The 57,671-nt window shown below is 44.7% G+C and carries 50 protein-coding genes, 2 tRNA genes and 1 other annotated feature (2 of these 53 only partly in view); of the genes, 42 read left to right on the top strand and 10 right to left on the bottom strand.

Annotated features, from left to right (window positions below):
- The 3 genes from ACSYSH_RS02210 to ACSYSH_RS02200 form a co-directional block, all read left to right on the top strand.
- Nucleotides 1-718, top strand: partial view of an AI-2E family transporter gene (locus ACSYSH_RS02210; RefSeq protein ID WP_489815785.1) — the 3' portion only. 443 nt of this gene lie to the left of the window's left edge; only the last 718 of its 1,161 coding nucleotides appear in the window; its start codon lies beyond the left edge, outside the window; it ends in the stop codon at nucleotides 716-718.
- Complete coding sequence (locus ACSYSH_RS02205; RefSeq protein ID WP_059393471.1) at nucleotides 715-1,227, top strand: tRNA (cytidine(34)-2'-O)-methyltransferase; 513 nt, start codon at nucleotides 715-717, stop codon at nucleotides 1,225-1,227. Before ACSYSH_RS02210 ends, ACSYSH_RS02205 begins: the two co-directional genes overlap by 4 nt.
- 86 nt (nucleotides 1,228-1,313) lie before the next feature.
- Nucleotides 1,314-1,385: transfer RNA gene (locus ACSYSH_RS02200), tRNA-Glu, on the top strand.
- Nucleotides 1,386-1,581: 196 nt separating this feature from the next.
- Here ACSYSH_RS02200 and ACSYSH_RS02195 read toward each other — a convergent pair.
- Together ACSYSH_RS02195 and ACSYSH_RS02190 are read right to left on the bottom strand one after the other, a co-directional pair.
- Nucleotides 1,582-1,902 (bottom strand): tyrosine-type recombinase/integrase, encoded by a 321-nt coding sequence (locus ACSYSH_RS02195; RefSeq protein ID WP_491702482.1) that lies wholly within the window; start codon nucleotides 1,900-1,902, stop codon nucleotides 1,582-1,584.
- 102 nt (nucleotides 1,903-2,004) lie between these two features.
- Complete coding sequence (locus ACSYSH_RS02190) at nucleotides 2,005-2,805, bottom strand: manganese catalase (RefSeq protein WP_252773764.1); 801 nt, start codon at nucleotides 2,803-2,805, stop codon at nucleotides 2,005-2,007.
- Nucleotides 2,806-3,160: 355 nt separating this feature from the next.
- On the opposite strand from ACSYSH_RS02190, the gene ACSYSH_RS02185 reads away from it, so the two are divergent.
- Nucleotides 3,161-5,536 carry an FtsK/SpoIIIE family DNA translocase gene (locus ACSYSH_RS02185; RefSeq protein WP_491702483.1) on the top strand — a complete coding sequence of 792 codons (2,376 nt, stop codon included), beginning with the start codon at nucleotides 3,161-3,163 and terminating at the stop codon, nucleotides 5,534-5,536.
- Nucleotides 5,537-5,710: 174 nt separating this feature from the next.
- On the opposite strand, the gene ACSYSH_RS02180 is transcribed toward ACSYSH_RS02185, so the two are convergent.
- Together ACSYSH_RS02180 and ade are read right to left on the bottom strand one after the other, a co-directional pair.
- Nucleotides 5,711-6,211 (bottom strand): hypothetical protein, encoded by a 501-nt coding sequence (locus tag ACSYSH_RS02180; RefSeq protein ID WP_489815783.1) that lies wholly within the window; start codon nucleotides 6,209-6,211, stop codon nucleotides 5,711-5,713.
- A gap of 10 nt (nucleotides 6,212-6,221) precedes the next feature.
- Nucleotides 6,222-7,880, bottom strand: coding sequence for an adenine deaminase (gene ade, locus ACSYSH_RS02175; RefSeq protein WP_491702484.1), 1,659 nt, complete (start codon nucleotides 7,878-7,880; stop codon nucleotides 6,222-6,224).
- Between the two features lie 236 nt (nucleotides 7,881-8,116).
- Between ade and glmS the strand changes: the two genes are divergently transcribed.
- From glmS to ACSYSH_RS02070, 21 genes are all read left to right on the top strand, one after another.
- Nucleotides 8,117-9,922 carry a glutamine--fructose-6-phosphate transaminase (isomerizing) gene (glmS, locus tag ACSYSH_RS02170; protein WP_489815781.1) on the top strand — a complete coding sequence of 602 codons (1,806 nt, stop codon included), beginning with the start codon at nucleotides 8,117-8,119 and terminating at the stop codon, nucleotides 9,920-9,922.
- 145 nt (nucleotides 9,923-10,067) lie between these two features.
- Nucleotides 10,068-10,853, top strand: coding sequence for an undecaprenyl pyrophosphate synthase (gene uppS / locus ACSYSH_RS02165; protein ID WP_491702485.1), 786 nt, complete (start codon nucleotides 10,068-10,070; stop codon nucleotides 10,851-10,853).
- 90 nt (nucleotides 10,854-10,943) lie between these two features.
- Nucleotides 10,944-11,741 carry a phosphatidate cytidylyltransferase gene (locus tag ACSYSH_RS02160; protein WP_489815779.1) on the top strand — a complete coding sequence of 266 codons (798 nt, stop codon included), beginning with the start codon at nucleotides 10,944-10,946 and terminating at the stop codon, nucleotides 11,739-11,741.
- A gap of 80 nt (nucleotides 11,742-11,821) precedes the next feature.
- Nucleotides 11,822-13,075, top strand: a complete 1,254-nt coding sequence (gene rseP, locus ACSYSH_RS02155; RefSeq protein ID WP_491702486.1) for an RIP metalloprotease RseP — start codon at nucleotides 11,822-11,824, stop codon at nucleotides 13,073-13,075.
- 78 nt (nucleotides 13,076-13,153) lie between these two features.
- The gene (locus ACSYSH_RS02150) at nucleotides 13,154-14,890 is read left to right on the top strand and encodes a proline--tRNA ligase (protein WP_491702487.1); all 1,737 of its coding nucleotides are present in this window, start codon (nucleotides 13,154-13,156) and stop codon (nucleotides 14,888-14,890) included.
- A gap of 55 nt (nucleotides 14,891-14,945) precedes the next feature.
- Complete coding sequence (locus ACSYSH_RS02145) at nucleotides 14,946-19,259, top strand: PolC-type DNA polymerase III (protein ID WP_491702488.1); 4,314 nt, start codon at nucleotides 14,946-14,948, stop codon at nucleotides 19,257-19,259.
- Nucleotides 19,260-19,470: 211 nt separating this feature from the next.
- Nucleotides 19,471-20,922, top strand: coding sequence for an NCS2 family permease (locus ACSYSH_RS02140; protein ID WP_491702489.1), 1,452 nt, complete (start codon nucleotides 19,471-19,473; stop codon nucleotides 20,920-20,922).
- Nucleotides 20,923-21,041: 119 nt separating this feature from the next.
- Entirely contained in the window at nucleotides 21,042-21,257 is a 216-nt protein-coding gene (locus ACSYSH_RS02135) for a cold-shock protein (RefSeq protein WP_252773775.1), read from the top strand.
- A 2-nt stretch (nucleotides 21,258-21,259) separates the two neighbouring features.
- Nucleotides 21,260-21,835, top strand: a complete 576-nt coding sequence (locus ACSYSH_RS02130; protein WP_491702490.1) for an NUDIX hydrolase — start codon at nucleotides 21,260-21,262, stop codon at nucleotides 21,833-21,835.
- Nucleotides 21,825-22,133 (top strand): hypothetical protein, encoded by a 309-nt coding sequence (locus tag ACSYSH_RS02125; RefSeq protein ID WP_491706153.1) that lies wholly within the window; start codon nucleotides 21,825-21,827, stop codon nucleotides 22,131-22,133. Before ACSYSH_RS02130 ends, ACSYSH_RS02125 begins: the two co-directional genes overlap by 11 nt.
- A gap of 21 nt (nucleotides 22,134-22,154) precedes the next feature.
- Nucleotides 22,155-22,832: a 5'-methylthioadenosine/adenosylhomocysteine nucleosidase gene (locus tag ACSYSH_RS02120; protein ID WP_252773778.1), complete on the top strand. Its 678-nt coding sequence runs from the start codon at nucleotides 22,155-22,157 to the stop codon at nucleotides 22,830-22,832.
- Nucleotides 22,833-22,883: 51 nt separating this feature from the next.
- Entirely contained in the window at nucleotides 22,884-23,540 is a 657-nt protein-coding gene (gene ytpR, locus ACSYSH_RS02115) for a YtpR family tRNA-binding protein (protein WP_489815773.1), read from the top strand.
- Nucleotides 23,541-23,554: 14 nt separating this feature from the next.
- The gene (gene murC, locus ACSYSH_RS02110; RefSeq protein WP_489815772.1) at nucleotides 23,555-24,889 is read left to right on the top strand and encodes a UDP-N-acetylmuramate--L-alanine ligase; all 1,335 of its coding nucleotides are present in this window, start codon (nucleotides 23,555-23,557) and stop codon (nucleotides 24,887-24,889) included.
- An 82-nt stretch (nucleotides 24,890-24,971) separates the two neighbouring features.
- Nucleotides 24,972-25,697 carry a Bax inhibitor-1/YccA family protein gene (locus ACSYSH_RS02105; protein ID WP_489815771.1) on the top strand — a complete coding sequence of 242 codons (726 nt, stop codon included), beginning with the start codon at nucleotides 24,972-24,974 and terminating at the stop codon, nucleotides 25,695-25,697.
- An 81-nt stretch (nucleotides 25,698-25,778) separates the two neighbouring features.
- On the top strand, nucleotides 25,779-28,469 hold the full coding sequence (gene polA / locus ACSYSH_RS02100) for a DNA polymerase I (RefSeq protein ID WP_491702491.1): 2,691 nt from the start codon (nucleotides 25,779-25,781) through the stop codon (nucleotides 28,467-28,469).
- 31 nt (nucleotides 28,470-28,500) lie between these two features.
- A complete protein-coding gene (locus ACSYSH_RS02095; RefSeq protein ID WP_489815769.1) occupies nucleotides 28,501-28,839 on the top strand; it encodes a MerR family transcriptional regulator in 339 nt (112 codons plus the stop codon).
- A gap of 148 nt (nucleotides 28,840-28,987) precedes the next feature.
- Nucleotides 28,988-30,340, top strand: coding sequence for a type I glutamate--ammonia ligase (gene glnA, locus ACSYSH_RS02090; RefSeq protein ID WP_489815768.1), 1,353 nt, complete (start codon nucleotides 28,988-28,990; stop codon nucleotides 30,338-30,340).
- Between the two features lie 144 nt (nucleotides 30,341-30,484).
- Nucleotides 30,485-33,502 carry a mucin-binding protein gene (locus ACSYSH_RS02085; protein ID WP_491702492.1) on the top strand — a complete coding sequence of 1,006 codons (3,018 nt, stop codon included), beginning with the start codon at nucleotides 30,485-30,487 and terminating at the stop codon, nucleotides 33,500-33,502.
- 177 nt (nucleotides 33,503-33,679) lie between these two features.
- A complete protein-coding gene (locus ACSYSH_RS02080; protein WP_491702493.1) occupies nucleotides 33,680-34,870 on the top strand; it encodes a metallophosphoesterase family protein in 1,191 nt (396 codons plus the stop codon).
- The gene (locus ACSYSH_RS02075; RefSeq protein WP_491702494.1) at nucleotides 34,860-37,265 is read left to right on the top strand and encodes an AAA family ATPase; all 2,406 of its coding nucleotides are present in this window, start codon (nucleotides 34,860-34,862) and stop codon (nucleotides 37,263-37,265) included. The genes ACSYSH_RS02080 and ACSYSH_RS02075 overlap by 11 nt, the downstream gene beginning before the upstream one ends.
- Nucleotides 37,258-38,298 carry a 3'-5' exoribonuclease YhaM family protein gene (locus tag ACSYSH_RS02070; protein WP_489815764.1) on the top strand — a complete coding sequence of 347 codons (1,041 nt, stop codon included), beginning with the start codon at nucleotides 37,258-37,260 and terminating at the stop codon, nucleotides 38,296-38,298. The genes ACSYSH_RS02075 and ACSYSH_RS02070 overlap by 8 nt, the downstream gene beginning before the upstream one ends.
- A gap of 204 nt (nucleotides 38,299-38,502) precedes the next feature.
- Here the strand turns inward: ACSYSH_RS02070 and ACSYSH_RS02065 are convergent, their stop codons facing one another.
- Genes ACSYSH_RS02065 through ACSYSH_RS02055 form a run of 3 tightly spaced genes read right to left on the bottom strand, consistent with a single transcriptional unit; the run spans nucleotide 38,503 to nucleotide 40,123 of the window.
- A complete protein-coding gene (locus ACSYSH_RS02065) occupies nucleotides 38,503-39,402 on the bottom strand; it encodes a peptidylprolyl isomerase (RefSeq protein WP_491702495.1) in 900 nt (299 codons plus the stop codon).
- A 49-nt stretch (nucleotides 39,403-39,451) separates the two neighbouring features.
- The gene (locus ACSYSH_RS02060) at nucleotides 39,452-39,691 is read right to left on the bottom strand and encodes a hypothetical protein (protein ID WP_489815762.1); all 240 of its coding nucleotides are present in this window, start codon (nucleotides 39,689-39,691) and stop codon (nucleotides 39,452-39,454) included.
- A gap of 3 nt (nucleotides 39,692-39,694) precedes the next feature.
- Entirely contained in the window at nucleotides 39,695-40,123 is a 429-nt protein-coding gene (locus tag ACSYSH_RS02055) for an HIT family protein (protein WP_491702496.1), read from the bottom strand.
- Nucleotides 40,124-40,219: 96 nt separating this feature from the next.
- Here ACSYSH_RS02055 and ACSYSH_RS02050 point away from each other — a divergent pair, with 96 nt between their 5' ends.
- From ACSYSH_RS02050 to trmB, 3 genes are read left to right on the top strand one after another with little or no spacing between them, the layout of a single operon-like run.
- Nucleotides 40,220-40,930 (top strand): ABC transporter ATP-binding protein, encoded by a 711-nt coding sequence (locus tag ACSYSH_RS02050; RefSeq protein ID WP_252773792.1) that lies wholly within the window; start codon nucleotides 40,220-40,222, stop codon nucleotides 40,928-40,930.
- Nucleotides 40,927-42,213, top strand: coding sequence for an ABC transporter permease (locus ACSYSH_RS02045; protein ID WP_491702497.1), 1,287 nt, complete (start codon nucleotides 40,927-40,929; stop codon nucleotides 42,211-42,213). Before ACSYSH_RS02050 ends, ACSYSH_RS02045 begins: the two co-directional genes overlap by 4 nt.
- Before the next feature lie 12 nt (nucleotides 42,214-42,225).
- On the top strand, nucleotides 42,226-42,885 hold the full coding sequence (trmB, locus tag ACSYSH_RS02040) for a tRNA (guanosine(46)-N7)-methyltransferase TrmB (protein WP_489815759.1): 660 nt from the start codon (nucleotides 42,226-42,228) through the stop codon (nucleotides 42,883-42,885).
- A 363-nt stretch (nucleotides 42,886-43,248) separates the two neighbouring features.
- Here trmB and ACSYSH_RS02035 read toward each other — a convergent pair whose 3' ends face one another.
- On the bottom strand, nucleotides 43,249-43,494 hold the full coding sequence (locus ACSYSH_RS02035) for a hypothetical protein (RefSeq protein WP_489815758.1): 246 nt from the start codon (nucleotides 43,492-43,494) through the stop codon (nucleotides 43,249-43,251).
- Nucleotides 43,495-43,702: 208 nt separating this feature from the next.
- Nucleotides 43,703-44,722 (bottom strand): trypsin-like serine peptidase, encoded by a 1,020-nt coding sequence (locus ACSYSH_RS02030; protein ID WP_489815757.1) that lies wholly within the window; start codon nucleotides 44,720-44,722, stop codon nucleotides 43,703-43,705.
- Between the two features lie 624 nt (nucleotides 44,723-45,346).
- On the opposite strand from ACSYSH_RS02030, the gene ACSYSH_RS02025 reads away from it, so the two are divergent.
- Nucleotides 45,347-45,568: a hypothetical protein gene (locus ACSYSH_RS02025; RefSeq protein ID WP_491702498.1), complete on the top strand. Its 222-nt coding sequence runs from the start codon at nucleotides 45,347-45,349 to the stop codon at nucleotides 45,566-45,568.
- A 139-nt stretch (nucleotides 45,569-45,707) separates the two neighbouring features.
- Here the strand turns inward: ACSYSH_RS02025 and ACSYSH_RS02020 are convergent.
- Nucleotides 45,708-45,781, bottom strand: a tRNA-Arg gene (locus tag ACSYSH_RS02020).
- Between the two features lie 175 nt (nucleotides 45,782-45,956).
- Here ACSYSH_RS02020 and ACSYSH_RS02015 point away from each other — a divergent pair.
- From ACSYSH_RS02015 to ACSYSH_RS01955, 13 genes are all read left to right on the top strand, one after another.
- Nucleotides 45,957-46,283: a DMT family transporter gene (locus ACSYSH_RS02015; RefSeq protein WP_489815755.1), complete on the top strand. Its 327-nt coding sequence runs from the start codon at nucleotides 45,957-45,959 to the stop codon at nucleotides 46,281-46,283.
- Between the two features lie 42 nt (nucleotides 46,284-46,325).
- A complete protein-coding gene (gene pnuC, locus ACSYSH_RS02010) occupies nucleotides 46,326-47,090 on the top strand; it encodes a nicotinamide riboside transporter PnuC (protein ID WP_491702499.1) in 765 nt (254 codons plus the stop codon).
- 171 nt (nucleotides 47,091-47,261) lie between these two features.
- Nucleotides 47,262-47,834 carry a TetR/AcrR family transcriptional regulator gene (locus tag ACSYSH_RS02005; protein WP_489815753.1) on the top strand — a complete coding sequence of 191 codons (573 nt, stop codon included), beginning with the start codon at nucleotides 47,262-47,264 and terminating at the stop codon, nucleotides 47,832-47,834.
- Between the two features lie 140 nt (nucleotides 47,835-47,974).
- Nucleotides 47,975-48,050: a sequence feature (ribosomal protein L21 leader region), on the top strand.
- A gap of 13 nt (nucleotides 48,051-48,063) precedes the next feature.
- A complete protein-coding gene (gene rplU, locus ACSYSH_RS02000; protein ID WP_047975142.1) occupies nucleotides 48,064-48,363 on the top strand; it encodes a 50S ribosomal protein L21 in 300 nt (99 codons plus the stop codon).
- A 27-nt stretch (nucleotides 48,364-48,390) separates the two neighbouring features.
- On the top strand, nucleotides 48,391-48,705 hold the full coding sequence (gene rpmA / locus ACSYSH_RS01995; RefSeq protein WP_047975143.1) for a 50S ribosomal protein L27: 315 nt from the start codon (nucleotides 48,391-48,393) through the stop codon (nucleotides 48,703-48,705).
- Nucleotides 48,706-48,885: 180 nt separating this feature from the next.
- The gene (locus ACSYSH_RS01990) at nucleotides 48,886-49,980 is read left to right on the top strand and encodes a M24 family metallopeptidase (protein WP_491702500.1); all 1,095 of its coding nucleotides are present in this window, start codon (nucleotides 48,886-48,888) and stop codon (nucleotides 49,978-49,980) included.
- Between the two features lie 230 nt (nucleotides 49,981-50,210).
- Entirely contained in the window at nucleotides 50,211-51,548 is a 1,338-nt protein-coding gene (locus tag ACSYSH_RS01985; protein WP_489815751.1) for a bifunctional metallophosphatase/5'-nucleotidase, read from the top strand.
- A 32-nt stretch (nucleotides 51,549-51,580) separates the two neighbouring features.
- The gene (locus tag ACSYSH_RS01980; protein WP_491702501.1) at nucleotides 51,581-52,645 is read left to right on the top strand and encodes a YutD family protein; all 1,065 of its coding nucleotides are present in this window, start codon (nucleotides 51,581-51,583) and stop codon (nucleotides 52,643-52,645) included.
- A 121-nt stretch (nucleotides 52,646-52,766) separates the two neighbouring features.
- A complete protein-coding gene (locus ACSYSH_RS01975; RefSeq protein ID WP_252773861.1) occupies nucleotides 52,767-53,327 on the top strand; it encodes a biotin transporter BioY in 561 nt (186 codons plus the stop codon).
- A gap of 69 nt (nucleotides 53,328-53,396) precedes the next feature.
- Complete coding sequence (locus tag ACSYSH_RS01970) at nucleotides 53,397-54,428, top strand: biotin--[acetyl-CoA-carboxylase] ligase (protein WP_489815749.1); 1,032 nt, start codon at nucleotides 53,397-53,399, stop codon at nucleotides 54,426-54,428.
- 17 nt (nucleotides 54,429-54,445) lie between these two features.
- Nucleotides 54,446-55,060, top strand: coding sequence for a non-canonical purine NTP pyrophosphatase (locus ACSYSH_RS01965; protein ID WP_489815748.1), 615 nt, complete (start codon nucleotides 54,446-54,448; stop codon nucleotides 55,058-55,060).
- A gap of 212 nt (nucleotides 55,061-55,272) precedes the next feature.
- The gene (locus tag ACSYSH_RS01960) at nucleotides 55,273-56,298 is read left to right on the top strand and encodes a tRNA dihydrouridine synthase (protein ID WP_252773864.1); all 1,026 of its coding nucleotides are present in this window, start codon (nucleotides 55,273-55,275) and stop codon (nucleotides 56,296-56,298) included.
- Nucleotides 56,299-56,782: 484 nt separating this feature from the next.
- Nucleotides 56,783-57,671, top strand: partial view of a cation:proton antiporter gene (locus ACSYSH_RS01955; protein ID WP_491702502.1) — the 5' portion only. The gene runs 248 nt beyond the window's last position; the window shows 889 of its 1,137 coding nt (coding positions 1-889); it begins with the start codon at nucleotides 56,783-56,785; the stop codon falls past the right edge of the window.

Genomic DNA, 57,671 nt, shown 5'->3' with positions numbered 1-57,671 from the left:
TGACCAAATTAACCGCACAGCAATTGCTTGGGTGCAAGCGCACATGGCTGCTAGCATTTCTGGTGTTGGCTACTTTGCTGCTCGCTTAAGCGAAGTTGGTGTTGTTTTGGTTTCAACACCTTTCATTTTGTATTATTTGCTAGTGGACGGTGCTCATTTACCAGAATTTATCATCGATAAGTTGCCGCCCAAAGTTCGATCATCAACGAAAAATCTTTTGGCAGAATTATCAGAACAGATTGCAAAGTATATTCGGGGGCAATTGGGAGTAGCGTTGTCCGTAATGATTATGTTTGCCGTTGGTTATACACTGATCGGCTTGCCTTCTGGAATCTTGCTGGCCATCTTGGCTGGTGTCTTGAATCTGATTCCTTACTTAGGCTCCTTCTTGGCCCAGATACCTGTGTTTGCGGTTGCTTTTGTCACCGGTGGGGTGAAGATGGCCGTTTTGGCAGCGATTGTCTTGGCGATTGAGCAGCCACTAGAAGGCCATGTCATTACGCCGAAAATTTTGGGGGATGCCTTGGATATCCATCCGGTGACGGTGATTGTTGTATTATTGGCTTCTGGCCAAATTTTTGGTCTGCTGGGCTTTATTCTGGCGGTCCCTGGCTACGCCGTCTTAAAGGTTTTGGTTGTCCATCTTTATACCTGGTGGCGGACAAACTCAAAGTTATTTAAGGAAGAATTGGATAAAGAATTGGGAGAAACGAAATGACGAATCACGTTGTTTTATTTGAGCCGGTCATGCCGGCAAATACGGGAAATATTGCTCGAACAACTGCTGGTACGAATGCTGTCTTGCATTTAATTGAACCCCTAGGTTTTGATATTTCAGATAAAGCGGTTAAGCGAGCTGGTTTGGACTATTGGGACCATGTTGATTTGGTCAAGCACGACTCCTTACCTGATTTTTTGGCTACCTTGAAGCCAACTGATCACCTATACCTGGTTTCAAAATTTGCTAATCAGGACTATACGGATCCGGACTACACATTAGACGATGGTGATCATTACTTCCTTTTTGGTAAGGAAACAACCGGGTTGCCTGAAGTCTTTATGCGTCAAAATCCAGAAAAGGCAATTCGGATTCCACAAAATGACGAACACATTCGTTCTTTGAATTTGTCGAACACAGTTGCGATTGTAGTCTATGAGGCCTTGCGTCAGCAAGATTTTGCGAACTTAGATAAGATTCATACCTACGAACAAGATAAATTAAAATAAATTTCTAAAAAAGGGTTGCAATTTAGAGATATGGTTGCTATACTAATATAGTTGTTTGATAGAGATATCAAGCAACAACTGACCATGGCTCGTTGGTCAAGTGGCTAAGACGCTGCCCTTTCACGGCGGAATCGAGAGTTCGATTCTCTCACGAGCTACTAAACGTCATCTAGTGCAAAACTGCATTAGATGGCTTTTTTGTTTGAATAAGGCTTTATATCAACGTTTGTAGCGTGTACAGAAGTATATAAAAATCTATCGTTTTCTAAACAAAATTCGCAGATAAGGGCACTTTTTGCCAAATTTGCAGAGGATTCGCAGTAAAAAAACACCCATTTGGGTGTCTTTTTTGTCTTAAAAACTTTCAAGAAATTCCATCGATTGATTAACTTCGCTATCTTTCAATTCGTCAATCATGTGGGCATAAATTTCAAGCGTTGTTTTAATATCTTTGTGACCAAGTCGTTTCGAAATGTACTGGATAATCTTGTAATTCATTAAGAGCATACTAGCATGCGTGTGGCGCAACCCGTGGAAAGTAATATTGTTAACGTTCAATTCATCGATCAACTTATCTAAATGTTTATTAGCCGTTGCAATCGATAGCGGATAACCATCTTTCCGTAAGACAAAGAAACGATTATTGAGGGTGTCTGATTTTTTAACCCACCCCAAAAAAGCTGCCCTCCTCTTCGTGATTCAAAGAGGGGAGCAGCTTCTTGCATATATAAGGAAAGGACACCAATAGTTGGCGAAAAATTTAGTTTGTAATGAAAATTAGCCTTGGTTGTTCTTCAAGCGCTTATCGGCAGGTTTTACCTCTGGCACACCACCCATGGCTTCAGGATGTTCTTGGTAGGCGAACTTGTGTCCATCCTTGGCTACCTGGCCTTCAAAGGCCTTTGATCCAGTACCGTCGGAGAAGCTCATGATGGTGTGGGCGAATTCTGAATGCTCGATATCGCCCATATCGCCAGGAACGATTACGCCGTACTTTTCTTCTAGTTCTTCTTGAGCCTTCATGAACTGAAGTTGGTGTTGTGTTTCACGAGCTAACAAGAACTTCAACATATCACGGATTCCCTTGTCTTCCGTCATATTGTAGAGACGAGAAACTTGCAGGCGGGCCTGTGATTCGCGAACGACGTTGAAACGCATATCGGCCACTAAGTTACCAGATGAAGTCACGTAGCCGGCATTCCAGGCTGCACCGTTTGGATTCGTCAGGCCGGCGTTCAAGCCATGAACGAGTGCGTGTTCGGGGTCCATACCCGATAATGTTGCTGCCTTGAGTGGGTCACCGGCAACGTCGGCATCAGAAATTGGCGCATCTTCGAGTAAATAGCCAATCATTGTTGAAATCATTTCCACGTGGCCGATTTCTTCGGTTCCGGTGTCTAAAAGTAAGTCTTTATACTTTTCATCGCCAGTTGATGACCAGCCTTGTGAAAGGTATGACATCATGCCGGTTGTTTCGCCCCATTGGCCACCCAAGGCCTCTTGAAGTCGACGGGCCATTAATGGGTCCGGACGGTCAGGCTTGGCGTTGTATTGCAACTTCCGAGTGTGCGTGAACATAATTTCCTACTTTCTGTGCTATCCGTGAGAATGTTTGTTAAAAATAAACAGTACCAATTTATATTTATTTATAAAATGATGACTATAAAACGCCTATTCTCTAGTAATTAACATCAAAATTAGATGGAATATATAAACCTTTCCAATTTCAACATTTTGCGTTGGAATTAGTTTATCATGGACGACAATCATAGGTAAAGGAGAAATTAGAAAAATGGTCTAGACGGCCACGGATAAAGTCCGTGTTTTCGGTACTGAAAACACTAGGAGTGACAGAGTCGACTGTGCTAAGATAGAAGGAGTAAACTAGACATTTTTAGACCGTTTAAATGGTCTGAGGCAAAGGAGAACCCTCATGGCTAAGCAGACGAAACGTCGTAGTCAAAAGAAAAAGAAAGTAAGTCGGGCAGGTACTGCTGGCCAAATTGTTGGCCTACTGATGATTATCTTATTATCAATTTTTGCAATTTTTCAATTAGGACTTTTTGGCATTTATTTGGCCGATATGGTGCGTTTTTTCTTTGGAAACCTTTACCAAATTACTTTGTTGCCGCTGATTGCTTGGGCTGCGGTTTATTTGGTGATGGATAAAAGTTATCCCATCCCCGGTCGCATATATGTCGGAGTGGCGATGATCTATCTGGCAACAGTCTTGTTGTCATCGATGCTTTTCTTCACACAGAACGAATTGCCAGGCGGTGGTTATGCTTCTCAAGTAATTCGATTGATCGGTCAAGATATGACTAACCAATCCGCTGGAACACCGGTTGGAGCTGGTATGTTAGGAGCCCTTTTATACCAAATAACCTTTACCCTCTTATCAAACGTTGGTGCGGCAATTATTATCGTTGTTTTGTACCTTGCAGGTGTGATTGTCACTTTCCGTTTACCTGCGCGTGACCTGGCACAAAAAGGTGTCGTTAAGGCTCATGAAAACTTTGCGGAGTTTCAAAAGCAGCAGAGTCAAAAGCGTGATCAGCGCCAATTGCTGGCTGAGAAGAAGCAACAGAATTTGACGGAATTTGGTGACCATCCATTTGGCTTGAGTAAAACGGAACCACAGGCAGATGAACCGTCGGCAGATCCATTTTTCCCGGATCCTGCCAAAGATATTGATGGTGATGGTGCTGATTTGCCAGTAGAAGAAAGCCTGAATATGGGTGCCGACCCGGTTGAACCAACCATTAACTGGCAGGCACCGACAACGCCAAGCCCGGCTGTACCAGCGCAAACTACTAATCCACAAGAACATGAAGACGTCCACCTCAATGCCACTACTGTGGACGACGATGATTACCAGTTGCCACAAACCTCTCTCTTAACGAAGACTCAGCCAACCGACCAAACCAAGGAAGCCCAAGGCTTGAATGCAAAATCTCGTCTGGTCCATGACACATTGCAATCCTTTGGTGTGGACGCAACTGTATCCTCGGTTTCCTTGGGACCAACGGTTACTCAGTATGAGCTCAAGCCGGGGCAGGGGGTCAAGGTTAACCGGATTGCTAATTTGGCGGATGACCTCGCCTTAGCCTTGGCGGCAAAATCAATTCGAATTGAAGCACCCATTCCTGGAAAGCCCTATGTCGGGATCGAAGTGCCCAACGATACACAGGCGGTCGTTGGTTTCCGCTCGATGATTGAACAGTCTAAAACCTTCGACCAAGGGTTGCTAACGGTTCCTTTGGGCCGTGACGTGACTGGCAACATTGTGTCAGTGGACTTATCAGCAATGCCGCACTTACTGATTGCTGGATCCACTGGTTCTGGAAAATCAGTTGGGCTGAATGGTATTATTGTTTCTTTGCTCTTAAAGGCCAAGCCGTCCGAAGTAAAGTTGATGATGGTAGACCCCAAGGTGGTTGAGCTTTCAATTTACAATGGTATTCCACATTTGCTGACGCCTGTTGTTTCTGATCCACGTAAAGCGGCGAAGTCGCTACAAAAGTTAGTCGATGAGATGGAAAACCGCTACGACCTACTGGCTCAATTTGGTAAGCGAAATATCGGCGAGTATAATGCAGCCGTAGACGATAACAATGCTCATGCCAAGGAAACCGGTAATGCAATCATGACGAAGCTGCCTTATATTGTGGCAGTTGTCGATGAATTTGCTGATTTGATGGCAACGGTCGGCTCTGAAATTGAAGTTTCGATTGCGCGCCTGGGAGCCAAGGCGCGAGCGGCCGGTATTCACATGATTCTCGCGACCCAGCGGCCCGACGTGAAAGTGATTAACGGAACGATTAAGTCGAATATTCCTGGTCGAATTGCTTTTCGAACGGCATCGGGAATCGATTCGCGGACGATTTTGGATACAAACGGGGCCGAAAAATTACTTGGTCGCGGGGATATGATTTTCGCCCCACCTGGCAAGGCTCATAAACGATTGCAGGGCGCCTTTATTTCTAATCAGGATGTGACTGCCATTGTTGATTTCGTCAAGGGTGAACAAGATGCCGTTTATGATGAAAAGATGACGGTCACTGATGAGGAAGTAGCCCAGGATGAAAATGGCGGTGGCGGTAACTCGGATGATGAATTGTTTGAGGAGGCGCTTGAATTCGTGATTGACCAACAGAAGGCCTCGACTTCATTGCTCCAACGTCGTTTCCGGATTGGTTATAACCGGGCGGCTCGCTTGGTTGACGACCTTGAAAATGCCGGCTATATTGGTCCGGCTGACGGGGCTCGGCCACGCCATGTCAACGTTAGCAAGAAAACCGATGAATAGATGGATAAATGAAGCTAAGTAAAAAAGCGGAACTGCCAAAGTAGATGGTGGTTTCGCTTTTTTTGATACTTATTTTGGAAATAATTTGATGGGACGCATGTTCGGCAAGATGAGGGGGAGCTGCATCAAAAAACGCCACTCTCAAGAGCGGCGTTTTTTAATCAATTATTCCAATTATTCCTGGAAAAAGGGCACGATTTGTTTGGCAAATGAACCGTCGGGGTCGTTGACAAAGGTCTTGTAGGCGGCCCAGTAAGCATCTTCAATGAGGAGCGGTTCAGCAATGTTGTTTGGGATTGCCGTTCGTGGAATTCCACCACGGTTATCGCGAGGACCATCGTATTTTTTTGTGAAGTCGTCGAAACGCTTTTCAATCACAATCGCTTCGGGACCAAACCAGTTATGGGGTTCCTTGGTTAAGAAGCTCTCTTCAATTTGGTAGGGTGTCCAATCGGGGAGGTCGACCGCAATTTTCATTGGGTGAACCAACGTTTGTAACTGGACTTGGCCAAGAGCAATATCGGCGATAGCCCCCGCCATGGCTGAAGGCAAATGGCGGGCCTGATTTTCCTTGGCAACCAGGAGAAATTGGCCGGTCATTTTTTCATCGGTTGTGACTTCTTGGCCGGCAAGAACGTTGAGTAATTCGGTTGGGGTAATATTAATAGCTTGCATGAAAGATAGTTTAATCCTGAATTGGAATAAAGGCAAATTGCGTAAAGTCAAAGAGCCCTTGGTCGGTAATTTTCAACGAAGGAATTACGGGCAAGGCCATGAACGAAAGGGTTAAAAACGGATCGAAAGTTAGCGGTGAAATTTCCGCAAAGGCCTCGTTTAGGGTTTGCTGTTTTTGGATTAATTCTTCGTAAGGCAGATCAGACATCAAGCCGCCAATCGGTAATGGAAGGGTCGTCACCTGGCCATCTTTAACAACTACTTGGCCACCGCCGATTTCCTTGAGGGTTTCAACTGCCAAAACCATGTCGTCATCATTAACACCAGCAACAATCAAGTTGTGGGAATCGTGGGCAATGGTGGAAGCGATGGCCCCTTTTTTTAGAGAAAGCCCCTTGATGATCCCCAAACCGTGGCCGAGGTCGTGGTAGCGCTCAATCACGGCTACTTTGGCGAAGGTTTCGTTTGGTGCGAATTGCCCATTTCCATTAACCGGTACTCTTTCGACCTGGTGTTGTGTCGTAATGTGGTGGGGCTCAATTTCAATGACATGGGCGGGCTTGTTGGCATCTAATGGGAGAGTTAAATCAGCCTGTTCAAAGGTCAAATTGATTTGTTGACCGGGAAGCAACAAGACATCTTCTTGCCTATTTTTAAAGAATTGGCCACCAACCATGACCTGGTCGATAGTAACTTGTTTTGGATCGGTTAATATGACCAAATCAGCCTCAAAGCCTGGTGCCAATGCCCCAACATTTTGCAGGTGGTGGGCATTGGCGCCGTTATAAGATGCAAGGGTGTAGGCCAATTCAGGCGCGAGACCATTCTTGATAGCTAAGGCGATATTAAAGTTGATAGATCCTTCTTTTTGGATGTCTGCGGCTGATTTATCATCGGTGGCAAAAGCGAAGTGACCCTCGTTGGCTTTGGTGATGGCAGGGAGGAGGGCGCGCTCGTCGCGTTCAACAGTTCCTTCACGCAAGAAGACGGCCATTCCGGCGTTGACGCGGTCTAATGCTTCTTTTTTGCTGGTGGCTTCGTGGTCAGTGTCGATACCATAGGACCGGTAGACGGCTAGTTCCACAGGACCTAACCCTGCCCCGTGACCGTCGACGTGTCGGTGGGCCTCTTTTGCATCTGCAATTTTTTTCAACATGTCGGTCTGACCGTTAGCAACTGCTGGAAAATCCATCACTTCGGCTAAGCCGGCAATTTCTGGGTGTTGGTAGAAGGGACGGAGAGCATCTGCATCCAGTGTTGCGCCCGCGTGCTCAAAGGGAGTCGCTGGCACGGAAGAGGGCAACATATAGTGGATATGCAGAGGTGTCTTTTTGGCAGAGTCGAGCATATATTGGATGCCTGAAATGCCGGCCACGGAAGCAATTTCATGTGGGTCAGCAAAAATGCGAGTAACGCCGTTTTCCAGAGAAAGCCGACCAAATTCAGACGGGGTTAACAAGGAAGATTCAATATGGAGGTGAGCATCGATAAAACCGGGTACGAGAAAGCGGTCACTGCAATCAATGGTGGCTTTGGCCTCTAGGTCTTTGTTATCACCGACAAAGACAATTTTTTCGCCCTTAATCCAGAGATCCTTTTCCTCAAATTCCTGATTAAAGACGTTTAAGACTTGGCCACCGGTGAGGTGGTAATCGACTTGCTGTACCATTGTGCACTCCTTTTTTATTGTGAATTTTATCTAGTTTAGCACATGTCAACAGAGCTTTGGCGCTGATTTAAGCGTTGGGAAAATCAGTTTTGTGAAGGAAATTGACTACTACCAATCATTTAGTCTATACCAATTGTTGATTTTGGGATTGACTAAGCGACGAATACTGATAAAATAGCAGTTGTTAACTTAAAAAGTATTACCAAACCAATTTTTTTGAAAGCGAGAAATTTTGTATGTGTGGAATTGTTGGAGTAACCGGTGTTGAACAAGCTTTGCCATGCCTTTTGCATGGTTTGCAAAAGTTGGAATACCGTGGTTACGATTCTGCCGGTGTTTATCTGATGGATAATGCAGGCAATGATGCCTATATTCGTGAGAAGGGACGGGTTGCCAAATTAGCTGAAAAGGCTAAGGCCAACGGCTTTATTGGGACTTCTGGTATTGCGCATACTCGTTGGGCAACTCATGGTAACGTGACCATTGAAAACGCCCACCCACAAAAGTCATCCGATGACCGTTTTTACTTGGTTCACAACGGTGTGATTGAAAATTACCAAGAGTTGAAGGCCGAATACTTGTCTGGTGTTCACTTTGTTTCTGAAACGGATACGGAAGTTGCCGTTCAATTAGTTGACAAGTTTGCTACCGAAGACGGTTTGTCAAACGTAGAAGCCTTCCGAAAGATGATTTCTTTGTTGGGCGATAACTCAGCTTATGGTTTCTTGTTAATTGATACAAAGGAACCTGGTACCTTGTTTGCCGCAAAGAAAAAGTCGCCACTTTTGGTTGGTGTTTCTGACCATGGTAATGTGGTGACGTCTGATGCTGCAGCGATGGTTGATGTGACAAAAGAATTTATTGAATTGCGCGATGGCGATATCGCCATCATTAAGCCAGACTCAGTCGCCGTTTATGATGCTCAAGAAGAACCAGTTGATCGCCAACATTTTACATTAGAAATTGACCCAGAAGACACTGATAAGGGTGCTTATCCCTACTACATGTTGAAGGAAATTGATGAACAAGCAGTCGTTGCTCGTAACATCGCTGCTCATTACTTTGATGAAGAGGGACAGTTGCAGGGAATCGGTTGTGCCATCACCGACAAGATGAAGGAAGCGGACCGTTTGTATATCGTAGCAGCTGGAACTTCTTACCACGCCGGTTTGGTTGGTAAGCGCTACTTCGAACAGTGGGCGAAGATTCCAACAGAAGTGCACATTGCTTCTGAATTTGCTTACGACCAACCAATGTTGTCAGCTAAGCCATTCTTTATCTTCTTGTCTCAGTCAGGTGAAACAGCTGATTCCCGTGAAGTATTGGATAATGTTAAGAAGCAGGGCTTCCCAGCCTTGACGTTGGCTAATGTGATGAACTCAACGTTGACCCGCGAAGCTGATTTTGCCTTGCCAGTTTTGGCTGGCCCAGAAATCGCCGTAGCTTCAACCAAGGCCTATACGGCTCAAGTTTTGGTGCAGGCCATCTTGGCTTCAGCCTTAGGGAACCCTGGCTTTGATTTGAAGGCAGAATTGGCTAAGGTTGCTGTTGAAATCTCAGCTATTACGGATGAAAAGGAAACCTTTAAGAAGATTGCCGAAACGGCCCTGAAGGACCAAAAGTCAGCCTTTTATATTGGGCGTGGCTTGGATGCTGCAGTTGCTTTGGAAGCAGCTTTGAAGTTAAAGGAAATTTCTTACGTGCAAACAGAAGGGTTTGCGGCCGGGGAATTGAAGCACGGTACGATTTCTTTGATTGAAGACGGCACACCGGTCTTTGCGCTGTTGACGCAGAAGAAGACGGCCGGATTGCTCCGTGGTGAGGTGGCTCAGGTGGCCGCCCGTGGTGCCAATACGGTGGTGATTGCCTCAAAGAGCTTGACCAAGGATGGCGATGCCTTTGTTTTGCCTGAGGTGGCAGAACTGTTGATGCCAATCTTGGCCGTTATCCCAGCCCAGTTGATTGCTTATTATGCAACATTGGATCGAAATTTGGATGTTGATCGTCCTCGTAACCTGGCAAAATCAGTCACGGTTCAATAAAGCGTGTGGCTGCCAATCATCAAAAAACAACACTAGTAACCAAAATGTCGGCGAATTTCAGCCGGCATTTTTTTGTTTGCCTGCTTTTTTCTGGTAAAATAGTGAAGAATGAATTAAATAACGAAAGTCGGACGGAGACAAAAAGATGAGCCTGTTGGCAAAGGTATTTTCACATAAAAAGAAACATTTAGTTGGCCACCACTTGGTCTTAAATGAACTAAAAATTCCAAAGCACTTAGCCATTATTATGGATGGCAATGGTCGTTGGGCCAAACAACGGCATATGCCCCGGGTTGCGGGTCATAAGCAAGGGCTGGAAACGGTCAAGACGGTCACTAAATTAGCCTCCTCTGCCGGTGTTTCAGTTTTGACCCTCTATGCTTTTTCAACTGAAAATTGGTCACGACCCAAGGATGAAGTTTCTTTTTTAATGAAGTTACCGGTCACATTCTTTGATACCTTTGTGCCAGAATTAATTGAACAAAATGTTCGAGTAGAAACCATTGGCGCGATTGATGCCTTGCCAGAAGCAACCAAGCAGGCAGTTTACGATGCTAAGGAGCAAACCAGTCAAAATACTGGGATGGTTTTGAACTTTGCCTTGAACTATGGTGGCCAAAAGGAGATCGTTGATGCGGCGGCAATACTCGCTCAAAAGGTTCAAGGCGGCGACATGGCGGTTGAAGACATTAATCCGGCGACCTTTGCTGCTGCATTAACGACTGGCTTCTTAGGTGACTTGGCTGATCCTGATTTGATTATTCGGACTTCTGGTGAAGAACGGCTCTCAAACTTCTTGCCTTATCAGGCGGCCTATTCAGAGTTTTACTTCACACCGGTTCTTTGGCCTGATTTTGACCAAGAACAGTTTGAGTTGGCCTTGGAAAGTTTTACCAAGCGTGACCGCCGCTTTGGCAAGGTGAACTCATAAAACCAGTAACAACATCTAACAGCCAACCGGATGAAAAAGTGGGTCGGTAGAAACGAAAAAAGATTTAAATTGTGAAAGTGAGAAATTCCGATGAAAACGCGGATTATTACGGCCGTTTTGGCTTTGATTGTTTTTGTTCCTTTAATTATTATTGGTGATTTACCATTGCTAGTGCTGACCATTGCCCTAGGAATTGTGGCGATGAGTGAAGTCTTAAAGATGACCCACACGCTATTGGTTTCTTTTGAAGCGCTGATTTCTTATATCGGAGTTGTCGCCATTATCCTGCCAAAAGATTTTTGGCAAAGCGGTTTTTGGCCGGCAACGGTGAACAGCCAATCTGTGATTTACGGCCTGGCCTTTTTGTTTCTTGCTCGAACGGTTTTTGCCAAGAAGAGCTTTAATTTCCAAGATGCCGGTACGCTCTTTTTAGCCATGGTCTATATTGGAACAGGGTTCCACTACTTCTACTTGGCTGATTTCCGTGGCTTGCCCGTCTTATTCTTTGGTATGCTTTTAGTTTGGTTAACGGATTCTTTTGCTTATTTTGTCGGTCGGTCCTTTGGTAAGCACAAGCTGTCACCTAATCTTTCACCTAATAAGACTTGGGAAGGCTCTGTTGGTGGAACAGCCATTGCTGTGGCAGTTGTGGTTACCTTGTATGCTTTGACTAATGCTTTGCCATATGCCGTCTGGGATTTGGTGATTATGGCTATTTTGCTGTCGATTGCTGGTCAAATTGGCGATTTGATTGAATCTGCTTTGAAACGCCATTTTGGTGTTAAGGATTCTGGCCGAATTTTGCCAGGTCATGGTGGAATCTTAGATCGCTTTGACTCCATGTTGGTTGTGATGCCACTGATGGCTGTTTTGGGAATGCTTCAGTAGCAGCGAAAGCCGGTTGTCTGGCTGCTTTTCTCAGCAAAAATCAGTATAAGAACTTTGTAACTATTTTAAGGATGAAATAAATGAACATCACTGCGCTAATCGCTTTTTTGATTGTTTTTGGCCTGTTGGTCGGTTTCCATGAATTTGGACACTTTATTGTCGCCAAAAAAGCAGGTGTCTTGGTTCGTGAGTTTGCCATTGGCATGGGCCCAAAAATTTTATCATGGTATAAGAATCAAACGGCTTATACGATTCGTCTCTTGCCCGTTGGTGGCTATGTGCGCATGGCGAGCGAGATGGAAAAGGATGAGCTGGAAGCAGGACAACGTTTTCGATTGGTTTTAAATCAGGCCGGCGAGGTCGAAAGCATGGATGAGCGGGTTGACCAGGATGGCCCGGGTTTCTTTTTTCAAGTCGATTCAGCTGACTTAGTCCATGAGCTGGTCATGACCGGTTACCGTCAAGATGAGGAAAACTTGTTGACGTTGAAGGTTGCCAAAACAGCGATTAAGACCGACCAAGAGGGGATTACCACGCGCATCGCTCCTGCTACCACGTGGGTTGAATCAGCGCCTGTCTGGAAGCGGTTGTTAATTAACTTTGCGGGACCGGCAATGAACTTTATTTTGGCGATTTTAGCGGCCGGAATCTTAAGTTTTGCCTTGCCATCCGTTCATTTTAATGAACCAATTATTGGCCAGGTGGTCAAGAGTGAACCGGCTGCTCAGGCAGGCATCCAGTCTGGGGATCAGATTCTAGCTGTCAATGGTCAAAGTGTCCAGAGCTTTACTGATTTTGCCAATGAGGTTACCAAAAAAGCTGATCAGCCATTGCAATTGAAAATTAGTCGTTCTGGTAAGACACTGAATAAAACGGTCACACCGGAATTGATTGAGATTGCAGGACAAAAACAAATTCGAATTGGGGTTGGGGTCAAAAGTTATCGTGATCCACTAGCAAGAATTAAGTTTTCTTTCCTTAATACTGGTACATGGTTTACCCAGGTAGGTAATGGAATCAAGGATCTCTTTGTGGGTGGCTTTTCCATTAATAAGCTAGGCGGCCCCGTGATGTTAGCCAAGACCACTGCTCAGGCATCACATCAAGGATTTGTAACGGTGCTGGCATTATTGGGCATTTTATCGGTCAACCTAGGCTTAATTAATCTTTTACCAATTCCGCCTCTAGATGGTGGTAAAATCTTTTTAGACCTTATCGAGGGAATCTTTAGGCGACCTGCGCCTGCCTGGTTGGCAACAACACTGACTGGTGCTGGAACAGCCTTACTGGTTGTCTTGATGATCTTAGTGACCATTAAAGACTTGGGTCAATAATTATTTCAAATAACGTCGGTCGCTTGTTCATGATAGACCATTGCCTATTAAATTAAAATTAGTCGAAAGAAGGACTTTATGAAACAATCACAGCTTTTTATGCCAACCTTGCGGGAAGTTCCTGCTGACGCTGAAGTAAAATCACATCAACTGCTCTTGAAGGCCGGTTACATTCGACCTGTTACAGCTGGGATGTTTGCTTACTTACCATTGGCAAAGCGTGTATTGAACAAAATTGAAGCCATCATCCGGGAAGAAATGGATGCAATTGATGCCAACGAAATGTTGGTACCTGAAGTTTTACCTGCTGAATTGTGGGAGCGATCAGGTCGCTATGCAACTTACGGTCAAGATTTATATAAATTCAAGAACCGTCAGGACCGTGATTTTATCTTGGGCCCAACGCATGAAGAGACTTTTACGGAACTTTTTGCTAACGATGTGAAGTCTTACAAAAAGTTGCCATTAATGGTTTATCAAATTCAAGCCAAGTTCCGTGATGAAGGTCGTCCACGTTTTGGCCTTTTGCGGACGCGTGAGTTTATTATGAAGGATGCCTATTCATTTTCAGCTAATCAAGCTGGCTTGGATGCTGCCTTTACTAAGATGGAAACAGCTTACGTCAAGATTTTTGATCGCATTGGTATTGATTACCGGGTAATTGTTGGTGATGCCGGTGCCATGGGCGGTTCTGATTCAAAGGAATTTTCGGCACCTGCAGCTGCTGGAGAGGACACGATTGTCTACTCTGATCAAAGTGAATATGCGGCAAACTTGGAAATGGCTAAGGATGCTTACGTTCGAAAGGGCAATGCACAAGAGGATCAAGAATTAGCAGAGTTACAAAAGATTGATACACCAAATGCAAAGACGATTACGGAATTAGCAACTCTTTTGGACGAAGATCCGGCTCAGCTAGTGAAGACTATTATGGTGGTCACGCCTGATCAAGAGTTGGTTGCGGTTGTGACGACCGGTGACTATGAAGTAAATATGGTCAAGGTTCAAAATCATTTGGGTTATCCAGAAGTGGAACTGGCTGATGAAGGATTAGTCAAAGAAACTGTCGGGGCATCATTTGGCTCATTAGGACCCGTTGGTTTGCCAGAAAAGGTTCAATTGTTGGTTGACGAAAGAGCTGCCGATTTGGTGAACTTTGCCGCTGGGGCCAATGAAGATGGCCAGCACCTCTTGAACGTGAACTGGGGTCGGGATGTTGAATTGAACGATGATCAGGTTGCTGATTTCCGGACGGCCAAGGAAGGTGATCTTTCCGTTGATGGTAAGGGAAAGCTACAATTTACCAAGGGAATTGAGATTGGTCACATCTTCAAATTAGGCACAAAGTATTCAAAGGCCTTGGGTGCGCAAGTGCTTGATGAAAATGGTCGTAATACTGACATGATTATGGGTTCTTATGGAATTGGCATTTCTCGTTTGTTGGCAGCGATTGCGGAACAAAAGAGTGATGACAGGGGACTGGTTTGGCCAGCAAGTGTTGCGCCATTCGCTGTTCACCTTGTACCAATCAACTTAAAAGATGATGACCAGGCGAAGGTGACAGCAGAATTGGAAGAATCACTGACTGCCCAAGGATTAGAAGTTTTGGTTGATGACCGTAAAGAACGTCCAGGTGTAAAGTTTGCCGATGCTGATTTGATTGGTTTGCCAATTCGCATTACGATTGGCAAGAAAGCCGGTGAAGGGGTTGTGGAAGTCACTGTCCGTGCTACTCAATCTGAATTTGAAATGCGAATTTCAGAAGTAAATGAATCGATTGCCGTCTTACTAGATGGACAAAAAGATGCACAGTAAGTTTGACAAAAAGCCGATGTAGATCGGCTTTTTGCTGTCATAGAAAGGTTTTGGTATGCCACTGAGCCCAACAGAACAATTAGAACAATTACTGACCCAAACAAAGCAAGGGGAAGAAAACCGGGCGTATTTTCAAGGTGGATACTTAAAAGCGGTTGAGGTCAATCCGGTTGAAAAGTCCTGGCGCTTTGTTTTAGCGTTAAATCAGGTCTTACCCTTCCAGGCTTATCTGAGTCTTTCCCAGGGTCTGCAAGGGAACTTTCAGCATGTTTCCTCAGTTGACTTGGCTGTTGAAGCAGCTGATATAGCAGTTAGCGACGAAGTGATTCGCAACTATTTTCACCTCGCCTTAACTAAAACTAGTCTGCCTTTTGCCGTTGGGCAACAGTTAGCGGCTTCTTCTCAAATTAGCCTGGTAAATGACCAGGAGGTGTTGATTGCCACGGCGATGCCAAACTTAGCAGCTGCCATGACAAAGGCTGTTCTGGCTGAATTAAAGGAAGTTTATCAAAGCTTTGGCTTGCCTGATCTGGCCTTTACTGTCCAAGTCGATGAAAAGGTCCAGGAAAAGCTTTCACAAGATTATCAGTCTCACCATCAGGCTGTTCAAGAAAGTATTAACCAGGCCATCGAAAAGGCCAATGCGGCTAAGCCAAAGAAGTCTGCTTCCGGGGTTGCCCTACGCCTTGGCCGGGCAATCAACTCGGATATCCCGGTTACTCGCTTAGAGGAAATCGACGGTGAGGAATCGCGGGTCGTTGTCGAGGGCTTTGTCTTTGCTGATGAAGTTCGGGAACTGCGGTCTGGTCGTCAGTTGATGACTTTAAAGATTACGGACTATTCCTCTTCTATTACAGCAAAGAAGTTTTCAAACAATGAACAGGATGAGGCCGTCTTTGATCAATTAAAGGCGGGACAGTGGGTCAAAGTTCGTGGAAACGTTCAAGAAGACACCTATGCTCGTGAATTAGCCTTAAATATCTATGACCTGCAAGTCGTTGACCATGAAAAGCGGGCCGAACCCTATGAAGGTGAGCAAAAGCGCATCGAACTGCATGCCCATACCAATATGTCTGGGATGGATGCGGTCACTGATTTTAATGGTTTGGCTGGCTTGGCTGAAAATTGGGGCCAGACGACGTTAGCAGTCATGGATAACGGCAACGTTCAAGGTTATCCAACAGCGATTGCTGGGGCAAAAAAGCATCATTTGAAAATGATTTATGGCATGGAGGCCAATGTCGTTGAAGATGGTGATCCGATTGCATATAATTCCCGAGACTTAGACCTCTTGGCTAAGGATCAAACCTACGTCGCTTTCGATTTGGAAACGACGGGGCTGTCAGCCGTTTCGGATCGGATTATTGAATTATCGGCTGTCAAGATGGAATTAGGCAACGTGGTTGATAAGTTTTCAGAATATATCAATCCCGGCTTCCCACTATCCGAATTTACGACAAATTTAACGTCGATTACCGATGCCATGGTGGCTAATGCCAAACCGGAAAAAGATGTGATTAATGCCTTTCGGGAATGGTCCGCTGGAACGGTTTTGATTGGCCATAACGTGACCTTCGACGTGGATTTCTTGAATGCTACTTATGACCGGTATGGTGAAGTAGCAATTTCAAATCCTGTGATTGATACGTTGACCCTAACGCGCTGGTTGTATCCTGACTATAAGTCTTACCGCTTGGGCACTTTGGCCAAGAAGTTTAGTATTGAGTTAGAACAGGCTCACCGAGCCATTTATGATGCCGAAACGACTGGTCACTTGGCTTGGAAGTTACTAAAAGAGGCCAAGGAACGTTTTAACTTATCAAATCTTAATCAATTAAATGATCATATGCTTGATGGTGGGGCTTGGCGCCATGGTCGACCATTTCACCTGTCTTTGTTGGTGCAAAACGAGACGGGCCTGAAAAATCTGTATCGCTTGGTTTCGGAATCAAACGTTCAATACTTTAACAAGGTGCCACGGATTCCGCGATCCGTTTTGGTGAAGTATCGCGAGGGGCTGTTAATCGGAACGGGTGATACAAATGGCGATGTTATTGTCACCCTAATTGAAAAAGGCTATCAAGCGGCTAAAAAGAAGGCTACTTTTTATGATTACCTGGAAATTCAGCCATTGGCAAACTATCAGCCAATGTTGGATAGTCAACTAATTGCTAATAAAAGTAAGCTGGAAAAGTTAATCAAGGAAATGATTCAGCTTGGCCAAGAATTAGGTAAGCCCGTTGCGGTAACGGGTGACGTCAAGTATACGAACCCTGAAGATAAAATTTATCGAAGTATCTTGATTGGGTCACAGCCGGGAAATCCGTTGAACCGGACGAACTTACCGGACTTGCACTTCCGTACGACCCAGGACTTGCTCGATCAGTTTGCTTTCTTGGGTGAGGATGAGGCTAAACAAGTTGTCATCACGAATACGCATGAAATCGCAAATCAGATTGAGGATATTTCGCCATTAAAGGAAGGATCATTCCCACCAAAGATTCCAGAAGCCGGTGACGAATTGCGCGAAAAAACCTTTGCCGCTGCCAAGAAGGCTTATGGCGATCCCCTGCCCGAGTTGATCCAGGAACGAATTGACCGCGAATTGAAGTCAATTATTGGGAATGGCTTTGCGCCTCACTACATGATTGCCCAACGCCTGGTGGCCAAGTCCAATAAGGACGGCTATCTGGTTGGTTCTCGTGGATCGGTTGGCTCATCCTTCGTGGCGACCATGTCTGGAATTACCGAGGTTAATCCTTTACCACCACACTATCGGTCGGCTCATGGTGATTACTTTGAGTTAGCCGATGAAAAGCAGTATGGTTCGGGCTATGACTTGCCTGACAAGGAAGACCCAAACCATCCCGGTGAAATGCTGATTGGTGACGGGCAAAACATTCCCTTTGAAACCTTCATGGGCTTCACCGGAAATAAGGTGCCTGATATCGATTTGAATTTCTCGGGTGATTACCAGCCAATTGCCCATAACTATATGAAGGTGATGTTTGGTGAAAAGAAGGTTTATCGTGCCGGCACGATTGCGACCGTAGCCGAAAAAACGGCCTTTGGTTATGTGAAAGCCTATGAGCGTGACCATGATCAGCACTACCGTGGCGCTGAAGTGGAACGTTTGGCTTCTGGTATTACCGGGGTCAAGCGGACAACGGGGCAGCATCCTGGTGGCATCCTGATTGTCCCGGCTGATTATGAGATTTATGATTTTACGCCGGTGCAATACCCAGCTGATGACCAAACGGCCCTGTGGCAGACGACTCACATGGATTATCATTCCATTCACGATAACCTTTTGAAGATGGATATTCTGGGACATGATGATCCAACGATGGTTCGTACGCTCAAGGATTTGTCTGGGATTGATCCACAGTCAATTCCAGCCAATGATCCGGGTGTTTTGAGCCTCTTTACCTCAACTGAAGCCCTGGGGGTAACTCCTGAACAAATTAATTCGAAGACCGGAACCCTTGGGTTGCCCGAATTTGGAACGAACTTTGTGCGCGGGATGCTAGAAGACACGCAGCCACACACTTATTCGGAATTACTACAGATTTCTGGTCTGTCCCACGGAACGGATGTGTGGCTTGGAAACGCCCACGACTTGGTTGAAAACGGCACGGCGACAATCGCTACGGTGATTGGAACCCGTGACAAAATCATGACCGATTTAATTGGCTATGGCCTGCCTTCAGAAGATGCCTTTAACATCATGGAAAAGGTTCGAAAGGGAAAAGGGATTACTGATGAGTACCAGGCACTGATGCGTCAGCATGAGGTGCCAGAGTGGTATATCGAATCTTGTTTGAAGATTAAGTATATGTTCCCCCGAGCCCACGCGGCGGCTTACGTTTTGATGGCACTGCGGATTGCTTACTTTAAGGTCTACTTCCCAGCGGTCTATTACGCAACTTATTTCTCAGTCCGTGCCTCGGCCTTTGATGTAGTTGCCATGGCTCGTGGTAAGGAAGCAGTTAAATCAGCTATCGCCAAGATTCGTGATCTTGGCAACGATGCTACCAAGGGTGACCAAGATTTGCAGACCGTCTTGGAAATGGCTAATGAAGCATTAGAACGGGGGATTTCATTTAAGATGGTCGACCTTTATCGGTCGGAAGCGACGGATTGGGTCATCGATGGGAATGAGTTGATCCCACCATTCTCAACAATTCCTGGTTTGGGCGATAACGTGGCCAAGCAGATTGTGGCGGCTCGTGTCGAAAAGAAGTTTATTAGTAAGGAAGACTTGAAAAAGCGGGGAAAGGTCTCGCAGACCATTATTGAGTTCTTAACGTTGCACTCGGTCATCTCGGATTTACCGGATGAAAATCAGTTGTCTTTGTTTGACTTTTAGCTCTGGCCAGCGGATGGTTCACGTCGGATGTTTTCGATGGAATTGTTAGGCAGTTAATGCTTGATTTTTAAGTTGGTTCGCGAGATAGTTAATGTTTGCTTTTTCAGCAGGGCCGTGAGATAGTTAAGACAAAATGCACCACTGCTGTGGCGGATATCAGCAGTTATCAAAAAAATAAGAAAAGGAGCCGGCGCTTTGCCAGCCGGATAGCATGCAATCATTTTTTAAACTCAAAGAAAACAACACCACGGTACGCCGTGAAGTGGTGGCCGGGATTACGACTTTCGTGTCCATGGCTTACATTTTCTTCTTGAACCCACAAATTTTGGGTCAAACGGGGATGCCAGCTTTGGCTGTCTTCGTGGCAGCCATTATTGTGGCTGTTTTTGGAACTTTGGCGATGGGCTTGTATGCCAACGTTCCCTTTGCCCTAGCCCCTGGAATTGGGATGCAGGCCTATTTTACTTATACCATCGTCTTTGGCTTTGGCTTTAAGTGGCAACAGGCTTTGGCCATTGTTTTCTTGGTTGGAATTTTGGATGTCATGATTACGTTGACCCATGGTCGCCAAGCAATCGTGAAGGCGATTCCAACTGAGTTAAAAGCCGCAATTGGTGGTGGGTTAGGTGTCTTTGTGACCTATATTGGCTTGAAGAATGCTGGATTCATCAACTTTGTTATTGATGGTAACAACTTGATTACCGTTAATGATCAAGCCTATCATGGTGGATCAGTTCATGGTCCATTGACCTCCTTGTTGGCTTCTGGTGGGGTAACACCAGAATTAACGAAATTTACGCAAGCACCAGCACTTTTGGCCTTGATTGGCTTGCTGTTGCTAACCTTTATGTTGATTAAAAAGGTCCCAGGCGCATTTTTGATTACGCTAATCGCAACGACTTTGATTGGTATTCCAATGGGGGTGACAGATGTGCACCTGTCATCAGCAACTTCTTTGTCACACGCCTTTGCTGAATTTTCATCTACCTTTGGTGCTGCTTTTGGTCCACACGGTATGCAGTCACTCTTTGGTACTTGGCAAAAGACCATTTTGGCGGTCGTAACGATTTTCGCAATGGGCTTAACTGGTTTGTTTGATGCGATTGGAACTTTGATTGGCATTGGTAACCAGACCGGTATTTTCTCTAAGGAAGACCAAGAAGCCTTTGTTGCTGATAACTCCTTTAATTCGAAGATGGACAAGGCCTTGGTTGTCGATACCTTTACGACGACCTTAGCGGGAGCTGTTGGAACTTCGAATACGACAACCTTCATTGAATCAGCGACTGGGGTCGCGGCGGGTGGCCGAACTGGTTTGGCCAATGTCGTTACCTCGATTGGCTTTATATTGATGCTTTTCTTGGCACCATTGGTATCGATTGTGCCAACGGCCGCTATCGCACCACTGTTGATTGTGGTTGGAATCATGATGATGGCTGAGTTTAAAAAGATTGATTGGGCAGATTTGGCGGTCGCCTTGCCAGCCTTCTTTACGTCAATTTTTATGGCCTTCTCTTATTCAATTTCTTATGGAATTGCCGCAGGATTTATCTTTTATATTGTTGTCAAAATTGCCCAAAAGCAATTCAAGACGTTGTCACCAATTTTGCTGGTGATTACCGCCTTCTTCTTGATTAACTTTATCTTGATTGCGATTATTTAAAGCAAAGCAGGATTGAAAGACGACTTTTGTCGTCTTTTTTTTGGTCAATTTCAGTACTGATTTGACAGAAAGAAGACTTTTACTAAGCGATTCAGACCGTTTTTTGCTATAATAGAGCTATGAAATATGGAACAGTAAAAATTTGGCAAGCCGAACGTGGCTATGGCTATATCACACCCGATCAAAAGGGACCGGACGTTTACGTCCATTTTAACGGCATTGCTGGTGATGGTTTTAAATCCCTTCACCAGGGGCAACGAGTTGCCTACGTCCTGGTTCAAGGCAAGGATGCCTTTCAGGCTGCCCAAGTCCAGGTTATCGACAGAAAGGACTAAGCATGGCGGAAAAAGAACGGTTTTTATCAAAGCAAGATGTTTACCAAGGCAAGATTTTCTCTGTTGAGAAGCGCCAGGTGGAACTTGCTGACGGAAGTAAGGCGCAACGTGATATCGTCCACCATGCCTTGGCCGTTGGAATCTTGCCACTAGTAGATGCCGATCACGCTATCTTAGTTCGTCAATGGCGCGCTGCAGCCGATGGTTTTGTGCTAGAAATTCCGGCTGGCAAAGTTGACAGTCGCGACCACGGAAACCAAGAGGAAGCCGCACGGCAAGCTGCTATCCGGGAACTAAACGAAGAGATTCGTTTTCATCCTGGTTCTTTGACGGCATTTGCGACTGTTTATGAAGCCATTGGCTTTACGGATGCAAAAATTGTCCTTTACCTAGCAACCGATATGACAGCTCTGGTAAATGCTAAACAACTGCCACAGGACCACGGCGAATCTTTGGACCTCTTGACGGTTTCCTATGATGAAATGGCCGCGCTTTATCAACGAGGCGAACTCAATGATCAAAAGACGTTGACGGCTTATTTCTACTGGACAAATTGGAGATTAACAAATGGCAAATAATCATTTTTTCACCCGGTCAGGGCAAAGTCGTGAAGATAAGGAGCGGGCAAAGATACGCAAGCAAGTTGAGCGTGAATATGAAAAGGCCCACCCGGATCAAATTACAGTGGTGGAGCCGGAAAACCGAGCCGAGATGCGCCTGACTAAAAAAGGTCGCTTTGAACTGGGATCAAATGGTGAATTAACAGAAAAGGGAAAGACAGACCGTCTAGCATACCGCTATAACCGTGGGATGATTTTAGTGGCAGTTTTGATTGTTTTGACGTATCTTTTCTTTTTCTTTGTCAATTTTAACTAAAGATCAGTGAGGAAACCTACTTTGAAGATTGGAATTATTACCCCAATGCCGGAAGAAAAAAAGGCATTGACGAACGCTATCCAAAACCCAGTTGAAAAAGACTTTGCTGATTTGACAGTTTTGGTTGGTGAATATGCTGGTCAAAAAATTTTTTTAGCGGAATCAGGGATTGGTAAGGTCGCTGCTGCAACGGCAACGACGATTTTAACCCAGGTTTTTGACGTGGATTTGGTCATCAATACCGGCTCTGCCGGCGCATTGCAACCAGAATTAGCCATAGGGGACCTGGTGATTGGTACGAAATTAACATACTTTGATGCTGACGTTACGGTCTTTGGCTATGACTTCGGACAGTTGCCAGCCCAACCAGCCTATTTTGAAGCTGATGCAGACTTGGTTCAGGCGTTTGAGGCCTTGACGGATAGCCAGGCCGGTTTGATTGTCTCTGGTGATAGCTTTGTTCAACAAGACAAAAAAGAAGAAATTAAACAACACTTTCCGCAGGCCCTTTTGGCCGAAATGGAAGGGGCAGCCGTTGCCCAAGTTGCAACGCGTTTTAACGTACCGTTTATTGTCTTGCGGGGCGTTTCTGATTTGGCTAATGGTGAATCATCTGTGACTTTTGATGAATTCGTTGTCGAGGCCGGCCAAAAATCAGCCCAATTATTACTGGCTTACCTAGATTCATTGTCTGCCTGAAGAGCGGATAGCCAGCAATTGAAAATATTTTGAGATAGAGGATAAAAAATCATGATTGCAGTTTATAATCAGGCAGCGGTTGGCGATATTTTAATGCTAACCTTTGCGCCAGCGACAAGCAAGGTGACCCAAGAAACCAAGGGACAGGTGACCAAGGTGGTTGATGCGCAAAGTAAGCAAACATTGGGCATCAATATTAATGGGGTCGGCCCAGCTTTGGCATTGACTGACCAAACCGGTCAAGTTTTTTTGACGGAAAGCCAAGTTGCTCAAGTGAACCAGATTCTGCAAGATGCTGGTTTTGACGATGCTATTGCCGTTGAACAATCAAACTTGGTTGTTGGTGAAGTCGTTTCAATGACTGGACATCCTGATTCTGATCACTTGCACGTGACTCAGGCAAACGTTGGTAATGGGAAAAACCTCCAAATCGTTTCTGGTTCTCCGAACATGCAAGAGGGAATCCGTGTCGTTGTTGCTAAGCCCGGCACAATGATGCCTTCCGGTGCCATTATTTGGGATGGCGCTTTGCGTGGTGTGCCATCAGCTGGGATGATTGTTTCTGGCCGCGAACTTAAGTTACCAGGTGCACCTGATAAGCCAGGCGCACTAGTTCTGCCAGCTGATTTTGGCCAAATTGGCCAGGCTTTTGATGCTGCTGCTGCCCAAAGTTTGTATGCGGACGGCTTGATTGATACAAACTATTAAGAGGGGCGATTGTCATGTCAGAGAAGTATTATTTGATCGGGATTAAGGGTACTGGAATGGGACCTCTTGCCCAAATTTTGCATGACCAAGGTAATGAGGTCTTGGGGTCGGATATTGACCAGTTTACCTATACCCAGGCGCCACTTGAGCAGGCAGGCATTAAAATTTTACCTTTTGACGCTCAAAACGTCTTGGATAATCAGGATGCGACTTTTATCCGTGGTAACGCCTTTGAGGATGACCAGGTTGAAGTTCAGGCCGCATTACAAGCTGGGGTTAAGATGATTTCTTATCCGGAGGCCGTTGCTAGGCAAATTGACCAGGCCACGACTATTGCGGTCGCTGGGGCTCATGGTAAAACATCAACTACCGGTCTTTTGTCACACGTCTTTAAGAACGTTGCCAAGACCTCTTACTTGATTGGGGACGGAACTGGCCACGGTGTGGCGGGTTCTGATTTCTTCGTTTTAGAGGCTGATGAATACCGGCGTCACTTTGCTCCATACCATCCGGACTATGCCATTTTGACCAACATTGACTTTGATCATCCGGATTACTACCATGATTTGGCAGATGTGCGCTCGGCTTTTGTTGATTTTGCCAAAGGTGTTAAAAAGGGCATTGTGGCTTGGGGTGATGATCCAAGTTTGCAGAAGTTGGGAGTTGACGTGCCCGTTTACTATTACGGTGATCAGGCCGGCCGTGATGACTTCTTGATTAGCAATGTTAAGAAGACAACTGCTGGCTCAACTTTTTCAGTCAGCTTTAAGGGGCAGGACTTGGGCGAATTTGCGATTCCAATTTTTGGTCAGCATAACGTCTATAATGCCACAGCGGTCATTGCCGTTGCATACCTGGAAGGTTTGGATTTGGCGAATGTCCGCGCGCACTTGTTGACTTATCCTGGGGTCAAGCGCCGCTTTTCTGAAAAGAAAGTTCAGGACATTGTCATTATCGATGACTACGCCCACCATCCAACGGAAATTCAAGCGACGATTGATGCTGCTCGGCAGAAGTACCCAGCAAAGGAAATCGTAGCGGTTTTCCAGCCGCACACATTTACTCGGGTGATTGCTTATAAGGATGAATTTGCCCAGGCTTTGCAGGCGGCTGATACGGTTTACTTGACGCCAATATTTGGTTCTGCCAGAGAAAGCAAAGGAACGGTTTCTGCCCAAGACATCGCCGATGCTTTGCCAAATGGCGCTGTTGTCTTGAAGGAAGACGATGTATCACCACTGTTGAAACACCATGACGCTGTTTTGGTCTTTATGGGAGCCGGTGATATTCAAAAGTACGAGTACGCTTATGAAAAACTGCTTGGCCAAACTTTGCCTGATTTGAATTAAGGGAAGACCCTTTAATCTAAGATTAAGATTTTTTTGTTACCATATAGATAGAAAAATTGACAATACCAATGGGAGGTATCTGATGGATAATTTTGATATGAACGCTCGCCGCGATGTGACGGGCGCTGATGAAGGCATGAAGTCCTTCTTCCAGCGTGTTTATGGCTATATGGCAATTGCCTTGGCTGTAACGGCCGTTGCCGGCTACGTCGTTCAACATTTCTTTTTGCAACAAGTTGCCCAACTCTTTTTGGGTAGCTGGATTGGGATGGCAGCGGTTGTTGTCGTTGAATTGGTCATTGTGGCCATGATTCGCAACGCTTCATTTGCCAATAATCCCTCCAAGGCCTTTGGTCTTTTGATGGCCTTTTCGGCTGTCCAAGGCTTAACGCTTGGTTTGATTTTGGCTGTTTACACGGTTGCTTCAGTCGGTGCTGCCTTTATTTCAACTGCGGCTTTGTTTGCCGGTATGGCTGCCTATGGTTATTTTTCAAAGAAGTCAATGGCTTCAATGGGCCCAATCCTCTTTGGCTCACTGATTGGGATCATTGTGGCATCAGTAATTAATATCTTCATGGGTTCTTCAACCATGCACTTGTTGATTTCAGTGGCAACTGTTATCGTGTTTGCTTTGTACACCGCTTACGACAACAATACATTACGTCGGGTTTATGTTCAATTGTCAGCTAACGGTGCGAGTGAAGCTCAGACAACCGGGTTGGCCGTGTCTGGGGCTTTGATGCTCTACCTTGATTTCATGAACATTTTCTACGCTTTGATCCAACTTTTCGGCGATAACCGAAATTAACACGTCAGAAAAACTAACATTGCTCGCTTCGGCGAGCTTTTTTTGTGCTAAACTACAAACAAGTTAAATAAGGACTAACCAATGACTAAAAAACTACTTTTAATTGATGGAAATTCGCTGGCGTTTCGGGCTTTCTACGCGATGTACCAACAGCTAGACCGAATGGTAACACCGGAAGGATTACATACCAATGCCCTTGTGGCTTTTAATAACTTTTTAGAATCAATCGTCTTACCAATGCAACCTGACTATGCTCTTGTCGCTTGGGATGCTCAATCAGGTAAGGAAACCTTTCGTGGTGATCTTTATGCTGACTATAAGAGTGGTCGGGATAAGACACCGGTTGAATTTAAGGAACAATTTCCATACCTGCGTGAAATGGTGTTAGCACATGGTCTTCATAACTACGAACAAAATGGTTTGGAAGCAGACGATATCATTGGGACACTATCAAGGGAAGGAGAAAAAGCGGGTGATGACGTCACCATCATTACCGGAGACCAAGATTTGACGCAGTTGGCTACCGATCAGGTGACTGTGAAAATTACCAAAAAAGGTGTGACTCAGATTGAAGAATACACACCCGCTCATATAAAAGAAAAGTTCGGGCTGACACCAGCACAGATTATTGATAAAAAGGCTTTGACTGGTGATACCTCTGATAATTATCCTGGGGTAACAAAGGTTGGTGAAAAGACAGCTTTGAAACTGTTAACTGAATACCATGATCTGGATAACTTATACGCCCATGTTGACGATATGAAAAAGTCCAAGATGAAGGAAAATTTGATTGCGGATAAGGAAGTTGCCTATCGCGCACGAAAATTGGCCACAATCATTACTGATGCTGATTTATCAATTTCCTTGGGGGACTTAGCCTACAATGGACCGAAAACCAAGGGCTTGGTTGAACTGTTTGAGAGCTTACATTTCAAATCAGCGCTGGCCAAGCTTAAAGCGCATCAATTGGTTGGTCAAGATGATACTTCCGTTGAAGAGGTCGAGTCACGAGGCGCTAATTTTCAGCCAGTCAAGGAATTGAACGATGCGGCCTTAGCTGCCCTTGCTAAAGCAGATACCTTAGCGATTCAGATCGATACAGATGCGGATAATTATCATACAGCTGACATGCTAGCCTTTGCTATCGGTAATGATGATTTGGGGTACTTTGCCAGTCTTGACTTTACCTGGTTTGAAAATCAGACACTCCGTGACTTGATTGAAAACCCAAAACAGAAGTTACGACTTTTCAATGCCAAGGAAGTTTGGGTTTTGATGCATCGCTTGGATTTGCAGCTTGCTGGTGTTGATTTTGACTTTATGCTCGTCGTCTATCTGCTTGATACAGTTGGCAATGACAATGTCTTGTCAACCCTGGCCGCTCGCTTCGGTTTGTATCTGCCAGCTGATGAAGATTTTTATGGCAAAGGTGCCAAGTTTGCTGTGCCCACTGATGATCAGGAGGTTTATGATCACCTTGGACACAAGGCGGAAGCGCTTTATGGCTTGCGTGACAAGGCCTTTGAGGAATTGGCTGAGCACAAGCAAACAGATCTCTACCATGATGTTGAGTTGCCATTGTCATTTGTCTTAGCCAAGATGGAAGCCCAAGGGTTTGCCGTTAAGGAAGACCGTTTGGAAAAGATGGGCCAGGAACTTGACGAAAAAATTAGCCAACTCAAGGAAGAAATTTATCGGATTGCCGGTGAGGAATTTAACATTAATTCGACCAAGCAGTTAGGGACGTTGCTCTTTGAAAAGATGAACTTGCCAGTGATTAAGAAGACAAAGACCGGTTATTCAACTGCTGTTGAAGTCTTGGAAGAATTGGCACCACAGGCGCCAATCGTTAGCCATATTCTTGAATATCGGCAACTGGCCAAGATTAAATCGACTTATGTTGATGGCCTCTTGGCCGTTGTTGATCAAGCTGATCAAAAAATCCACACCCGGTTCTTACAGACGTTGACTCAGACTGGTCGGCTGTCATCGGTTGACCCGAACCTGCAAAACATTCCGATGCGGACGGAGGAGGGGCGTAAAATTCGCCACGCCTTTGTTCCCAGTCATCCCGACTGGTTGATTTTCGGTGCGGACTATTCGCAGATTGAATTACGGGTCTTGGCCGCCATTACTGGTGATCCAAACATGAAGAAGGCCTTCATGGATGATGATGACATTCACGCCGAAACGGCTCGCGCCGTCTTTGGCTTGAAGGCCAATGAACCGGTTGATGCTAACCATCGCAGAACGGCTAAGGCCGTTAACTTTGGCATTGTCTATGGTATTTCTGATTTTGGTTTATCAAAGAACCTTGGCATTTCGCGCAAGGACGCTAAGGCCTTTATCGAAACCTATTTTAAGGAGTTCCCTAAGATTCATGGATGGATGGAACAGATTAAGGAGCAGGCTCATCAAGATGGTTTTGTTGAAACGATTGAACATCGCCGTCGCTACCTGCCAGAGATCAATTCCAAGAACTTTAACCGTCGATCATTTGCTGAACGAACAGCAATGAATTCGCCAATCCAAGGTTCGGCAGCTGATATTATTAAAATTGCCATGATTAAGGTTGACCAGGCCTTAACCAAAGAGGGCTTACAAGCCAAAATGCTTTTGCAAGTTCACGATGAACTGGTCTTTGAATGTCCAAAAGAGGAGTTAGAGCAAGTACGAAAGTTAGTAACCTCCGTGATGGATTCCGCCGTTCATTTGTCCGTACCATTAAAAGTTGAGGACCATGCCGGTCCCACCTGGTACGAAGCCAAGTAAGGTTTTCATCACCAGCTGAAAGGAGTTTTTCATGTCCAGTTCTGAATTGCAACGTAACCGAGCCGTTTTACCAATGTCAACCGTCCGTGAGTTGACTCTTCTAACCGACCGCCAGATTCGTTACTATGAACAGCACGAATTAATCACTCCAAAACGTGGTAAGGGTGGTCAACGGCGGTTTTCCCTAAATGATATTGACCGCCTCTTGCAAATTAAAGATTACCTTGATGCTGGTGATTCTACTGCCGATATCAAAGAACTCTTTGCTAAGGCCGAGCGGAAAAATCAGCAACAGATTGGTGCTGATAGCAGTCTGCGCCGTTCATTGCAAGATGAATTTGCTCAAATTGCTCGCTTTAATAACCACTGATTTTGACGGTTGATTGACCGAACAAAATGTATTTTGTGAACAATGAATTGATGATTGAAAAAGCTGACCAGTTGGCCAGCTTGGCTGGAGAAAGCCTTCAGCCAAGAAAAAATGTACCCACTATAGCAGCCAAGTAAAGGAGTCTCCAATGGCAAAACCTTCTTACACAAAAGCAGACATTAAGCAGATCGTTCAAGACGAACAAGTTGAATTCATTCGCGTGACATTCACTGACGTGTTGGGCGCTATCAAGAACGTTGAAGTGCCAGTTTCACAACTGGACAAGGTCTTAGATAATGACCTGATGTTCGACGGTTCTTCAATTGAAGGATTCGTTCGGATTAACGAGTCTGATATGTATCTTTATCCTGATTTGTCAACATTCATGATTTTCCCATGGGCAACTGACGCGCATGGTGGAAAAGTTGCTCGTTTGATTGCAGACGTGTATTCAAAGGACCGGACACCATTTAAAGGGGACCCACGAATTGCCTTAAAGGCCGCCGTTTCACGCGCCGAAGCCGAAGGCTTTACTGCTTTTAACGTTGGTACTGAACCAGAATTCTTCTTGTTCAAGTTAGATGAAAAGGGTGAACCAACCATGGAACTAAACGACCATGGAAACTACTTCGACCTGGCTCCATTGGACCGTGGTGAAAATGTTCGTCGTGAAATCGTTTTGACACTGGAAAAGATGGGCTTTGAAGTTGAAGCTGCCCATCACGAAGTTGCTGCTGGTCAGCATGAAGTTGACTTCAAGTATTCAGACGCTGTTGACATGGCTGACAAGATTCAGACTTTCAAGTTGGTTGTGAAGACAATCGCCCGTAAGAACGGTTACTATGCTACCTTCATGCCAAAGCCAGTCTCTGGTATCAATGGCTCAGGAATGCACACAAACATGTCTTTGTTTGATAAGCAAGGCAATGTTTTTGATGGTCATGATGCTGACAAGAATTTGGGCTTGTCTGATACAGCAATGCATTTCTTGGGTGGTGTTTTAAAGCACGCCCCGGCCTTGACTGCCTTGGCTAACCCAACGGTTAACTCATATAAGCGTTTGACGCCTGGCTTTGAGGCCCCAGTTTATGTTGCTTGGTCAGCATCAAACCGTTCACCAATGGTGCGAGTACCTGCCTCACGTGGTTTAGCTACTCGCTTGGAATTGCGTTCAGTTGACCCAACAACCAACCCTTACACCGTTTTGGCGGCAATCTTATCAGCAGGTTTGGATGGTATCGATAACAAGTTGGAACCATCGGCTGCAGTTGATAAAAATATTTACTTGATGGACGAAAACGAACGTAAGAAGGCCGGGATTGTAAACTTGCCCGATACGTTGTTGGCTGCCCTTGATGAATTAAGTAATGATGATGTTGTCATCGATGCAATTGGTACTCATATTACTGATAAGTTTATCGAAGCAAAGCGCATCGAATATACGTCATATCGTCAATTCGTTTCACAGTGGGAATTGGATAACTATTTCATGAACTATTAATTCATATTTTAAAACCGGCTGTAGGCCGGTTTTTTTATAAATGAAGTAGATTTATTTGTTATTTGATATATTGAAAAAATAAAAGTATCTGTTATAATATGTTTGTAACATAAACAATTTAATAAACATATAAGGAAAGTTTTTATGGAACAGCAAATGGAACATTACAAGATGTATAAATCAGGGAAAAAGTTGGTGTATGCTTCAATCGTTGTTTTTTCATTGTTTGCAACGAGCGGATTTTTAGCCAATCAAGAAAAGGTCTCGGCTGATACAACACCATCAAGTACTACGTCATCAGCTAGCACTGCAAGTAGTACAACACCATCAAGTACTACGACATCAGATAGTACGGCAAGTAGTACAACACCATCAAGTACTGCGACATCAACTAGCACTGCAAGTAGTACAACACCATCAAGCAGTACAGCTTCAGCAGATGCTACACAATCTGATGACACTCTTGTGCGAAGTGGGCAAACTTCAGCTGATAGTTCAAACCTATCTGGATTACAAATTTCAATTTCTAACGAAGCTCAAACCTTGGCTGCTGGTAGCACACTGAATTTAACAGTGAATATCAGTTTGAATTCTTTGGCCACTTCTGTTAAAGCCGGTGACAAGATTACGTTGACCATTCCTAACAATTTGGTTAATTGGGATGCGGTTACTACTACCGGTGGTAATCAATATGGAACTTTTTCTCATGACGCTTCAACAAATACGCTGACTTTTACTTTTTCTAAGAATTTTGAAAATCAAGTTGGTTCATTTGGTTTCGGAGTTCATGCCCCCATTAAGTCTGATGCACCAGATACAAGCGATAATGTGATTACGTCTACGTTTGTTGCTTCTGATGGGCAAAGTTTAACCATTCCAGTTTCTTATGCCAAGTTTAGTACAGGGGCAGTGCCTCCTGCACAGCCCCTGCCGGCTGGTACTAATCGTATGCAAGCCCCTGGAACTGGTGTCGGAACTAATGATCACAAGTATAGTGGTGATGATATTACGACTAATGATGCAGTTAGTCACTGGCCAGAAGTTTTTTCTAATCAGATTAATCAAGATGGGAAAACTATTACAACAAATGTGATGAGCCTTTATGATATCTTGCAACCGGATCAAGATAACTCAAAATCATTGACCGGTCGAAAATATCTGTTTGAAGTTTCTGGTCCCGATGCTTCGATTGATTACAATTCATTCCGTTTCCAGTTACCAAAAAATGGGACTACCACTGCAGGTCAGGGCTGGGGTACTTTAAGTCAAATTCAGAATGGAGATATTGACGGACAGGCCCATCCAGGTTTTATTTTGGTTCCTTTATCCTCAACTGAAGCACAATTGATTATTCCTGATGGTATGGACATTCAAAACATGACCGTCTTCTTTAATCTAATTGCTCCAGATTACCAGGGAACTTATACTTATAATCAACCTTATACTGATAATCAAGGAACTGGTAGTTGGAATGTTTCATACAACATGACTTGGCAAAATCCATATGCTTCGTTTGCTTCGGTACCGGTTATTTCAGTTCCACAGTCTAAGTTCGCAATGACAACTGATAACATTCCTGATGTGAACGCTTGGCTAAAATCAGATGTAACGGCCAGTGTCACAACAGATAGTGGTAACGTTGATCTAACCAAGGATATTCAGATACTAAATGATGGTGGTGCAACGGCTGCTTGGAATAATAAGCAGCCAGGGACGTACACAGTTAGCTATCAAGTTGTTTATCAAACAACAGATTCTACCGGCAAGACCCTCTACTCAATGGCGAAGGCAACAGGTAGTGTAACGATTGCTTCTCCATCTAGTCCTAATGTTCAACAGGGCAAAGTAATTGTTCGTTATACGGACGAAAACAATCAAGAGATTGCTGGAATGCCTGAAAAAGAATTGATTGGTTTGACAGGAACTGTCTATACTGTTGATACACCAAGTATTAAAGGTTATCATTATCAAAAAGCTGATGCGGCATTAGTCGGCGCCTTTGGAACAAGTGATCAGCCAACGACGATAACTTTGTCGTACGCTAAGGATGCGCCAACCGTAACCAATGAAACGAAGACGGTTAATGAAACCGTGCATTATCAATATGCTGATGGTGGACAGGCTGCTGCTGATTACGTTGCCACTCCAGTTACTTTGACACGGACGGTTTCAACAGATGCTGTAACTGGCGAAAAAACTTATGGTAACTGGACTGCAGATCAAAGTTTCCCAGCTGTAACCAGTCCAGCACTGAAGGGTTATACCGCAAATCAGCCCGAAATTGCAGCTCAAACAGTTGATGGTGATTCAAAGGATTTGGATTTCATCGTTACTTACACGAAGAACGCCCCAGCACAGTCAACGGATACCAAAACAGTAAAGGAAACGGTTCACTATCAGTACGCTGACGGTAGTAAGGCAGCTGACACTTATGAGAAGGATGTAACCTTTACTCGTACTGCATATACGGATGCTGTGACCGGCGATGTGACTTACGGAGCATGGAGTGCTGACCAAGATCTCGTTGCTGTTCAAAGCCCTTCTTTGAAGGGGTATACGGCAGACAAGTCTGAAATAGCGGCTCAAAAGGTAACTGGCGACTCTCAAAACTTAGACTTCACCGTAACTTACACTAAAAATGCACCGGCTGAATCAACTGATACGAAGACGGTTAATGAAACAATTCACTATCAGTACGCTGACGGTAGTAAGGCAGCTGACGACTATGTGGCTACGCCAATTACCTTCACTCGTAGTGTCTCAACTGATGCCGTAACTGGTGAAAAGACCTATGGTGATTGGACAGCAAATCAAAGTTTTGCAGCAGTAACCAGTCCGACATTACAGGGTTATACGGCTGACCAAACGAGCATCGCTGCTCAAAATGTAACGCCAGATTCAAGTGACTTGGTTTACACCGTTAAATACACGAAGGATGAGCCTAAAGGCACGACCACGACAACAACTGATTCAAATGATGGAAATGTGGTTGTTCAAAATCAAATTGACAAAGTTGTTAATCCTCAGGCTGACACCAATCACGTTTTGCCAAATACGGGATTGAGGTCTGAACGAAATCAGTCCAATACGAATCTTTTGTTTGCTCTATTTGCTAGCTTTGCAGGACTTGGAATTTTCTCACGTCGTAAGAAGAATAAGTAATAATATTAGCTAAATCAGAAGGCAAGAATCGTCTCTACGATTCTTGCCTTTTTTTATGAAAAAAATACGAAATTCCTTGTGGTTAGTGGCAAAAGTAGGGACGTATTTTGTATAATAGAGAGTACGAACGCCTGTTCTCTTTGGGCGAGTTGATGAAAAGACAGTGGAAGGAAGACTATGCTTAGTTTTATTCATGCCGGGGATGTTCATCTGGGCAACCCCTTTACCGGATTGAGCCAAAAGCTGAGCCCGGACTTTCAAAAAAAGGTTCAATTGGCGACTTTTACGGCGCTGAACCGCTTGCTTGAATTTGCGGTTGACCAAGAGGTTGATCTGGTTTTATTCCCAGGTGACCTGTACCACGGTGCCGACAATTCACCACTTATTCAGGAGCACTTAACGAAAGTCTTGATGCAGTTGAATCAGGCTGGCATTTGGTCCGCCATTTCCTTTGGAAACCACGATTTCCAGCAAGGACAGCAAGTCCATCCGACTTGGCCAGAGCGAGTTTTGGTTTTTGGCCCGGAAGTTGAAACAAAGACAATTACGACTAAATCAGGTGCAAAAGTTTCCATTTCAGCCTTTTCCTATACGAATCAACACCATCGTCAGTCAGCTTTGCCGAGTTATCCGGTCAAGCAGGCTGGAGTTGATTATCATTTAGGGATGTATCACGGCGTGGTTGGCCAGGAAGGTGGGAACTATGCGGCCTTCTCATTAAAGGACATGATGGCAAAGGGGTATGATTACTGGGCCCTTGGCCATATTCATGTTCGTCAAATTTTGCACCGTAACCCTGTAGTTGCCTATTCTGGTAACCTCCAGGGTCTCAACCACAATGAGACTGGCGAAAAGGGCTTTTTCCTAGTTTCCGACCAGGATGGTCAAGGTCTAGTACCGGAGTTTTATCCAGTTGCGCCTGTTTTATGGCAGCAAGTCGAAATCTCGAACTGTCCTGATTTGGTAACTTTGCAGGGCCAGTTAAATGCTTACCGCTGGGAACAGCCAACCTTGGTGATACTAGAATTAACCGGGCAGGTTGGTCCGGATATTCAAGCTGCCGCGCGCTTTGGAACCTTATTGGAAAGCTTGCAAGCTAGCCGAAAAAGTACTAGTGACTACTGGCCGGTCAAAGCTCAGGTTGCGACAAAGGCTGCTAATCAGAAACATTCACGTCCAGGATTGCCAGCTGATGTTGACCTACAGGCAGCCATTCGCCGGGTCGTCCAGGCAGACAGTATTGGGCAGTGGCTTTCTGATCAGGCTCCGGCGTTTATCAGAGATTATTTTTATTCAGAAGAGGGGCAGGCCGACTTAGCCGACCGTCTTTACCAGGACCTAGTGGAAGGAGGCCAGGATGAAGATTAAAACTATTCATATTTCTGGTTTCGGCCGTTGGTCAGATTTAACACTAACTGATTTGGCCGACTTTCAGGCTTTTTTTGGTCAAAATGAAGCCGGAAAATCGACCCTTAAGGCTTTTATCTTGGGCGTTTTTTTTGGCTACAAGGCCCGAGCTAGTCAAAAATATGAACCCCGGTCGGGAGCGGCCTATGGTGGCTACCTGGACTTAGAAATCAGTCAGAAAACCTATCGTATTCAACGAATGAATCGAACACAGTCGGAGTTAACGGTCGTTAACTTGGCGGATGGTCAGGCTCTGGCTGATGGCGAAGAATTTTTAACCCAACTATTTGGACCACTGAGTCGAGTGGACTATGAGCAGATTTTTGCCTTCGATGCCAAAGACTTACAGTTAGTCAATCAGTTGACGGGTCCTGATTTGGAAAAACACTTGTTGACCTACACGCAACCGCGGGCGTCAAAGTGGTTAGCCTGGGCAACTGACCAGCAAAAAGAGGGGAGTCAACTCTTTGCTAAACAAAAAACAGGTAAGCGCCCGCTGAACCTAGCAAGTCAGGCTTACCAGCACCAGCAGGAAAGCCGCTTAGATCTGGCACAATCATTAAGCCAGTATCTTGAAAAAGGCAATCAGGTGGAAGGCCTACAGAAACAAATTGCGGGCCAAGACCAACAATTAGCAGTGACTAAGGAGCAATTAATAACGGCTCGGGATTTGTTGTCCTATTGGGAACTTTATCAAGAAGCACTGGCATTGGAAGCCGCGGGTGCTGATGGTGGGCAGCAAGTCAACCGTTCCCAACAAAAAATTAGTGCCGCGGATCAGGACCAGTTAAAGCAATTAGCCCTGCAACTCGACTGGCTGAACCAGCAACTAGAGGAGGCCAATGAACGTCGAGCTAAACTTAAAGATAGTCAATTGACTAGCCTCAATCAGGCCGAAGTTATGGCCGTGCTGGAGGAATTGACCGAAACCAGCCAATCTCTCAAAGGAGTACTGGGACAGATTCATAGTGCCGACCGGCAAGTTGAAAAGTTTAAACAACAATTTCGCGGGAGAGCACCAGAACCGCTTAATACCGCTGATTTCCGTCTTCTTCAGGAACAAAATTATTGGCTTGGTGGAGCAGTGGCCAGCGGGGTGCTGTTAATCGGATCCTTTTTTCTACGATTGGCCCTACCGGTTGAAGTTCTTTTAGCCGCTGCCACTTTCGTCGCTGGCTATTTAGCCAAAGGTCATCATGACCGAGTTGCCGCAGTGATGGCTCCCTTTGCGCCCTGGGATAAGGAAACGATTCTGGCAGGCCAGTACGCTGCCACGTTGGCTCAAGATGCTAAAAAGTTGTCTCGTGACCTAGGCCGTCAGGCCCAGAGGTTAGCCAGCCAAATCAGTCACCACTTGAACCAAATTGATGCCAAGCGCTTTACCCATCTCCATGAATCAATGGAAGATAATTATCAAGATTTGCTGGCGGCCGTCGATCAGGCCAGTCAACTGTACGGCTTGGATCCGGCTGCCGGCTTAAAGCGACGGGTAGAAAAGGATCATGTGGCCGACCTTGAACACCAACTTTATCAGGAACGTGATCAAGTGCAGGCACAGATACAAAAAATTTTGCAAGAAAACAGGTTGACCTCACTTGGTCAGTTGTCCACTGCTTTAGCTAAGCAAAATGACCGAGATAAGAACGACCAGCGCCTGGCTGATTTATACCAACAGATTGGTGCAGACCGTCGTCAACGGTTGGTCAAATATCGAAACCGTCCTGCCTTAGAAAAGGCAGTAAAGGATCTGGTAGAAAACCAAAAGCGCCTTGAGTTTGCTCAAGACCAGGCTAACCAGCAAGTCCAAGCCCTGCAAGTTGACCAGGCTGCCTTGGTTTCTGAAACCCAGTTTCAGGATTTGACCCAGGCGGTGGCTAACCAGGCGGCACGCTTGACCGAAGACTTTGGTCGATACCTAGAAAAGTCGCTCTTACCGGCTTTGATTCAAAATATTTTTAATGGTCAGGACCAAGCTTTGAGCAGTCGGGTTCAAGATCAAGCGGGAACTTACTTGCAGCGTTTGACCCTGGGCCACTACCCAAAAATGCAAATTACGGAGAAACAGGTCCAAGTTTTTGACCGAAACAATCAGTCCTTCACTTTGGCTGAGTTGTCGACCGGAGCGGCAGACCAGGCTTATTTGGCTGTTCGCTTGGCCTTGATTACAAGTTTGCAGTTAACAGAAGGCTTGCCAATCCTAGTTGATGATGCCTTTGTAAATTTTGATGAGAACCGTCAGGCGGAAGTGCTATCCTTATTACAGGACTTGGCGCAAGACCGGCAAGTTCTTTTTTGGACTTTTACCGGTCAGCAAGTAGCCGACCAGCAGATTAATTTAGGAGAGATAAATGGCTAAGTTATTATTACAGTACCGCGAAAATGATCCGGTTGATGCCTTTGCCTTGTTAAAGAAGGCTGAAGTTCGTCAAACGAAGACTGGCAAGGATTATTTGGCTTTGACCTTTGCCGATAGGTCGGGTGATATTCCTGGAAACCTGTGGGATGTGACTAAAGAAGGCATTGAACAGTTTCAAGCTGGCCGAGTCGTTAAGGTTACGGGTACTCGGTCAGCTTTTAAAGGCAACCCGCAAATTCAAATCAGTCAACTTCGTTTGACTGATAATGGTGAACCTAGTTCAGCAGCAGATTTTATCAAAAGCGCCCCCGTTAAAAAAGCTGATTTAGAAGCAGAGCTAACGGATACAATCTTTAAGATTACTCAGCCAACATGGAACCGCTTAGTTCGCCAATTGTTCAAGAAGTTCCACGATGACTTCATGGAATTTCCTGCTGCCAAGACGAACCACCATGCCTTTGCTCGTGGCTTGGCCTTTCATAGCCTGTCAATTGCGCGCTTAGCGGAAACGGTTAGCGATCTTTATCCTCAGTTAAATAAGGACTTGTTGCTGGCCGGTGCGCTTTTGCACGACTTGGGCAAGGTGATTGAGCTTTCAGGGCCGGCCTCAACGGAGTATACTCGGGCCGGCAAGCTGATTGGCCATATCACGCTGATTGACGAGCAACTGGTTTTAGCAGCCAATGAGCTGAAGATGGATTTGAATCAGGAGGATGTTCTGATTTTACGACACGTTGTGCTGGCCCATCATGGTCTTTTGGAGTATGGATCACCCGTTCGCCCCCAGATGATGGAAGCCGAAATTCTGCATCAGTTAGATGAGATGGATGCTTCAATTCAAATGCTGACGGGTGCTATGGAACAAACAGAACCTGGTGAGTTTTCCAAGCGGATTTTTGCCATGGATAATCGGGCCTTTTACCGTCCGGAAGGTGTTCAAAGAGCAGAGGGGCCAACGGATGATGATTTGCCACCGCTACCACCAGAAGACCCTGAAGCGGGGTCGCCAATTGACCCAACGGCGCTGTTCTGAATTTTAAAAAAGGTGTGGGTAAATCGGTACCAAGTGAAACCTGGCCAGATGTTCATGCGTGTTCAAGCAAGTTTTTCCAAAGGCTTCGTGTGTCCAGGAAACTTTTAATGAAGCGGGGCAACCAAGTGCTCTTACAAGCAACAACACTAAAAAAGAGGATTCCAATCGGAATCCTCTTTTTGTTTGTAAACTATCACTGATTGATTAAACGCCGGCAGTTAAGTAACCTGACAAGGCATTCTTCAAATCAGAATCTTTGATGGTGACATCGTTCTGACGGAGAATTTTACCAACAATCTTTTGAATTTCAGTTGAGCTGTTTGAATCGTTCAAGAAGTCGCTGGTCAACTTATCCTTCAATTTTTGTTCAACCTTGCTCTCGGCAGGCTTACTTGCCATATTGTCAGTACGGACAACATAGTAGTTTGAGCCAGATGAAGGCTTAACTGGTGCTGATGAATAAGTACCGTTATCCTGGTTAAAAGCGGCCTTCCGAATTTCAGAATCAACTGTCGTATTGGTTGAATCAAAGGCAGGCAATTGACCGGACTTATTGACCTGGGCGTTCTTTGATGAATACTGCTTGTAGACATCATCCCATGAAGTTCCGTTGTTTAAGGCATCGATTGCCTGTTGAGCGGTATCCTCGTCTTTGGCTGTAATCAAAGAAATTGTAGTATCAGGGACGTAGTTGTTATAGGCGTCGTTTAACTTATCCTTTGAGATCTTATAGTTGGCCTTAACGGCTGCGTTCATGACAAGCTTTTCACGCAATGAATCCTTGTACTGAGTGTCTGTCAAACCTGATTGTGACAACATTGAAGCAAATGAATCGCCATATTGAGCCTTGGAAGTCGTGTAGGCATTGGTAACATCTGATTTTGAAACCTGTGAGCCGTATTGTTTTTCCAAGACCTTATCAATCACCATTTGGGCGAAGACTTGCTTACCAGCAGACGAGGACTTGACCTTGTCGTAATATTCTTCTTGGGTAATCTTACCGGCATCGGTTGTGGCCAATGTCTTTGACGTTGACAAACCGAGATAGGCAACGCCAGCAATAAAGACGATGACGATGAATCCCCAGATAACTTTGCGGTGCATAAAATTAGTTTCCTTCCGAATTGAAATAATTGATACGAAGACTATTCTATCACAGTTTCGAACGGTTCGACTGAGTTGCCTTCATTTTTTCCTGAACATCTTTGATGCGATCGAGGTGAACTTGGTTTTCATATTGGGTGCGCTTAGCTGCCCGTTTTAGTTCTGCTAAATCAGCCTGGTTTGCTTCGAGCGATTGTGTCAAGACGGTGACCTGTTTTTTTGCCTTCTGACTAAGGCGTAAAATCGTCTTAAATTCTTTCAGAGTTGCTTTTACTCGTGCAAATGCCATGATTTACTCCAATTCTTTCTTAATATTTTGAGCTAGTTCCTCGTAGCGATTTTCATCGTACTGGTCGGAGTTATCGATCGTCGGTGCCAGGGCATCATTTAGCCCGTCACCATCACGACGGGGAATCAAATGCCAGTGAGAATGGATGACGGTTTGACCAGCGGAAGGACCATTGTTAGATGAGATATTGATGCCGGTAATTGTCTTATCGGCAGCCTTGATGGCACGAGCTAAGACCGGTAACTTCAGCAAAACCTTTTGGGCAATGACATCATCGTAGGCGAAGATGTCATCGACGTGCTTTTTGGGAATTAAGAGCGTGTGACCAGGGGTAACCTGGGAAATATCCAAAAAGGCGAGTAAGTCGTCGTCTTCATAGACTTTATAAGAAGGAATTTCTCCTGCGATGATTTTGTCAAAAATATCTGCCATAATGGCCTCCTTTTTCCTGTGTTTCTTTATTTTCTATTATAGCAAAATTCAGGTAAAACAACCGTTATCAGACTAGAACCTGGTATAATAAAGGCTATGGGACTATCAATTAAAAAATTATATGGGGGCTACGCTGGTCAGGATGTCTTAAAAGACGTCTCCATCACGGTACCAGATGGGCAAATTGTTGCATTAATCGGCTTAAATGGGGCCGGAAAATCGACTACCTTCAAGCACGTTATTGGAGAACGTCCAATTCGATCAGGTAAGGTTGTTTTCAACGAGGTGGACCTTGTTGAAAATCCAACTGCCTTTAAGGAGCAGTTAGCCTATATTCCGGAGCAGCCGATTCTTTATGACGAGTTGACCCTAGCGGAACACATTCATCTAATGTTGGCTAGCCACGGCCTCGATGACCAGGAACATTGGCATCAGGCGATGGCTTTGTTGGTAACCTTTCGCTTGGATAATAAGTTACACTGGCTACCCAAGCATTTTTCCAAGGGCATGCAGCAAAAGGTAATGTTAGTGGCGGCTTTTAGTCTTAAAGCGCCATTAATGGTCATCGATGAGCCATTTCTTGGTCTGGACGTTTTGGCTCAAAAAGCTTTGGTTCAACTCATGGAGGAGCGAACCAAGGCAGGTGGTGCAATCCTTTTGACGACACATTTGCTGTCCTCAGCGGCAGCCTTTGTCGATCAATTTGTCTGGTTGGACCAGGGCGAGGTTCGAGAGCAGGCAAGTCCCGCAGAATTAGCGGCTGAACATCAGATATCCTTAGTTGAAATGGATGAACTCTTTTCATGACGGCGGCCACTAAGAAACTTGACTTAAACCGGCTTTACAAGGACCGGTCAGCGGTTATGAAGCGGCAAAATCAGCGTTACCTTCGCCTGCTGTTTAACGATCATTTTGTCGTCTTTCTGTTAATCATAATTGGGGCGGCTATCCTGTCGTTTCAATCATTAGCTCAGCAATCCCTGGAAACACCAATTGCTTTTTTACCATCCTATTGGCAGTTGGGACTCATTTTTTGGTTAGTTTTGGCTCAACAGTTCGGTTCTTTTGTGACTTATCTTAAGCCGGCCGACCGGATTTTTCTATCGGCTGGAGATAACTTTCTGACGAAAACTTACCTCAACCAAGCTTGGCGCCGGTCCTTCATCTTGGCAGCCGGTTGGCAGATTGCTTTTCTTGGTCTTGCCTGGCCAGTAATGAATCTTATTGGTCTCGGCAATCCTGTTGATTGGTCGCTATCCTTGCTGACACTGGTGGCCAGTAAGGCCTTTATGCTTGTTCAAGCCCTTGATCGCCATGAGCGGGGAAATACTTGGACCGGTTTTGATCAAACACGCGCAAGTTGGCTAATTCGCCTCGCTATGCCGTTTGTTTTGGCTTTTTCGATTGTTTTGTTACCTCATTCATGGCGACTCTGGGTTCTGTCAGGATTTATCGTTATTTTGACTGTGGCTGCTTTGACCTGGTTTTTTCAGCACCAACAAGCTCGGCGCACAATCGATTGGCATGTTGCTTTGACCACAAGCCAACGGCATCTTCAAGTTGTTTGGCAGTTTTACGGTCTATTTGCTCAGGTACCAAATCAGGAGGGAACGGTCAAACGTCGTGCGTACTTGGATAACCTTCTCGGCCGATTTTCTTTTCAAAAGGAACCGGTGCGTCGACTGTTCTGGATTAAGCTCCTGCGCGGTGGCGATGAGTTTGTCTTAGTTCTGCGCTTGGTCATAATCGGAATGATTTTACTGGTGGCTTTACCTAAAGATGGTTATTACTTGCAGGCGGCAGGAATGGTTTTGTTGGTTTACTTGATTAACTTTCAGTTACTTCCTGTCTTTGAAAAAACGCGGGCAGTGCTGTGGACTCGGTTAGCCTTTGCAGATAAAAAGCAGCAAGAAAAAACCTTTTTGGTTGTCCTCGCCGAAATTACTAGTACTGTTATTTGTTTGACCTTCTTGGTCATGTTGTTGATAGCCGGTCCTGCAGCTGCCTTAGCCGTTTTGGTTGGTGGTCTACTTTTAGCCTTGGTTCTTTATGGACTTTGGCTGCCGAAAACTTTGCACAAAAAGAATTAAAAGGAAATACTTATGCATTTACGTTCGAAACCATGGGCCAAGCCTTGGCTTGAAGCTCATACAGATTTGGTCATTGACCAGGAACACGCACAAAAGTTGCGTGGTCACTGGCAAGAAATCTTTGACCAAGACCAACCAATTCACGTTGAAATTGGGTCAGGAAAGGGCCAGTTCATTATGGAAATGGCCAAGAAGAACCCGCAGATTAACTATATTGGGATGGAAATTCAAGAAACGGCGGTGGCGATTGCGGCCCGCAAGTCTTTTGAGGCTGTTGGCGTTTTGCCAAACTTGCGTTATCTTTACGGTAACGGTTCAGGAGTGGAAACTTATTTTGAGAAGGGTGAAATCCAAAAGATTTACCTGAACTTCTCTGATCCATGGCCAAAGTCACGACATGAAAGCCGTCGTTTGACTTATAAGACCTTCTTGTCTTCTTATCGGGCAGTTTTGCCAGAGGGTGGGGAAGTCGAATTTAAGACTGATAACCGCCATCTTTTCGAGTATTCTTTGGTTTCTTTCATGGACTTTGGAATGCGCTGGACGCCAGAAGACTATAGTTTGGACTTGCATGCTGATGCTGATAAGGTCGCCGGTAACGTTGAAACGGAATATGAACAGAAGTTCATGGCCTTGGGCCAACCGATTTATAAGGTGAAGGCTCATTTTTAAAGAAGTAGCTAAAAAGGCCGGAAGGCCTTTTTTTAGTGGATTAATATTTGTCAAAAATAGCTGAAATGTTGAGTCAATCTAAATACTTAAAAATCCATTTTTACAGGTGATTAAAGACTGAAGCCGACAGCCAAGAGATATAAATGTCACGGTTGATCTAACAGGTGTCAGCCGGGCAATAGTGATGGATAAAATGTGTTAAAAAGTCTGTGCCATTGATTTCACAGGTGGTGTTAAAACTAGCGAAAAAATTAGGTTAGATTTAATAATATAAAAAATCCTCTTATGGACTTTGATTGTCAGGCAAGGGTTGTCTTCAATCGATTTGCTCGTAAGAGGATTTTTTATTAGTGTTTTGCTCTGTTAAAGAAAGTTTCTAGTGTTACGGAATCCGTCAATGGCCAGCTTTGCTGAAAGCTGGTCAGGGAAACGTTGAACATGGAGGTTAACGATGTCAGAGTTAGCAAAAAGTTCGACCCGTTGAACGAGGTAGTGGGGCATGTCGACACCGGTTGTTAATGAAATGATATCACCGCGACTAGGAGTGATAGGAAGCTTGACATCCGTTTCAACACGAGCTGAGGCAAGAATGAAATTATATTGAACCATTAACTTTTCCTTTCGTAGCCTTAATTGATGAATTAAAGCTGTTAATGCATTGAACTACTCTCATTGTATTTGTTTTCGAACGGAATGTAAAACGTTTTCAGCAAGCAATCACTATTTTTAATCCAAAGATTGATTAGCGATTTTGGACCAGCCTTTTGGACTGAACATGGTGTTATCAACATGTTTTGAATTGTTGTTTGAATGAAATTTATAGCTCCGAATGATTTGCTCGACCTGGTAGGGACAAGTCTAAAACACCGAAGTTATCTGCGTTTTTTTGGCCAACGATAGCGGTTGCTTCACCATTATGATCAAAATAGACACGCTGGTTGCCCAATTGACGCCAACGTCTGCGTGAATTTTCAGGTGCTAAATCTTGGTCATGCTCATGCATTCGTTCTTGAATCCAGCAATTTAAGCCGGAGTCAATTCTGGTAGCAAAATTACCATAGGCATTTGATGAACTAACAATGCCAACGACTTGGTTGAACGAATTGAGCAGTGGGCCACCACTACTACCATGTGACCAATTTATATTCGTTGTTAATAGCTGACGACCGGTGATGGCTGAAACGGTACCGTAATCAGCGTACATACGGTCATCCTGGTTCTCCGGTTCATTCATATTTCCAGGACCAAGTGTTGCCGGGAAGCCAATGGCTGAGACAATGGAACGGTTTATGTCTTGCGGACGAAATTCACCTAGCGGTAGTATCGGCGCACCTTGTACGGGTTGATTTAAGTGGATTAATGCAATATCGTTATCACCAGCATCACCATTGGGTCGAAGGGCAGCCTCGAAGTATTCTGCCGGAATAGCAACTGTTTGACCGTGATAATGCCAACCGAATGGGTATCTTTCGACTGTTGAGCCAGATTCCCCGCCATAGGCCGGCCGAATTGATAGCGAGCTGGGATTAATTAACTGTCTGGGCCAGTCTGAAAAGGTTGTTCTGTCACTTTCATCACGTTGACGTAAAACAACGTGGGCGGCGGTTAAAACAGTGTCGGGGGCAATCAAGACACCACTAGCTGAATCACCCGTTTCACCATCAACGATAAATACGACTGAGGAAAAAGGCGACCGTCTTGTATCTGGAACTTGACCTTTTTGAAACTTAGCTGTATCAAAAACATAAGCAGATGCCTGATTGTCCGTCAGTTGCATGCCGAGTAACGTGGCTAGGGTCAAAGTGGCCAATTCGCCCCATTTTTTAATATTATTCATGAGTTCTCCTTTACCGAACGTTAGTGTGACACAGTTTGTCTGATAAAAAACTACCGAAGAAGTGGATGCCATCGTAACGAAAACTGTTGGCGGAGGGCTGCTGGCCAAGCTTTGCTTTTAGTTAAGTTGACTAGATTTTGTACAAAATTTTTTGCTTTTTTCATCCAAGCACCTCCTTGGGTGTCCTTAATATAGCACATCCCTAAATTAGGCGTAATCGTTGTTATGAAAGGCTTTTGAAGGGGGATTGGCTGAAAAATAAGCGCTTTTTACCTGTTGAAATCAGGTTCATATTATTCTATTTTGGAATAAATTGAAGGTGGGGACAAAGATACGCATTGTTGGTAGCTAACTGGGTACATTTGATTCGAAAGTGATGTTTCGAGGGCATAAAAAGAAAAAGCCAACCATGCTTGAGATAATTCTTGCAGTAAGTGCACTACTACCAGCTATTGCTCAACTGATTAGCTCTTTAACAAAATAAGAAGTGAGGCCCGCAAGGGTCTTCTTCGTCTACGCTCGTTTTAACATCTTTATGAAAAATAATAAACCTTCATGGGTAGGCTGGACGGCTTTAGTGCTGTTGGTAATTTCGTTACTAATCGCAATTTATGGTGTAATTAAATGACAGATAAAAAAGTAGGGCGACCAGCAGAGTATGAAAGCTCAACGACTGCGCAAAATGAAACAAACAAGCGCTGGGCTGAAAAGAACAAAGAACACAAAAAGTATCTATTGTATAGAACCGATTCACGATCGTTCATTCGCAAGTTAGCAACAGAAGACGACTTCAATGAGTTAGAACAACTTATTCAGGAAAGGCGAACCAACGTAAGCGATGATTGATGAATTGTGATTAAGCGTGACAATAAAAAACACCCTAGTCTCTTAATTGAGATTGGGGTGTTTGTTTAATTGACAGTTCGTGTTGTCGTGTGAAAGTCGTGCAGATGACTGGTAAACGTTGATATATCAACGCTTTCGATGCACTGAGGGGGGTTCGAACCCTCGACCTGCCGGGTAGAAACCGGCTGCTCTATCCAGCTGAGCTACCAGTGCAAATCATAAAAATCTAACACAATTAAGAATAGCAAAAAAAAGACTGAATTACTATTAAAAATTTTACTAACTGATCAAAAGGGGAAAGCTTGTTCGTTAATTGTTACACGGAAATCCTTGTTATCTAGAGGCTCATCACTGATAATTGAGGGCATAGACATAAAAGGAGATAGAAATGTTAACTTATCTTTATTTAGCCCTCGCTATTATCGCTGAAACGACTGGTACGACCCTAATTGGCAGTACAGCTGGTTTTACAAAATTGTTACCGACAGTTTTGACCCTAAGCTGTTATGCCCTGTCTTTCTACCTTTTGTCGCTAGTCGTTAAATCGATGCCGGTTTACCTTGCATATGCAATCTGGTCGGCAAGTGGTATACTAGTTGTTACGTGCTTGAGTGTTGCCTTGTTCAATGTTCATTTGAATTGGCAAACAATCGTTGGCCTAGCCTTTTTGGTCCTAGGGGTGGTTTTGGTTAACATCTTTGGCAGCGTACATTAAAATGTTCGGGGAAGACTATCCCTGAGCCGTTGGAGGAGCTTTATGAGTAACGAACAATCAACGTCTGGTTATACCTGGCAGGATGTAAAGACGAACATGAAACAGATTTTCACCTGGTCTTATTATAAAGAAGGGTTTTCTGGTTGGGATAAGCAATCTTATGCCTGGTTAGCAATTGGTCTAGTAGTCATTTTGGCGACTGGTTTCCCACATGGATTGGAAACTTTGTCAGTTTTGTCCATGGTTGGTGGGGCGATCGGATTTGCTTGTACTTTGGCCATTACGGCAAACAAACGAATTAATGGTTTGCTAGGTTTTATTTCAGCCATTCTGATTTCGATTGTGGCCTTCCACTCGAAAAACTACTCTGATATTTTGATGCAGATGGTTTATGTAGTGGCATTAGATTTGAATTTTATGTTTTTCGGTAACGCTTGGCAAAACCGTAAAATTAAAGCAATGAATGCTAATGGCTGGCGTTTGGCTCTGGTAACTTTCGTAGTGGCGTTCTTCTTGCTCTTTATGATGGACACACATTTGCTGATTTCTCCGCGGCCATGGTTAGACGCTTTTTCAGCAGCAATCGGGGTAACCGGTGCCGCATTAACCATTGCCAAGTTCCACTCACAATATTGGATGTGGACATTGCAGGGACTGATGTCAGTTACCCTCTGGGGAGTAACAGCATGGCAAGGAGATGCCAACTGGGTCTTGTTTGTCACTTATATCCTTTACTTGGGAAATGATGTGATCGGCCTGTTCTTCTCGCCATGGTCACGAGCTACAAAGACAGCTAATGCTAAATAAGGTTTCGTAGCAGTCATATTTTTACTAGTGAAAAAGGTCGATAATTGTCGTTTAGGACAATTATTCGACCTTTTTTGTTAATCTGCTTGATATTTAAGTCAATTTAATTCTTTGTTGTTATAATCAAGACAAGTTGAATCGCTTTATCCTTTTAAAGATTGGAGAGATTACATGACTAAGAAGTTAACGGATGCTCGTGTCTTACGTTCAAGACAGGTTCTTCGTTCAGCAGCGATTGAATTATTATCAAGAACAGATCATTTCTCAATTGCCGAATTACTGTTGAAAGGTCGCGTGACTCGTGGAACCTTTTACCGACACTATAATAATAAGGCGGACTTGATCAATGATGTCAATCGGGAACTTATTCGTCAGTTTACGGAAAAGACTGAAGAAAAGTTTCGTGTACGTGAGGTGTTGGAAGTTATTTCAGAGCAAGGAATATTCTATAATGCCGTTTTGAACAACGGTCAGGATAAGTCTTTAATGGTTGATTTGATGGCCGCACTACGCGAACAACGTGATCGGGCCTTGGCTGATGTAGGCGATGAAAAACTAAAGAAACACTTGATTTATCAATGGGAAATCATCGTCGCTGGTTTCTGGGCTTGTGTGTCTTTGTGGCTGCAAGACTCGATGGCACTGACTTATGATGAAATTCTCGAAGAATTCCGTGAAATTTGGCGGGTAACGATGACGCGGACGAAAAAGACGGGATTATTACTTTTTGATTTTGATGTCTAGTTGCTAACAATGAAAAATTATGAAAATCTAAATTAGAAAAGACACATTGGAATCATTGCTTTGATTATGCGTTAAAATGGTTAAATATAAAGATTTTCTTGATAAAACGGGACAACTTTGATAAAATTAATTAGTTGTTAGCGCAGCTACAACCACACATCTCAGGTTTAAGAAGCTAGTGATAGCCGCCTAGAGATGGTGAGTCTAAGTATAAAAGGAGAATTCAATAATGGCCTACGCAATTATTGTTACTGGCGGCAAGCAATACAAAGTCGCTGAAGGCGATACCATCTTTGTTGAAAAGTTGGACGCACAAGAAGGGGACAAGGTTGTTTTCGACCAAGTCGTCTTGACTGACTCAAAGATCGGTACCCCATTTGTTGATGGTGCTAAGGTTTCTGGAACTGTTGAAAAGCAGGGTAAGGAAAAGAAGGTTGTTACTTTCAAGTACCGTCCTAAGAAGCATTCCCACACAAAGCAGGGACACCGCCAACCATATACACGCGTGAAGATTGATTCCATCGCGTAATCATCACTGTTAAAGGAGAATAGACTTATGTTGATGAATCAAGATAACTTGCAACTCTTTGCCCACCACAAGGGGGGTGGATCATCTGCCAACGGTCGTGACTCAGCTGGTCGTCGTTTAGGTACGAAGGTCGCTGATGGACAAGCCTTGACTGCTGGTTCAATCATTTACCGCCAACGTGGAACGCACATCTACCCAGGTCAAAACGTTAAAAAGGGTGGCGATGACACACTTTTTGCTTTGACTGACGGTGTTGTTAAGTTCGAACGCAAGGGTCGTGACAAGCGCCAAGTTTCCGTTTATACTCGGGAAGAATACAATCAGTTACTTGCTAACGCCTAACTAATTGGGAAAAAACAGCTTTGGCTGTTTTTTTTTGCCTAAATTTTGCTTGATTTGGTCTTTTAAAACATTGGACAATTATTTTGTATTTCTTAAAACAAAATGAGAACTTTCTTTTAGAAAGCTTCAAACTTATGGTACAATAGCCGCAAGCTATATTAAAATTTGGAGGGTCATACCGTGGGATTTTATGAAGAACGTTTGAACAAGTTTCAAAAGCTGTTGAAGAAGTTGGACTTGCAGGGAATGATTATTTCCAATGCCTCGAACTTGAATTACCTGATTGGTTTTGGTGGGGTTCCTGGTGATGGTGTTTTGGTTGTATCCTTAGCTGATGCTGCTTTTATCACGGATGCTCGTTACGAAAATGAGTATGTTGGTACGTTACCACAGGGTGTTTCACTGAAGGTTACGCGTCAATACTACGAAAAGGCTGTTGAAGTTGCTCGCGAATTTGGGATCGAAAAGCTCGGCTTCGAATCTGATTTGCCATATGCTTTCTATGAAGAGTTAGATGACTTGCTGCCAGCCAATGTCAGTTTTGATGCCGTTCCAGGTGCTGTCGAAGCGTTGCGTGAAACGAAGGATGATCAAGAAGCTGATGCGTTGCGCAAAGCTGCTCAAGCATCCATCAAAGCCTTTAATGCTTTGTTGAAAGAAGTTAAGGTGGGGATGACTGAAAAGGAAGTCGCTAACCGTTTGGATGTCTTGCAAAAGCAATTTGGGGCGGAAAAGCCTTCCTTTGAGACGATTGTTGCTTCCGGCTATCGTTCAGCGATGCCACACGGAATGGCCAGTGATAAGAAGCTGGAAGCTGGTGAACTGGTCACGGTTGATTTTGGTTACTATGTTGATGGGTACACATCTGACGTTACCCGGACGTTTGCCTTGGGCGAAATTGATCCTGAATTGAAGAAAATTTATGAAATCGTCAAGGAAGCCAATGAAAACACGATTGCTGTTTTGAAGGCTGGTATTTCGGCCTCTGAGGTTGACCGAGTGGCCCGTGACTTTATTACAGAAAAGGGCTATGGTGAGGAATTCCAGCACTCAACAGGCCACGGTGCTGGTTTGGATATTCACGAAGGCCCTTACCTTTCATCGCGTTCGAGTGACGAAGTTCAAGTTGGTAACCTTTTGACGGTCGAACCTGGAATTTATTTGGCCGGCAAGGGTGGCGTCCGGATTGAAGACGATGTCTTGATTACGAAGGATGGCCATGAAGTTTTGACTGCTGATTTGCCAAAGGACTTAATCGTTTTACCAGTTGATTAATTTCATCAGGGATTTAAAAAAAGACTGAACTCGGACATGTTCGGTCTTTTTAATTTTGGAAAATAACTTAGTAATTTAATTCGGCGCGGTATTGTCATTCCTTTAATTTTTATCAAATCAGGTTGGTCGCTGTATGCTGATTTTGTCCTTATTTTTAATGCATACTTTTTTGATAAAAGCTTTCTGAAAAAGGCCCTTTAATGATAAGATAAGATGAACGGGGGTAAGCTATGGAAGCCATACAATTACGACACACCAATGATTTGCATTCGCACTTTGAGGCCTGGCCACGCCTACGGCGCTTTTTGCTAGCTAAAAAAACTGCGGATACAACTTTTAACTTCGATATTGGTGATGCCATTGACCGCTTCCATCCGCTAACTGACGCCACTTTGGGCAAGGCGAACGTCGACTTGATGAATGCTGCTCATTATGATGCTGTTACGATTGGTAATAATGAAGGTTTGGGTATGGCCCATACTGATTTAAACCATTTATACGATCAAGCAAATTATTCAGTTATTCTGGCGAACTTGAAGGAATTGCCCGGGGACAATCAGCCTGCCTGGGCAGAACCTTACAAGATATTGACCACTAATAATCAAACGAAGGTTGCCATCATTGGCTTGACGGCTCCCTATGAAATGACTTATCGATCACTAGACTGGCAACCGCTAGCAGTTAAAGATGTTTTGGATGACTTGGTGCCAAGGCTGCGAAAAGAGGCTGACCTGGTGATTTTACTTTCACACCTGGGCCTGCCAACCGACCGTGAGTTAGCTGAAAAATATGATTTAGACGTCATTATTGGTGCCCACACCCACCACGTTTTGCCTGATGGCGAGATGAATCACGGTACCTTGTTGGCAGCGGCAGGACGTTACGGGGACCACGCTGGCGAAATTGATTTGGTTTTAGACGAAAACCATCAGCTGATTTCTAAACAAGCGCGAGCCATTCCACTTGGTGAATTGCCAACCGAACCTGGTGACTTAGCTGAAATTCAGGCTCTTCATGATCGAGGGGCAGGGTTAGAAGAAGCGCAGAAAATTGTTCATTTTAACCAGGGCAAAACAATTTCTGATCAGGGACAAGCCTGTTTAGCAGCTTTGAAGGAGTCGACAGGATTGCCCGTTGCTTTTTGTTCTTCTGGTCTGTTTTTGCAGGATTTGCCGGCTGGAACTGACACGGCTGAGGATTTTCTAGCCTCAATGCCGCATGCTATCCATCCTATGGTGACGACCTTGACCGGAACCCAATTAATGACCTTAGTTACCGAGTTTGAGGAGCGGGAAAATGCCTTGGTTAACCACAAAATGAAGGGCTCCGGTTTTCGTGGGAAAGTTTTTGGTCATTTGCTGATTGATGGTCTTGATCGTAATGATGACGGTCAATTACGGTATGCGGGTCTTGTTGTTGAACCAGAAAAAACTTATCAAATTGCAACCTTAGACCATTATCGCTGGATTAGTTTTTTCCAAGTGTTGGATGAGGCACCCGCTAAGATCAATCAAAAAATCTTTCTACGAGAACTACTTGCACAATATTATCAGGAACATGCCCAGTAGACTGAACAGTTACTAGCGGCTGAAGAGGAATTATGAACCACGAAAGTCTTAAAGAACGGACAATCACCCAACAAGCTGAGCGTGAAAAAGAATTTCAGGTCAGTGTTTTTGGGGATGAAATTACCATTGATGGGTTGAAGTTGACTTTGCAGGAAAATTTCAAGGATGCCTTTGATGCCAGTAAATTAGCGATTCGCTATACACCGCTTTTAAAGCAGTATGACTACATTGTTGGTGACATTTCGGCAGACCAATTGCGCTTGCGCGGCTTTTATCAAGATGACCGCGAAGTGACTGCCGACCAAAAAATTAGTGCTTTGGCTGATTATCTTTATGAATATGTAAATTTTGGTGCGCCTTACTTCGTCTTATCGAATGCAACTCATTCTTTCCGACCAGTTAAGGTTCATGATTTCTTAGCCGATTGGGAATCTGCTAACCCTAAGAAAACAGTGCGTAAACCGTCGAGGCTGAAGAAACCTGTTACTAGCCGTAAACCAGCCAAGGTGACGAACGGCCGTAATCAACGCCCAAGCAACAGGGGTGGACAAAATGGTGAGCAAAGACAGAATGAAACTGGATCAGCGAAGCGCGGTTCGAGTGGAAATAGCTCCAAGCGAAAGAATCACCAACATCGTTTCAAAAAAATTGAGCGAAAGACAAATAAGACGGTTCAGGAATTATCCAATCAGAAGCCGGGAAGAGAAGCTGATAGTCCAGTCTCTGCAAAGAAGGGTGCCCTAGCTAATAATCGTCGCCGAAATCAGCAGCAAAAGGCTAACCAGGATGGCGGCCCAGGGCAAAAACGTCAAGGGATGAAGGGTGGTCAAGGAAGCGGTCAACGTCAAAAGTCGAGGACGCAACATCAAAACGAAAACCGTCAGGATGGATCAAACCAGAAAAATACTCGCCAGGGTCACGGAACTAAGACGAGCCAGGCTGGTAAGAATACAAAACAGGGGCAGATGAAACAGGGAAATAACGCTTCGACAAATTCGCAAAAGCAACCTGCTACTTCGCAACAGGGAAAGGATCACCAATCTCGAGCAAAGTCAGCCACTAACAAACGTTCCTTTACAATCAAGGAAAGACAATGACACTGATAAAACCAGTAATCGCAATCGATTACTGGTTTTATTTTGACAATCGAAGTATTTCTTGTTAATATTTTAGTTACCTAGTCAAACTGAATTGGGTTACTAAAAAAGGAGCATGTTCATGACACCAAAATCACGTTTACAAGATTTAACGAAAGGTGCTGTCTTTGTTGCGCTATTAATTGTGTTTGCTATGATTCCAGGAATTCCGTTGGGCTTCTTGCCAGTACCGATCGTACTGCAAAACCTAGCTGTTATGCTGGTGGTCCTTATCTTAGGGCCAAAACGAGGAACGATGGTAATGGCCGTTTTCTTTCTTTTAGCAGCGGTCGGCTTACCTGTTCTTTCTGGTGGTCGCGGTGGTTTAGCTGTTTTAACTGGTCCAACAGCTGGTTATATCTGGGCTTGGCTCCTTTTACCGTCAGTTTATTGGCTGTTGAATCGCTGGGTTTTTGGCCATCGAAACTTAGCTCAACCGGCTTGGTGGCAGAGTGTTATCCTGCTGATTATCGTTGATTTGATCTTGAACTTTGGCTTGGGAGCGGCTTGGCTACATTTTAACCAGGGCCTTGGCTTCTGGTCAGTTTACTGGGCAAATATGGTCTTTGTACCTGGTGATTTACTTAAAATTGCTTTAGCAGTCTTTTTGGATCAGGCCCTTTGGCGGGCGAGCCAGCATTAAAATTTTAGCGGCCGCGGTGAGGCTGTTTTGCGGCCCATGCTAGTCAGCGAAGATTGGAGGGGAAATTTGATGGAGAAACAAGAACGCAGTACCAAAGACCGGGTTTTAGCTATTTTATTAACGCAGCCAGGTGTTTATTTTTCCGGGGATAGCTTGGCACAGGTATTGAATTTATCGCGTGAATCGATTTGGAAAGCGGTCCGGTCGTTAAAGGTTGATGGTCATCAAATTGCGAGTCGTAAGAAGGCTGGTTATGCCTATTTAAGCAGTCGGCAGGTTGATCCTCTTGTGTTAAAGCAGTGGTTGCATCTTTTGGATTCTGATTTGGCTGAAAATCAGCAGCCAAAAGTCCGGGTTTTTGAACAAATTGATTCGACCCAGGCTTATGCAAAGGATCTGGTTGCCAAACAGCCGTTGACAAAGCCAACCTTGTTGGTTGCCCGAGAGCAAAGTGGTGGCTATGGTCGCCAGGGCCGGGCATTTTATTCGCCCAAAGATCGGGGGCTATATGTTTCGTTAGTCATGCCTGTAGCTGTTGGCACACGATTAGCACCTAGTCTTTTAACGACTTCAGCTGCTGTTGCTTTAGTTCAGGGGCTGCAAGTTTTTTTTCCAGCCGCTCCTTTTCAATTGAAATGGGTCAATGACCTGATTTTACACCGACGTAAAATTGGTGGTGTGATTACGGAGGGGATTTTTGACTTTGAGAGCCAGCAGTATTCAGCTGTGATTCTCGGCTTTGCCATTAACCTAATGCCAGGGGCCTTCCCTGATGGACTCGAGTCCAAGGCAGGAACTGTGCTGACAAATGATGCAAATAATTTGGACTTAAATTTGGTTTTGGCTCAATTGGTTGTCAACCTCTTAAAAATGGCGACAACCTACCAAGATGGTGCCTATCTGCCAGCGTATCGAGAGCGTTCTTTGTTGATTGGTCACACGATAACTGTTAAGGTTGGTACAGATGAAAAAACAGGGGTAGTGACCGGTATTAGTGACCAGGGTGGCTTAATGATGACCGAGAATGCTACGGGTCAACAAGAGACGCTGTATGCAGGTGAAGTGACCAAGGTTAAGCTGCTGGAAAACTTGAATTTGTAGGAAAGAGAACTGCCGATATGGACTTTGTATTTGCTTCAAATAATTCTGCTAAGACGAAAGAAATGGCTGTTTTGGCTCAAGCAATGGGTCATAGCGTGACTAATTATCGAGATATCTTGAAAAAGGAATTGGCTTTTCCAGAGGAAACGACCGATTCGCAGCTAGAAAATGCCCAGGCCAAAGCTTCTTTTATTCACCAGTATTTGCCAAATGATTGGATTTTGGCCGATGATACCGGCCTTTACCTCCAGGCCTTTCCTGACCGTTTTGGTGTAACTTCTTCACGGGAATTTAAGAGCTTGCAGGTTATTGGTCAGGAAGCCGAGATTAATTATATCTTAGATCTTTATGACCAAGGGCAGGAGCGGTCGGCTTACCTTTTGGCGATTCTTTGCGCCTGTAGTCCGACCGGTCAATTGTATACTGGTACCGGCAAGGGTGGCGTTAAAATTGCCACGGAACCACGTGGTGGGGAATTAATTGGTGGACTGGATGATATTATGGAGGCCGAGAATGGTCTGACTTTGTCTGAAATGGCCCTGCCCGAATTAGTTACTTATCACGACCGTTCCCGCGCACTGGCTCAGGTTTTACAGGAAATTAAAGCGACAAAGGGACCAAATTCTTTTTAAAAATCAAAAATAAGCAATCGGCCGAGTGCTACTGTACTGATACAAACGCCGCAATTTTGATGAGCAAATTGCGGGAGTTGTCTTCAATGGTAGTGTCGGTTTTTTCTTTGGGAGGACTTATGAACAACCTGGATTTTTGAAAAAGACAGCCAACCATGCTAAAATAGTAAGGTTGATTTTACTGGGCTTTTAAAAAGCCGAAAGGAGGGCTTATGACAACTGCTAAGAGTGCATTTTGGCAACAGGTTGTGGATGAAGCCAAAGATGAAAACGGAAATAAACGCCCATTCTTCTCAATGGCACCAATGGAAGCGGTCACCGATACGATTTTCCGTCGTGTGGTGGCAAAAGCTGGTGGGCCGGATGTGTATTATACGGAGTTCACGAATGCGGCTTCCATGGTTCATCCCGAAGCCAAGTTTTCGGTGCAGGGTCGCCTAGCGGTTGCGCCGGGTGAACAAATGCCAATTGCTCAAATCTGGGGGTCAAAGCCGGAAGTGATTGCCGAAGCGGCGAAGTTGCTTCCTGAAATGGGCTACCAGGCCGTTGATTTGAATATGGGTTGCCCAGATGGCACGGTGATCAAGAACGATGCTGGGTCTGATTTGATCCGTCATCCAGACCGAGCCAAGGCATTAATTGCTGCAGCCAAGGAAAGTGGTTTGCCCGTATCTGTAAAGACCCGATTGGGCTTTTATAAGGTCGAGGAGTACCACGACTGGTTGACGATGATTTTTGAACAGGACATTCAAGTTCTGACGATTCATTTGCGAACTCGCAAGGAAATGTCCAAGGTTGATGCTCACTTCGAGTTGATTGACGACATTATTGCCATGCGTGATCGGTTGGCACCTCAGACACTCCTTCAAATCAATGGGGATGTCAAGGACTACGAGCACGGGCTGGCTTTGGCTACCGCACACCCAGGGATTGATGGGGTGATGATTGGCCGTGGTGTCCTAAATGATCCATACGCCTTTGAACCAGGCCACCAAGAACACACTTTATCAGAGTCAATTGCTCTTTTGGAACTGCAGTTGGACCTGTTTGATGAAGTGAACCAGACGGTTTCTACCAAGAATTTTGAAGCATTGAAGCGTTACTTTAAGATTTATTTGAGGGGCTTCCCGCATGCTTCCCAGCTACGACAATTGCTGATGGAAACCCATGCAACTGACCAAGTTCGAGCTTTATTGGCGGAACACGTTGGTGATCTTTTGCAGACGCCTGCACGCTAAGACAGATTATCGAATAAATAAAAGGACTGATACCCGGTATTTTAACGGTGTCAGTCCTTTTAGGTTGCTTTTAAATTGGGGTAATAAATCTGTTTTTTGGTGGTTGATCGGACTGAAGTAGGCCAAAAATGACCAAAATCAGCTTGGATAGGCTGTTGGTGATTCGTCATAACTAAAGGTAATCGCCGTTTTACGGTTTTGCCACAAGGCGTTGCAGTTTGAGCAACAGCGTTTTTTCTGCCAGCACTATCACACCAGGTTTTCGATTGCTAAAAGGACAGTTGAAATGTTGATTAACATGAACTTGAACGTTTTGCCTGATTTGAGTTCTTGGTTTAATTAATGCTATAATGGCAACATTAAATAAAAACTTTGGTTGAGGTCATACTCAAGGCGGAACCTAACGGGGGAGTTAGGTTCGCTTGGAGTGGGCTTTTTTCTTTGCTCATTTCAAGTGATTTAGCTATTAATGAGGAGAAAGAAAATGACGGTTTGGACATTTGGATTGATTTTGTTTGGGGCTTTAGCAATGTCTTGGTTAGCGGAACGCTTGCGCCTGCCAACGGTTGTCGGTCAAATTGGGGCAGGGATTATTTTGGGACCAGCTGGTTTGCGCTTGTTGTCTACTAATCATAGCCTGGCCACGTGGGCAGAGGTCGGCGTTTTGCTCTTGATGTTTCTGGCCGGAATCGAATCTGATTTGGGATTATTAAAGCGCCATGCCCGGCAGGCTGGAGCAGTGGCTTTAGCTGGAGTGGTAACACCTTTTGTGGTCTTTTTAGTATTGGGACTGACCTTGGGGATGACTGATGAGAAATCTCTTTTTTGGTCGGTATTATTTTCGGCGACGTCCGTTTCGATTACGGCGCAAATTTTGACTGAGTACCATCAGGTTCAATCAGATGCCGGGGCAACTATCCTGGGTGCGGCCGTTTTAGATGACATTTTGGCGATTCTGATGTGGACAGTTTATCAGACGGCCTTTGGCATTGGTGAGGAAACCAAGCGCCCATTGTGGTTTACGATTGTATTGATGGTCATGTTTTTACTTGGCCTAGTAGCAGTTTTGCTTTACGTACTGCCTAAAATCTTGCCAGCAATTAGTCGCTTGTCGCTGCCGGGAGCTGTTTTGACCTTTGCTTTGGTCATTGTTTTACTAAGTGCAACCATGTCAGAAACAATTGGCTTTTCGGCTGCCATTGTGGCTTTTGTTGTCGGTGTGCTTTTTTCTCGGCAAAAATCAGCTGCGTCGATTGAACATGGTGTCACTTTAATCGGGCAAACGGTCTTTATTCCGATATTCTTTGTTAATATCGGTTTAAAAGTCACACTGGTCGGCCAGTTAGTGAATCTGCCATTGATTGCGATTTTGA

Source organism: Fructobacillus sp. ESL1117 (genome assembly GCF_058508565.1).
The sequence above is the reverse complement of the archived record's forward strand: the minus strand, read 5'-3'. Positions and strand labels throughout refer to the sequence as shown.

Excerpts from the sequence above, each read along its gene's own strand:
- ACSYSH_RS02025 (WP_491702498.1), top strand. The coding sequence starts at position 45,347 with ATGACAGATAAAAAAGTAGGGCGACCAGCAGAGTATGAAAGCTCAACG.
- ACSYSH_RS02055 (WP_491702496.1), bottom strand. The coding sequence starts at position 40,123 with ATGGCAGATATTTTTGACAAAATCATCGCAGGAGAAATTCCTTCTTAT.
- ACSYSH_RS02105 (WP_489815771.1), top strand. The coding sequence starts at position 24,972 with ATGGATAATTTTGATATGAACGCTCGCCGCGATGTGACGGGCGCTGAT.
- polA (WP_491702491.1), top strand. The coding sequence starts at position 25,779 with ATGACTAAAAAACTACTTTTAATTGATGGAAATTCGCTGGCGTTTCGG.
- ACSYSH_RS02050 (WP_252773792.1), top strand. The coding sequence starts at position 40,220 with ATGGGACTATCAATTAAAAAATTATATGGGGGCTACGCTGGTCAGGAT.
- uppS (WP_491702485.1), top strand. The coding sequence starts at position 10,068 with ATGAGCCTGTTGGCAAAGGTATTTTCACATAAAAAGAAACATTTAGTT.
- rpmA (WP_047975143.1), top strand. The coding sequence starts at position 48,391 with ATGTTGATGAATCAAGATAACTTGCAACTCTTTGCCCACCACAAGGGG.
- ACSYSH_RS02045 (WP_491702497.1), top strand. The coding sequence starts at position 40,927 with ATGACGGCGGCCACTAAGAAACTTGACTTAAACCGGCTTTACAAGGAC.
- ACSYSH_RS01980 (WP_491702501.1), top strand. The coding sequence starts at position 51,581 with ATGAACCACGAAAGTCTTAAAGAACGGACAATCACCCAACAAGCTGAG.
- ACSYSH_RS02030 (WP_489815757.1), bottom strand. The coding sequence starts at position 44,722 with ATGAATAATATTAAAAAATGGGGCGAATTGGCCACTTTGACCCTAGCC.
- ACSYSH_RS01975 (WP_252773861.1), top strand. The coding sequence starts at position 52,767 with ATGACACCAAAATCACGTTTACAAGATTTAACGAAAGGTGCTGTCTTT.
- ACSYSH_RS02075 (WP_491702494.1), top strand. The coding sequence starts at position 34,860 with ATGAAGATTAAAACTATTCATATTTCTGGTTTCGGCCGTTGGTCAGAT.
- ACSYSH_RS02150 (WP_491702487.1), top strand. The coding sequence starts at position 13,154 with ATGAAACAATCACAGCTTTTTATGCCAACCTTGCGGGAAGTTCCTGCT.
- trmB (WP_489815759.1), top strand. The coding sequence starts at position 42,226 with ATGCATTTACGTTCGAAACCATGGGCCAAGCCTTGGCTTGAAGCTCAT.
- glmS (WP_489815781.1), top strand. The coding sequence starts at position 8,117 with ATGTGTGGAATTGTTGGAGTAACCGGTGTTGAACAAGCTTTGCCATGC.
- ACSYSH_RS01985 (WP_489815751.1), top strand. The coding sequence starts at position 50,211 with ATGGAAGCCATACAATTACGACACACCAATGATTTGCATTCGCACTTT.
- ACSYSH_RS02160 (WP_489815779.1), top strand. The coding sequence starts at position 10,944 with ATGAAAACGCGGATTATTACGGCCGTTTTGGCTTTGATTGTTTTTGTT.
- ACSYSH_RS02070 (WP_489815764.1), top strand. The coding sequence starts at position 37,258 with ATGGCTAAGTTATTATTACAGTACCGCGAAAATGATCCGGTTGATGCC.
- ade (WP_491702484.1), bottom strand. The coding sequence starts at position 7,880 with ATGGTACAGCAAGTCGATTACCACCTCACCGGTGGCCAAGTCTTAAAC.
- ACSYSH_RS01965 (WP_489815748.1), top strand. The coding sequence starts at position 54,446 with ATGGACTTTGTATTTGCTTCAAATAATTCTGCTAAGACGAAAGAAATG.
- glnA (WP_489815768.1), top strand. The coding sequence starts at position 28,988 with ATGGCAAAACCTTCTTACACAAAAGCAGACATTAAGCAGATCGTTCAA.
- ACSYSH_RS02190 (WP_252773764.1), bottom strand. The coding sequence starts at position 2,805 with ATGTTCACGCACACTCGGAAGTTGCAATACAACGCCAAGCCTGACCGT.
- ACSYSH_RS02095 (WP_489815769.1), top strand. The coding sequence starts at position 28,501 with ATGTCCAGTTCTGAATTGCAACGTAACCGAGCCGTTTTACCAATGTCA.
- ACSYSH_RS02205 (WP_059393471.1), top strand. The coding sequence starts at position 715 with ATGACGAATCACGTTGTTTTATTTGAGCCGGTCATGCCGGCAAATACG.
- ACSYSH_RS02145 (WP_491702488.1), top strand. The coding sequence starts at position 14,946 with ATGCCACTGAGCCCAACAGAACAATTAGAACAATTACTGACCCAAACA.
- rplU (WP_047975142.1), top strand. The coding sequence starts at position 48,064 with ATGGCCTACGCAATTATTGTTACTGGCGGCAAGCAATACAAAGTCGCT.
- ACSYSH_RS02005 (WP_489815753.1), top strand. The coding sequence starts at position 47,262 with ATGACTAAGAAGTTAACGGATGCTCGTGTCTTACGTTCAAGACAGGTT.
- ACSYSH_RS02080 (WP_491702493.1), top strand. The coding sequence starts at position 33,680 with ATGCTTAGTTTTATTCATGCCGGGGATGTTCATCTGGGCAACCCCTTT.
- ACSYSH_RS01970 (WP_489815749.1), top strand. The coding sequence starts at position 53,397 with ATGGAGAAACAAGAACGCAGTACCAAAGACCGGGTTTTAGCTATTTTA.
- ACSYSH_RS02185 (WP_491702483.1), top strand. The coding sequence starts at position 3,161 with ATGGCTAAGCAGACGAAACGTCGTAGTCAAAAGAAAAAGAAAGTAAGT.
- ACSYSH_RS02130 (WP_491702490.1), top strand. The coding sequence starts at position 21,260 with ATGGCGGAAAAAGAACGGTTTTTATCAAAGCAAGATGTTTACCAAGGC.
- ACSYSH_RS02140 (WP_491702489.1), top strand. The coding sequence starts at position 19,471 with ATGCAATCATTTTTTAAACTCAAAGAAAACAACACCACGGTACGCCGT.
- ACSYSH_RS02125 (WP_491706153.1), top strand. The coding sequence starts at position 21,825 with ATGGCAAATAATCATTTTTTCACCCGGTCAGGGCAAAGTCGTGAAGAT.
- ytpR (WP_489815773.1), top strand. The coding sequence starts at position 22,884 with ATGATTGCAGTTTATAATCAGGCAGCGGTTGGCGATATTTTAATGCTA.
- murC (WP_489815772.1), top strand. The coding sequence starts at position 23,555 with ATGTCAGAGAAGTATTATTTGATCGGGATTAAGGGTACTGGAATGGGA.
- ACSYSH_RS02085 (WP_491702492.1), top strand. The coding sequence starts at position 30,485 with ATGGAACAGCAAATGGAACATTACAAGATGTATAAATCAGGGAAAAAG.
- ACSYSH_RS02060 (WP_489815762.1), bottom strand. The coding sequence starts at position 39,691 with ATGGCATTTGCACGAGTAAAAGCAACTCTGAAAGAATTTAAGACGATT.
- ACSYSH_RS02065 (WP_491702495.1), bottom strand. The coding sequence starts at position 39,402 with ATGCACCGCAAAGTTATCTGGGGATTCATCGTCATCGTCTTTATTGCT.
- ACSYSH_RS02180 (WP_489815783.1), bottom strand. The coding sequence starts at position 6,211 with ATGCAAGCTATTAATATTACCCCAACCGAATTACTCAACGTTCTTGCC.
- ACSYSH_RS02135 (WP_252773775.1), top strand. The coding sequence starts at position 21,042 with ATGAAATATGGAACAGTAAAAATTTGGCAAGCCGAACGTGGCTATGGC.
- pnuC (WP_491702499.1), top strand. The coding sequence starts at position 46,326 with ATGAGTAACGAACAATCAACGTCTGGTTATACCTGGCAGGATGTAAAG.
- rseP (WP_491702486.1), top strand. The coding sequence starts at position 11,822 with ATGAACATCACTGCGCTAATCGCTTTTTTGATTGTTTTTGGCCTGTTG.
- ACSYSH_RS01960 (WP_252773864.1), top strand. The coding sequence starts at position 55,273 with ATGACAACTGCTAAGAGTGCATTTTGGCAACAGGTTGTGGATGAAGCC.
- ACSYSH_RS02015 (WP_489815755.1), top strand. The coding sequence starts at position 45,957 with ATGTTAACTTATCTTTATTTAGCCCTCGCTATTATCGCTGAAACGACT.
- ACSYSH_RS02035 (WP_489815758.1), bottom strand. The coding sequence starts at position 43,494 with ATGGTTCAATATAATTTCATTCTTGCCTCAGCTCGTGTTGAAACGGAT.